Genomic DNA, 57,671 nt, shown 5'->3' on the forward strand with positions numbered 1-57,671 from the left:
AATCATCTTTACCCCGTAACGCTCTAACGGAATAATTTTTTTCTTATCAGTAGTTTGTGGATTTTGCTTAAGATTTAGTAAAGTCGGCTGACTTGGGCCATAAATATCTGCATCTAAAATCCCAACTTTTGCCCCCATTTTTGCAAAGCAAACTGCTAAATTTGCTGTGACAGTAGACTTACCTACTCCCCCTTTTCCGGAGGCTACTAAGATAATATTTTTGATATTAGGTAAAAGTTTTTGTCCTTGTTGAACTTTCCTTTTGATCACATTTTCAATTCTTATCATATTAAAACTATTAGCTTTTTATAATTTATTCGCTATTATAACGACAATTTGATTGTAATTATATACTTAATTAAAGATGCTTAAAAAGATGATTTTAAAATGATTTTACTCACAAATATTGGTGGAATGTTAGAGTTTTATGATTTTGTAATATTTGGCATGTTTGTATCGTGTGCTAGGCAAAACATTTTTTCCTCGCGAAGGCTCACTAGCATTACAAGCATACTTTCTTGCCTTTACAGTTTTTGCTGTTGGATATTTTGCTAGACCATTTGGTGGAATTTTTGGACATATTAGTGATAAATATGGACACAAAAAATCTTTCCTACTAACAATAACACTAGTCGATGAGCCTAGCTGCTTTTATGATAGCTTCCTATTGCCTTCATATCAAAGCGCTGGTATAAGCGCTTGCAGCCCTGTTTTTTATTGTGTTAAGAATTATTCAAGGTGGCTACAATTGGTGGTGAAATTCCAATTGTTGTAGTATTTGTCAAAGAGTCACTATTAAAGCATGATGGCTTAGCTTGTGGAATTATATTTTGTTTTATCAATTTTGGTATATTTTTTGTACAGATCACTGAAATAGTAACTACATATTTTCTAAGTGATGATTATGTTTGGTGGTATTGTCTCATTAGTTATTTTTTAGAAAAGAAATTTATGAAACTGAGAATATTTTTAAACGAAAAAACTCATTATAAAGTTCCTATTATTGATTTATTTAAACCAGAGAAATTAGCAACAGTTATGGCTGTGTTGCTGCTATTTCAATTTTTGCAGTGGTAGTTGGATTTTTCTCACTTTACTTACCAACAATATTTTCAATTAAATCACACCGCAAATAGCTCAAGTTTGATACTTATCAACCTATTTGTTTTTTCTGTAGTTTCTATCCCAGTAGGTTTTCTTGCCGATAAAATTTACACCACTACGTATACTCTTTATCGACGTGATAGGTTTAGTAATTTTTGGAAGTATTTTTTACTATAGTGCCGTTTTACTAACTCTAAATATTTAATTTTCATAATGCTTATTAATAATATTTTATGGGACTAGTTGCAGGAGTTGCTTCTAACTATGCAATTACCTTTTTTAGCCCTGGGGTGAGAGCTAGTGGCTTAAGTTTTAGTTATAATATTAGTTTTGCTATTTTAAATGGCACTTTTTTGGCTTTGGCAAGTTTAGGTATTGCTAAAGGTTTTATATTTACTTCATTATATCTGATTTTAGCAGTGATTATTATCTCTACTATTATCCTAATATTTATACGTAATACTTTACAAAACATTTCTATCTAACATACTATCAAGTGTGATAAAATTTTTTTAAAAGATCTTCTATTTTACTAGTAATGGAAAAATTTTTATTAAGTTTAATATATATATTAGAAGCTAATACGATTTTATTTGTTTGTCAGATTTTTACTATTTTTATCGTATTAAAACTAATTGTTGATAAAAGATCTGCATCAAATATTCTTGCATGGATTTTAGCAATATTATTTATCCCATACATTGCCATTCCATTTTTCTTTGTCTTTCAGCGTAAAGATAAGCGTAGCTTTTGGCAAAAAGAAGCTATGAATATTAGTCAACCACCACTAGAGTCATTCTGCTTAGAGAAAAGTGAAATTTGTAAAAATCTACCTAATGAAATTATCAATGTTTTTACTAATATGGAGTTAAATACTCTTACAAGTAAAAACTACTTTGAAATGTATTGTGATGGTGTTAAATCATTTCAAGCTTTTATACAAGCTATTGAGTCTGCAAAACAAAATATTTATATCCAAACATATGTATTTAAAAATGATACTACCTCTAAGCTAGTAATAAATGCTTTAGAAAAAAAAGCTGCTGAAGGTGTTGAAATTAAGATGATGATTGACTCTCTAGGTTCCTTTTATGTATATCGTCATAATAGAAAAATATTCAAAAAATTACGTGATTTAGGTGTTGAAGTAGTATTTTTTATGCCAGTGATATCTAATCCTTTGCGTAATTATATTAATTATAGGAACCATAGGAAAATATATATTTTTGATAATCATACGGTATTTAGCGGCGGTATGAATATTGGTGATGAATATATGTCACCTATCGAACATGAAGGAATGTGGGATGACTTATTATTTAAAATTCAAGGGGAATCGTTAATATATTTTTTAAAGATTTTTTGTTCTGATTGGCACTTTGCGACAAATCAAGAAATTGAATTTAATATGGAGAATACCATAACACAAGAAGGTTTTGTGCAAGTAATTCCTTCTGGACCAGATCTAAAAGAAGATCAACTGTATTCTGGGTTAATCACTGCAATTAATTCAGCTAAACAAAAATTATGGATTATAACTCCATATCTAATACCTTCAACAGAATTATATCATTCAATAGTTCTCGCTAAGAAAAAAGGTATTGAGGTAAAAATTATCACACCCAAAAACTCCAATCATAAGTTAGTTGATAGAGCTAGAGCGAGTTATATAAGAGATTTTTTAGAAGCTAATATTGATATTCATTTCACTAAAAACATGATACATGCAAAAGCAGTATTAATCGACAATAATATAGCAATGATAGGCTCAGTAAATTTAGATATTCGTAGCTTATTTTTAAATTATGAAATTGCTACATTTTTGTATAGCAAAAATGATGTTGCAAAAATGTATCAATGGACAGATAAAATCCTAGAGGACTCAACTCAAAGTACCCAACATATGAGCACAAGTCATGGTAGTCTGATTGCAGAAAGTATACTTAAAATACTTACTCCTTTAATGTAGAGCAAAATCACTAAATAGTAAAGGTTTATGTACTAAGATAATTACTGATATTCTGACAAAAACAATCAAAGTGGTGTTAATCCTTTAGAGCTTTATAATAAAAGTTACACAGCTTGAAGCTACTTTTGATGAACAATATGGTGATAACATTCAAATTACCCGAAAATTTAAAGAAATGTGCTTGCAAACATTTCAAAAAATTCTGATGTTTTTAAATCTGCTGCTATAATGCTTGATATCGATAAACTAACACATCTTTTAATCATGATTATAATAACAGAGGTACCAAACCAACTCCTTATATGACTTATATGACTTATTTTGTTAAAACCCAATGTTTCAAAGATGGAGTTGACTGCTATTTTATAACTGCTAGATATGTAATGCTGCAGCACTACTCTACAGCGAAATGGTTAAAAGATAATCTAAACCTTACAGATGAACAGATCAATAAATACGTATTTTTATCTGGATTAATTAACAACAGTCTTTGTGCTATACAGCCAAACTAAAAAATTGCTTACAAAAATTCATTTAGACAAGCATTATCTGAACAAAGAAATGTTTACTGGTTAATATCTATCGGTGTGATCAAATGGCAGATTGGTATGGTTTTCACAGTGGTCTCAAAGTCAAATTTCCGAATCAATTATTTCAAAGTAATATAACCAAATAACTACGATGATCCAAGTAACTTGTAGTTTGCTAACCGTAACAGCTGCTCCTACTCAAAGTTGCTACAATGGAATCAAATCAGGAATATTAGAGCATGGAACAATCAATTACTGTAAGAATTTAAAAAATAATCAATATTATAATGGTTAATTAAGTCCAAATAGCCACTACTACCATTGCCATTATAGCAAAACCTTATATACTTACAAACTTATATTGTTTGGTATTACAATAGTCTTTGATAAGTACAGACCTATCTAACCCATGTAATGAACCATATAGATAAATGTTCCAGCAGCTATAGCTGTAAATGTTGGCTCAACAAAAGGATTGGAGACATAATTTTGTGTTGCTTGTCCAAATATTATTCCTAGTGGAGTCATTATTACAAATATTGTAAAAAGCATTATTCTACTAGATATAAAATTCAGATTTGCTTTACTAATATTTATTGCTAGAGCAAAACTTGCTGTCTACTTATGTGCTATTTTTGCTAAAATATCATAAATGCTTACACTTACCTGCTCTGATATACCCAGCTATCTCAAAGAAACTATGTATTTGATAACATTATAGTCGCCATTATAGCTATAAATGATAAATTTGTCTTTGTTAGTTTTAGATAAAGCTCCTCCAACATGTTTTAACAGCAAGAAAAGTAATAATAGTTACACTAGCCTATCAAAAATGCAAAAGGATAATTTACTTTTAGATCAGTAAAGTCACTAGCAGAATCACCAAGCATATGTATTAACTAACCCAGTACCTAAGAATATTCCATTGGCTCAGGCATCATCTATAAGTGGGAAGTTAAAACCAAATGGATTTGCTGCTTTTTTACAAATGGATATACACTAGATATAGGGTGACAAATAAAATTGCTAATAAAACAATTATGTCAAAACTACTCATTTTTAACTGTTTTTTAAACCAATTAGGGAATGGATCTGGCAAGTTACTATATGAAAACCAACTCCTATCACCACTAGTTTGATGCCACCTATCTTTAACCATCTGTTCAAAATTAAGAGTGTTTGGCCATTGCTCTCCTGATGTCTTATCAAAGCACCTGTTTGCGACATTTCACCAATATAGTCAGGCCTTATTGCAATCCAAAAAAACCTTTTGTTCTAACAACTCCTGGCCAAGTCAACATTATCAAAAAAATTTATTAGTTTCTCGGGATGAAATGTCTTTATAGAAAGATATACAAATGACCTAATGTCATATTCCTCTGTTTCTGGTACATGCTCTTTAAAGCTATATAATTCTTTACTCCATAAAGGATGATTTTGGCTGTTTCTAGATTGAATTTTTTAGTATTTACAACTTTATTTAGATAGACTTATGAGAAATTAGTTTCTATAATTTCAGCATCAACATTTAAGCCTTTGATTATAGCATTAATAGTTTTTCTATCATTCTCAGGGCATTCATTAACTTTATTTAGAATAATTACTTTTAGCAAACTCGATTTGCTCTACCATAAGATCAACTATTACCTTATCATCCTCTTCTCCAAGACTTTCGCTTGTATCTTTTAAGTATTCAGATGAGCTATAATGTTTCATAAAATTAACACTATCAACTACACAGTAACCATTGTATCAATATATGCAATATCCGCTAGGATTTTGCCATTCTCGTCTCTAAACTCAAAAGTTGTAGCTATAGGTAATGATTCAGATATACCAGTACTTTCAATAATTTAAATAGTCATATTTTTGTGTTTTTACTAACTGCTCAACCTCAGTTAGTAAATACTCCCACAAAGTAAAGCAAATACAAACATTACTAAGTTTAACCATTTTTACTTCGGTTCTATAAATATGTGAGTCATGATTTTTTATTAATTGTGCATCAATATTGATTTAGCTCACATAGCATTAACAATCATTACGATCTTTAAACCGTTGCTATTATTGAGAATGTTACTTAACAAAGTAGTCTTATCAGAACCTAAAAATCCCGATAAAACATTAACAGGTAATTTTTCATAATTTATGAACTACATATCATCAAATTATTTATTATGAGAGCACATAATATACAAAAACAAAAAGTGTTACAATATAACAGTTTATTAAAAGATAAAGAATAGGTTATAATCTGTGCTAAGCAAATTAAAATTAAAGTTTGACTTCTGTTAATTAATAAAATATATACAAAAATATACAAACTGCCAAAGAATTTTGTGAAAAAAATAAATACAGATTTATTAAACCTTGAGAAAGTACTTGAAGCTATTTTTAATCAAGATAATCCCCTAAGTGCCTATGATATTTTAGAAATTATTTCAGTAAAGAAACAAATAAATCCCTCAACTGTATATAAAGCTATAGATTTTTGGCTAAAACATGGTTTTATACATAAGATAGAAAATCAAGAGTGCTATGGTTAAATGTAAGGAAAACCATAAAAATGTAAAGGTTTTGAAGTATTTATTTGCCAGAACTGTGGTTTTGTTGATGAGTCACATTTTTGTAATCTAGATATCTTTAAATAATTTCAAAGACTTACACCTATCAGATTAATAGTTGGAACCTTGAATTAAAAGGTTTATGTAATAAATGTCTAGAAAACTAAATAAATATTAGTTAATTTAACCAAATTTATCTCAAAAAAGTTTTTTTGATTATATTTAAGCTCTTTGCTTAATATTAAATTTAGATTTCAGTGCTTCTAGGACTTTATCTGTACTTTCAACAATAACCTTATCATCTAAAGTTTGTAAGTTATCTTGGAAAAGCATGCTTAATGCTATATTCTTTCTTTGATCATGCTGGTTTTCATAAACATCGAAGATACTGACATCTTTTAAGATATTTATATCTAAATCTTTTATAGCTTTGATAATATCTCCAGCAAAGACAAACTTATCAATCAAAAATGAGATGTCTCTTGTTACTGATGGATATTTAGATATTTTCTCAAAACTTGGTATTTGTTTTTTTGTTAAAATAACTAAATCCAATTCAAAAACTATTGGTGCTTTAGCCTTAATTTGGAAAGTTTTTAGTACACGTGGATGAATCACTCCAATCACCCCAATCCTATTACCATTAGTTAAGATATAAGCAGATTGACCTGGATGAAGCCAATTGATATCATCACAAATTTCAAAGCTTAGGTTTGTAACATCATCACATAATGCTTCAACATCTGCTTTAACATCAAAAAAGTCTACTTTTTTAGAATTAGACCAGTTAATATTTAAAAGCTCGCCATAAACTAAACCTGCAATTCTATCAAATTGAATCCTTTGGTTATCTTGTAGTTTTAAACAAGCCCCCTTCTCAAATATTCTAATTCGATTTTGCTGGTGCGATACATTTGCTTTAAAAGTACTAATCAAACCAGGTATCAAAGATTGTCTCATTATAGATAAATCTTGTGAAATAGGATTTTGAATTGCAATACCTCTATCAGCAAAAAAAAACTCGTCGTATTTTGGATCTATGAAACTATAGTTAATAGTCTCATGATAGCCTCTATCTATTAAACGCACATTTATTGTAGCTAAAGACTGGAATGTTTCAGAGATATCAGTTTTAGCCGCGAGATATTTAGGCATAGTTTCTGGAAGCTTTGAATAACCATAAATACGTGCTACCTCTTCGATTAAATCTTCTGGTATCTCAATATCAAAGCGATATGATGGTGGTGATACTTCTATATAATTACTATCAAAAGTCACTGCAACATCCATATGTAATGCTTGTAGTATTTCAGTAACATACTTCAAACTAAAATCTGTGCCTAATACATGATTTAGTTTCTTAATAGAAAGGTTTATTTTGATTTGTTTGTTTAAGCTCTCTAAATCCTCAGCTCCATGAATTGGTGCAACATCACCAGCTGCTATTTGTGTTATTAGTTGAATAGCTATTTTTATAGCCTTTTTAGCTAACTGTGGATTAACTCCTCGCTCAAAACGATGAGAAGAATCAGTGTGAAGATTATATTTACGTGCTTTACCAGCAATCTTTTCAGGAACAAAAAACGCACTTTCTAAGAAAATATTATTAGTATCAGCAGTTATTGATGACTCTAAACCACCCATAACACCAGCTATTGTTAGAGCTTTTTTATCATCTGCTATTACTAAAGTATCAGAGCCTAATTTAACCTGTGTTTGATTTAGTAGTGTTAGCTCTTCATTATCTTTTGCATAACGGATATTAATACTACCCTCTAGTTTATCAAGGTCAAAAGCATGCATTGGTTGACCAGTAAGTAGCATTACATAATTTGTTACATCAACAAAAAAACATATGCTACCGATACCACTTCTTCTTAGTTTTTCAACCATCCATAAAGGTGTTTGGACTTTATTATTAACATTTTTGATGATACAGCCATAGTATGACTTACATCCATCTGTAGCAATTATATTGACTTGTTTAGTATCATCTATCACTACTTTAGGTTCTATTATTTCTAAATCTCTAAGCTCAGTTTTTGTTAGCGCTGATACTTCACGAGCGATGCCATATACACTGAGACAATCTGCTCTATTTGGTGTTAGATCAACTTCTATAATATTATCATCTAAGTTTAAATATTTATTAATATCTATACCTACTGGAGCATCTGCTGGTAAATCCATCAAACTATCAGCTTTGTTAGCTACTCCAAGCTCGTCTTCCGAACATAGCATTCCAAGAGATTCTTGACCACGCAGTTTAGATTTTTTAATTTTAAAATTACCTGGTAATATTGCTCCGATTTTTGCAACAGGAGCTTTCATACCTTCATAAATATTGCTAGCACCACAAACTATTGTTAGCAACTCATCTTCACCAGCATCAACACTACAAACATTTAATTTATCTGCATCAGGATGCTTTGAGATAGTTTTAATTTGTCCAACCACTACACCACGAACTTTTTCTGCAACAACCGGTTCAATTGTATTAACTTCTAGGCCTGCCAAAGTTAAGGTATATGCTAAATCTTGGCTAGTTTGAGTATCACTTAGATATTCATTTAACCAGTTATGTGAAAATTTCATTTATAAACCTCAAATAATATTAAAACTGTTTTAAAAATCTCAAATCATTTTCAAAGAACATTCTTAGATCACCAATACCATATCTAAGCATAGATAATCTTTCTACTCCCATACCAAATGCAAAACCTTGATATTGTTGTGGATCAATATTACCTGCTTTTAAGACTTTTGGATGTACCATACCACAACCTAAAACTTCTAGCCAACCAGTATGTTTACATACTCTACAACCCCTACTATCACATATTACACATTCGATGTCAGCCTCTGCTGATGGCTCAGTAAATGGGAAATATGATGGTCTAAAGCGTACTTTTAGATCCTTTTCAAAGAATGAATTTAGAAACACATGTAGCAGACCTTTCAAATCAGCAAAAGAAACATTTTTATCTACAAGCAAACCTTCTACTTGATGAAACATTGGCGTGTGGGTAATATCTGAATCACAACGATAAACTCTACCTGGCGCAATTATTCTAATTGGTAGCTGCTGTTTTTCCATTGTTCTAATTTGTACTCCAGATGTGTGCGTTCTCAAAACATGAGTCTCATCAATATAAAAAGTATCATGCATAGCGCGAGCTGGATGATGAAAGGGAATATTTAAAGTTTCAAAATTATAATAGTCACTTTCAATCTCAGGACCAAATTCAATTGCAAAGCCATTTTGTTTAAAAAATGCTTCTATTCTATTTAAAGCTTTTGTCACAGGATGAAGTGAGCCTTGATTTTGCCCTACACCACTTAATGTCACATCAATCTTTTCTTGAGCTAGTTTTTCGTTTAACTCTTGTTCTTCAAAATTAGCTAGTTTTAGATTGATTACTTCTTGTAAAGCTTGTTTTGCAATATTTACCGCTTGTCCTAGTTTTGGTTTCTCATCATTAGGTAATATCGCTATTAGCTTCATCATCCCAGTTAATTCCCCCTTTTTGCCAAGATATTTAACTCGAATATCATCTAAAGATTTTTTATCTTTGACAAGATTTAGCTCCTTAAGAGCTTTATCTCTCATTTGCTCGACTATTTGCATATTTATCCTTTATTTCAAAACTTGAGAGATATTATAGACAAAAAAGATTTTTATTAAAATATTGCGAGTAACAAACTTTGAAGGTTTTAGTTAGTTTTTTTGTTTAAGCCATATTTACTAATTACAAAGATACCAATTACACTTATTATTCCATCAATTAGCGCAGAATATTCTTCAGTTTATACTTAAAATAAAAGCCAACCAAGTAACAAAGACATAATAGGCATAAAATATAAAGAACTAATCGCAATAGTTGTCGGTAAATGCCTAAAAAGCATACTCCCCAACATAAAATAAATTAATGCATCAGGAAATACACCTATATATACCACGACTAGTATGCTTGATAGATCTGCTTTTACTAATTCTACGGGAGCTTAGTTAGAATAAATCATCAGCATAGCTGTACCAAACCAGATATAATAAGCTATTGACTCAATTGGATGAAACTTGACAAATAAACTTTTTTGAAAAACGAATATATAGCACCAGAAAAACAAGCCCCATAAACCAAACAAATTCCAATAAATTCAAATGCAGTATTACCTTTAGAAAATAAAATTATCAGAGTGCATAGTATAACTATACCAAAACCTAAAATTGCAAATCTCAGTAAATCATTTGGTCTAGGTATAGTTTTGGGCTTTTGTTTAATAAATATTATTAGCATTACTATACTAGCAACACTATACCTAGACCTAGGTCCTCCAGCACTAAATCCATTTAGCATTAGATAACGAATTCCGATAAACGCTGTTGACCACATTTTAATAGTCACCAATAATAAAAAAATGGCAAGACTTTTATACTAAAAAAGAAACTCTAGCTAATCTTTATCATCATATTAAAGATTGGTTATTATTTTGCCCTTATTAAAAAAGCCTTTTAAAAAGCTGATTTATATTCAAAACTACCTGAGAGCTACCTCCTAAAGAAATTTTAGAAGCAAAATACAAAGCTTAAAAATTTTTAATCTAAACTTAGAAATAATAATACTATTTCTAAAAAAATATAATAACTTATTTTAACTATGAGCATTAAAAACTAGATATTTTTAACTATGCATTTATAGCTTTTTCAGTAGCATTTACAAGTATCCTGATATATATTTTTCTTCCTGAAGATTACCATACCAATTATGATATAAATTTAGCTATTTTGAGCGTAGTCTTATTTATACTTAGAGCTCTAGATGCTATTTTTGATCCTCTAATTGGTTAGTATTGTGATAAATTTCATTATCTAAGTAAAATAAGTTTAATCACTATTATAAACTATATTTATTATAGGAGTTTATATTATATGTGTGCCTACTTTTTGGGCCTTAGCTCAAAAAACTATATACCATCTATTACAGATACTGCTCAGTACTATATTGATCAAATTTCTCACCCACTTTCTCTAGATACTAGAATTATAGGATTTTTAGTGAGTTTAATACCTATCTCAATCATACTATATATAGTATTATTACTAATTAAACTTTTTGCTTGTTACGAGAGACTGAAGGTATTTTCTTTTAGAGTTGTTCTACATATATAGAAGATTAGGTTGGGGATTAATATATTATTTTATTGCTCAAATTATTTTTGAACCTTTAATATTAGTAACGTTGAGTTATCACAATCCTGTTGGTGAGCGCTTCATAAATATCTCTATTGATACTAATTAAATAGTGCTCTACTATGTGGAGGAATTATTATAACTATTACAATAGTAAGAAAAAGCTAAAGAAATTGCTGAAGAAAATGATTTAACGATTTAGGAGAATTTAATGCTATAAGAATTGATTTAGCTAAAATCATGGTTGATAAACAAGTGAAATCTAAAGATTTAGGTAAGGCTATTGGACTGAACAAAACTTGTCTATATTGAAAAATGAAAAATTATGAAAGCTAAATGGTTATAATAAATAAAAATTAATTAAACAATATTAAACTTAGGAGTAATAAAAAATGAAAAAATTACAAAGAATGACTAAATATATATAAATGGCTTTTATGTCTTATGAGGTTATCATCTACATCTAACTCTATTTATGTGGAGAATTTACAATTACTAATGGGTAATACAATTATTTATCTTATAACCGAAAATTTTCAGAAAAAGTAGTACTCTAGTTACAAAATTAGTATTATACTACTCACAAATATGATACCTATTGCTTTTTTTCTATATATTGTAGCTTTGTTAATTAAAAATTTCGATTTATATACGAAACTGGAAATATTATCATAAAAAGTTATTTCATTATATAAAAGACTAAGTTGGACTATAGTTGGATTAATTATTTCTTCATTACAATCAGTTATAAGTAGCTATAATATCTCAAATGGTCGGTACATATCCTTTCATATAAATACCAATAATCTATGTGAATTTATGTTTGGTGGCGGGGTTATTATAGCTGTATACATAATGCAGAAGCTAAAGATAATATTAAATAAAATAATTTAAGACTAGATGGTACTCTCATATAAATATAAAATCTTTCCTTCTATGTATACTTGCCTTCAGTAATACTCTTAAAGCTTTTGTAAATATTTTGATTGTCAATCAAGAGAGATATCATAGTTTATGAAAAAATAATATTATATTAGGTTTATTCTTTGCAAATATATGCTTTGCGACTTCAAATAAATATCATCTAGAAGCCACACCTATAATCATAACAGATAATACCAGCCCTGATTTTAAAAATATAAAAAATGTTAATGAAAAAAAGAAAATCTTTATAGACTTTATGCCAAAAGAGATAGATGAAGCTAATAAGGAAATATGTGAAGAAAGAGAAATGATTTTAAACATTCAAAAACTGCTTAATAATAAACAGGACCTAGATAACTAACAACAAGCTAAAATAAAAAAATATACTAATTTTTATAAAGTTTGGGGGAGATAAAACTATACAACAACAAATAGATGAGCTAGTACTTAAAGTTAATATAGCCCCTAAGAGTCTTGTAATTGCACAGGCCATCCTCGAAACAGGATAGGGAATTTTAAGATTTGCTGTTGACTATAATAATTATTTCGGCTTACACAGTTTTGAAGAAAACTGTGGTGTAAAACCAAAGATTCTGATATTCAAAATTGAAACTTTTAAAGATGTTGGGCAATAGTGTTTTAGGATATTATTTTAAATTAAATACTATAGGTAAGTTTACTAAATTTAGGAGTGTGCGAAAATTAAATGGTACTGATTAGAATGACACAGATCAACTAATAGATACTCTAGGAGAGTACTTCTTCATTAGATAGTCAAGAATATCAAAATAGAATAAAAGGTGTGATTAAATATAATAATCTTGATAAGTTCTCTAGTTCTTGCTAATCCTAAGCTGTTTAAATCTTGTTTGTTATAATCTACAAAAATATTTATATTGATAAAGTTTGTTGCTGATCTGCACTTAAATTATCAGGAATTTTTAGTTTAAAATGATTATATGCTAATAAAGTAGCTATGCGCCCTCTAGCTGTACGCATAATATATCCTTGCTGTATTAAATAAGGTTCAATAACATCTTCAATAGTACCCTTTTCCTCACTTAGAGCTGCTGCCATTGTATCTAAACCTACAGGTCCTCCTGCAAATTTTTCCATTAAAGTAAGTAAATATCTATGATCCATATGATCAAAGCCAACTGGATCGACTTTAAGCATAGTCAAAGCTTTATCAGCAATTTCAAAGCATATTACTCCAGAACCTTTAACTTGAGCATAATCTCTTACTCTGCGTAAAATCCTATTAGCAATTCGCGGTGTTCCTCTTGAGCGTTTTGCAATCTCCATCGCACCATCAGCAGTGATATCTAAATCTAACAACTTTGCTGAACGATAAACAATTTTCGACAGATCTTCTATCGAATAAAACTCTAGGCGCTGAATAATTCCAAATCTATCGCGTAATGGTGAAGTTAAAAGCCCTGCTCTTGTAGTTGCTCCAACGAGTGTAAATGGCGGTAAATCAATTTTTATAGATCTCGCAGCTGGGCCTTCACCTATCATTATATCAAGCTGATAATCCTCCATAGCAGGATATAGAATCTCTTCTACAACTGGACTTAAACGATGAATTTCATCAATAAATAAGATATCATTCTCTTCAAGATTAGTCAAAAGTGCTGCTAAATCACCTGCTTTTTCTAGAACAGGGCCACTTGTTTGTTTGAGTTCAACACCCATTTCATTAGCAATGATATTTGATAAAGTTGTTTTACCTAAACCAGGAGGTCCAAATATAAGTGTGTGATCAAGAGCATCATTACGTGCTTTTGCTGCTTGAATAAAAATTTCCATTTGTTCACGTACAGCTGGTTGTCCCTCATATTCTGCCAAAGTCTTTGGTCTGATAGCTCTATCTATAATATTTTCATCATTAGTTTGAGCTGTATTAGCTGAGATTATTCTATCTGTTTCGATCATACTTTAGTTTTAAAACAAAATTTAGTAGGAATTATAACATTTTTATCTTCTATATTGACAATACTATTGTGCTGTATAACCACCATCTATAGGAATTAAACCACCAGTCATAAACTTACTTTTATCACTAAGTAAAAAAATTACTAATTCAGCAATTTCTTGAGGCTGCGCAATTCTATTTAAAGGAAATTCTTTTTCTTCCTGCTTTTGCGCTTCATCAAAGGATATTCCAACATTATTTGCATATTTTTGTATCAAATTTCGATACAAATCTGTATCAACAGTACCAGGACAAACTGTATTAACTCTAATCTGATATTTGGCTAAATCTAAAGCCAATGATTTAGTCATTTGTGCAATAGCCCCCTTACTTAAGGTATATGCAAAACTATTTGGTTTGGCAATAAAGCATTGATCAGAGCCGTTAAATACTATTGAGGCACCTGTTTTGAGATTATTTTCTAAACCTTTGATAAGATAAATACTTGACCAGACATTCAAATCTAATACCTTTTTGATACTTTTAATATCTATATCAAAGATAGAACCTTTTATCAAAATCGCCGCATTTAAGAAAATCCCGTCAAAGCTAACATCTTTAATAAGATCTAAAGCTTTAGAAATATCTTGTTGTTTAGTCAAATCAACTCTGATAAATCTTAGGTTTTTAGTAATAAAACTTTCTTGTATATCTATATTAATAACACTATTAATTTCATCTTGTAAAAGTAGTTCGATAACTGCCTTACCTATACCATTTGAACCGCCTGTAACTAAATAATTTGCCATAGTTTATAAACTAAATCTCATCATCTAACAAATAATATATGATAAGCTTTGAAAAAGATAAATATTTTGTCTAAAATCTAATTATCAACTCGATATTACGTGGAGATAATTACTGTGGATTTAAAAGACTTTAAAAAGATAGAACTTTCTCACTTTACAGATGCTAAATCGGTCAGTTACCTAAGAGATGACATTAATCATCTTTTATATTTAGATAGTCCAGCTTTAGAGGTGTTTCGTGACTTTAAAGAACATGATGCTCTAGTCGTTAAAGCAGATGTAAATTTAAAAGACATAAAAACCAAATTGATAGATAATCATAAAGATTTTATTCTTGTAACTGATGGAGAAGATAAAGTCATTGGAAGCATAGCTTTACATTATATAGAAAGTCAAAGATTACAGGAAAGAGCTAGAAGTTCTGGCGTCAAACCTACAGATCTGACAGCAAATGATATTATGTTACCAATAGCTATGGCTAATGTCGTTTCATACTCAATTATTGAAAATTCAAAAATAGGTCATATATTAAATACGCTAATTAATTCGGAATATAACCATATCATAGTTTATGATGAAGATAAAAATGATAAAAAATATATTCGTGGCTATTTTTCTTTACCTTATATTAGAAGAAAGCTTAGCCTAGATGTATATCATGTTTACCAAAAAGAAGGGATTTCAAACTTAAACAAAGATATATAATAGTACCTTTATTATTTTTGAGTTAGAGCATAATCATTTTTATAATACGGAATAAATACCCCAGCCATTGCTTGGAATATATGGTTATCTGTTTTAAATTATCAAAAGCTTTACCTGCAAGAATTTTCTTTTTAAGATCATTCCCACCAAGGGTAATAAGAACTATCTTAGTATTTTTAGTTACTTTATTAATTATTGTAACACTTGTCGAGTGGTTTCACCAGATGTACCCATATTTATAACTGGCTGATTGAGCATTTCAGCAAGCTATGATGGATAGTTGTCTTTTTTTCCACATCCCATATCCTGGTGCTGTAAAACTATAACCAAAAGCTACAATAGTTTCGCTTTGAGGTTTATTTAGCATTAACTATTAATATTATCAAAATTCTTAAAACATAATTATTGATATAATCTTAGTTTTGAATAGCTTAAGCAAATAATTAAGCTTTTATAAACTATTTTAATAGTTTATCTAACTCTTGAGATATCTTTTCAACACAAAGATTACTTTGAGCTAATAATAAATCTTTTGTGCCATGATTGAGAAATTTATCTTGAAGACCAAAATTTCTAACAGTTATTTTTTTGCTAAGATCTTTGGCTACAAAATATTCATTAACAGCAGAGCCTGCCCCACCAGCAATACAATTTTCTTCTAAAGTTAATATTATCTCGTGAGTTTGAGATACTTTATTAAGCATAGTTTCATCAAGTGGTTTGACAAAACGCATATCTATAACTGTAGCATGATATTTCTCAGCTAGTTGTTTGGCTATAGGTAATAATGTTCCAAAATTTAAAATTGCTATTTTTGAACCTTGTTTTATCATTTTCGCTTTACCTATTTGTAGGTCTAATTTATCAGTAATTTCAGCACCAATACCAGCACCACGCGGATAACGCACCACAGCTGGACCATTATATTCATAACCAAGCTCCAGCATATGATAAGCTTCGTTCTCATCACTTGGTGTCATAATTACATGATTAGGGATACAGCGCATAAATGATAAATCAAAGCTACCATCATGAGTCGCACCATCAGCACCAACTAGACCTGCTCTATCAATCGCATATAGTACATCTAAATTTTGTAGAGCTATATCATGTATTACCTGATCATAAGCTCGCTGTAGGAATGTTGAGTATATTGCTACGACTGGTTTTAGCCCTTGACAAGCCAAGCCACCAGCAAATGTAACAGCATGCTGCTCAGCGATTGCCACATCAAAATATCTATGCGGATATTGTTGTGAAAATTTAATTAAATCAGAGCCCTCTTTCATTGCTGGTGTTATTCCAACTAAACGCTTATCTTTGACAGCTTTCTGACAAATCCAATTACCAAAAATATTTGAATAAGTTGGTTTAGAAACTTTGGTAGTTATATTCTCACCGCTATGAAAACTTGGCGCAACATGATGAAATTTAATCGGGTCCGATTCAGCTTTTGTATAGCCTTTACCTTTTTTAGTAATCACATGTAAAAGTTTTGGACCCTTGTGATCTTTTAGTATTCTTAAAGTTTTGACCAATTCTGTAACATCATGACCATCGATAGGACCAACATAATAAAAACCTAAATCTTCAAAGAAATTTGCTGGTACAAACATACCTTTGGTTTGAGTTTCAATCTTTTTGACAAACTCAAATATTGGCGGAATATTTTTTAATACTTCCTTACCTTTTTCACGTATAGAATTATAAAAACCACCAGAAATAATTTTACTGAAATGTGCCGAAAGTCCACCAACATTATCAGAAATCGACATCTCATTATCATTAAGGATAACAAGAATATCTTCCTTGATACCGCCAGCATGGTTTAAAGCTTCAAAAGCCATACCACCAGTTATAGCACCATCACCGATTATTGCTACGGTATTAGAGAATTTACCTTGTAATCTGTCACCTATAGCCATACCTAAAGCGGCACTTATAGAGGTACTTGAATGCCCAACTCCAAATGTGTCATATTCACTCTCACTACGTTTAGGAAAGCCTGAAATTCCACCATCTTTTTTAATCGTGATAAGTTTATCTTTTCTACCAGTGAGAATTTTATGAATATATGTCTGATGCCCTACATCCCATACGATATTATCATATGGAGCATTATAAACATAATGTAAAGCAACAGTTAACTCTGTAGCACCAAGACTACTTGCAAAATGCCCGCCACTTACATCTAAAGTATCTACTAAGAAAGCTCTTAGCTCTGATGATAAAATTTTGAGCTGACTCTCAGGAATTAGCTTAAGATCAGATGGGGCATTTATTTTATCTAAAATAGTATATTTTGACATAGCTTAAAATCTTCATCTAACTCAAAGGTATATAAAATACTTTTATAATTAAACATTTATGTTATAGCATAGAAATGCGTTATTCCCATTCAATTGTTCCAGGTGGCTTTCCTGTCACATCATATACAACTCTTGATACTTGTTTTACTTCATTTACAATTCTATTTGAAACTAGTGATAGAAAATCATAAGGCAGGTTAGCCCATGTTGCCGTCATAAAATCAATACTTACTACAGCTCTTAGAGCTACTACATACTCATATCTACGCTGATCGCCAACTACACCTACCGATTTAACAGGAAAAAATACTCCAAAAGCTTGTGAAATATAGTGGTATAAATTATGTTTATAAAGCTCTTCTGTAAATATAGCATCAGCCTTTTGTAACGTTTTTACATACTCTTTCTTGATTTCACCCAATATACGCACACCTAAACCAGGACCAGGAAATGGGTGTCTATAAAGCATATTATAAGGTAATCCTAAACCTAAACCTAATTTACGAACTTCATCTTTAAAAAGTTCTCTTAATGGCTCTAAAAGTTTAAGTTTCATCTCTTTTGGTAAGCCACCAACATTATGATGAGATTTAATCACATGTGCTTTAGATTGGTTATTACCAGCTGATTCAATTACATCACTGTAGATAGTACCTTGGGCAAGCCATTTAGCATTCTCTATCTTAGCTGCCTCTTCATCAAAAATATCAACAAACAGCTTACCTATAATTTTACGCTTTTGTTCTGGATCACAGATACCTCTTAGAGCATCTAAGAATCTATTTTTTGCATTTATACGAATAACATTAATATCCATACGCTTTGCAAATACTTGCATAACCTGATCACCTTCATTAAGGCGTAGTAAACCAGTATCTACAAATATACAAGTTAACTGATCTCCGATAGCTTCATGTAATATTGCTGCCACTACAGAAGAGTCAACACCACCAGATAGGCCTAAAATTACTTTATCACTACCAACTTTTTGCTTAATTTCTTTTATATCATTTTCGATAATGTTTTCGATATTCCACAGAATATCACAACCACAGATATTAACGATAAAGTTCTCAATAATTTGCTTACCATTCTCTGTATGAGTTGTCTCTGGGTGAAACTGTACACCGAAAAAAGACTTAGTCTTATGTGCAACTGCTGCTACTGGAGCATTTGTCGAAGATGCAATTATCTCAAAGTGCTCACCAGTTTGAGTGACTTTATCACTATGACTCATCCAAACTAGCTGTTCATGCTTCATATTTGAAAATATGTTATTTGTTGAATTTAGGATATTTATAATTGCCCTACCAAACTCACTTTGATCAGCTCTTTTTACTGCACCACCATGCTGCATTACCATTGTTTGCATTCCGTAGCAAATACCTAAAACAGGAACTCCAAGCGCAAAAACTATCTCAGGAGCTTTGACATCAGAATCATAAACTGACTCAGGACCACCTGATAGAATTATGCCTTTTGCTTGATAATCTTTAATAAAATCAGCTGTTACATTATAAGGAAAAATTTCACAAAAAACACCTACTTCTCTTACTCTACGAGCAATAAGCTGGGTATACTGTGAACCAAAATCTAAAATCAAAATCTTATGATTATGTATATCTGTCATTTTTATAAAAATAAAGATTTTCTTAAAGGGGTATTTTAACCTAAATGAAGTTGATTGTAATTAGCTTTTAATGATAAAAATAATATTAAGTATTTTTAAGATTTTCTACTTCTAAGAGAACATCTTTAATATTTTCTTTAATATCTTTAGTAGAAGCTTGGGTAATAATAAATATTTTGAGAAAAATAACACACTTCCCAATTGTAATTAATAAATTATCATAAGGAAAAGTTACTAAGTTTAATTCATGGATATATGAAATAGCCCACAAACATATAATATAAGCACAAACAAACCATGTTTGTTTAAGCACTTGAATAAAATGTTTGCGCATAAAAACAAACCAATATAGTAAACATGCAAGGGCTACTAGGATTACTAAACATAATAAATTAAAAGTTCCTGACCAATACATAAAATATGAACAAGATATAAAACCTAAATAACCAAATAGCTGGTAATAAGGAAGCTTAAACTTTCTCTAAATATGTGAAAACTTATCTCTCAATATAATCAGCACTACAGGACCTGATAAACAGCTAAATAAAACTAAAGATGATAAGAAATTTACCAAAGATGTCCAAGTTGGAAATTGAAACAAAAAAACTAAACCAACAAAAAAGTTAATCCAAATACAATAGATTGGCACACGATTTTTTATTTAATCTTGTTAGAACTGATTTTTTGAAAAACTCTAAGCCAAATGCCTGCAAAACCCTACCAGTAACAGCTGTATAAACGTTACCTGTACCAAGAGGTGCTACGATTGCATCGATAAAGAGTATAGTATAGATAATATGCAAGCTAAATAAACTTAGTAAACCTAAAAGTGGAGCTACTCCAGCATTGAAACCATTGACTGATTCAGGAACACAAAACATAAACAACAACGATAAAGATATATACATTGTTAAGTCGACAACAACTGGAGCTATCAAAGATAGTGGGATTGCTAGTTTAGGATTCTTAGCAGAGTTTGCAACTATTAGACCATTTTGGAATCCTGAAAATGCAAAAGCTAAGCCCGAACCTGTCACAGCTAATAAAATATGCTCGAAATTTACACTTATATGAGCGGTATTAGCATGATAATTCTTAAAAGATCCATAGAATGCTAACATCCCTACGGTAATAGCTATAGGCAAAAATATCTTCCAAATACTCACAATTGAATTTATCTTTGCAATATTTTTTAGCTGATAAGTATTTAGGTATGTCAAACTTAGCATGATTAAAAATGCGACAAAAACTCCATAATACGATAAAAAACTCCTGTTGAATCTGAAACAACTAAATTTGGGAACCAAAAGCCTAAATACTGCACTACAGATTGCGCCTCTAATGGTAAATAAACAAGATAACTATCCATCCTAAGGCAACAAATAAAAAGCCTAATGTACGCGAATGAGTAATACTTAAAAATCTCATTGCTCCAGAAATTATAGGTAGCATTGAGGCTACTTCAGCAAAACATAATGCTATAAGCAATGTCAGCAAAGCTGTAATAAACCAAGAAATTATTACTCCTTGACCTGCTGTTTGGAAACCATAATATGGCGAAAATAGCCAACCACTACCAATCATTCCCCCAGTGGAAATAAACACTACAGCCATTGTAGATAGTTTTTCATCACTATCCTTTTATTTATAATAATTTATATCTATTTAGTAATTATTATCAGATTAAATCTAACAAAACAAATTAATTATTTGGTGTTTGAAACTAAACTCTGGATATTGAACACCGACAAAATACAAACCATGTGCTTTAACTGTCTCTGCTGCTTGTATTCTATCTCTGGCTTCTAATACAGATTTAATCCAATCAGGAGATTTAAAACCCAAACCTACTTTTAATAATGAGCCTATAAAGTTTCTAATCATGTGATGTAAAAAAGCATTACCAATAACTTCAAAAACAATAAAACTACCCTGCTTGATAAACTCGGCTTTTTGGATATTTCTAAATGGTGTATTTGACTGACATTGTGATGACCTAAAAGAACTAAAATCTTGCTCACCTAATAAGTACTTACAAGCTTGATTCATTTTGTCTATATCAAGCTCTCTATTCTCCCATAAACAATGCTCAGCAAAAATTGGTGAGCTAATTGGTGAATTATAGATAAGATAATTATATGTTCTATTTAAAGCAGTAAATCTTGAGTTAAAATCATTATTAACCTCTTTGACTGCTAATATTTTAATATCTTGAGGTAGCAAAGCATTTGCGCCACGCTGCCACGCACTTAATGGTCTATCTGCATCTGAATGAAAATTAACTATCTGTGAAGTAGCATGCACACCTGTATCTGTACGCCCTGCACAATTGACTTCTATGATTTGATTGGCTATTTTTGACAGTGCTTTTTCAAGTTCTGATTGAATACTTGGTGAATGAGACTGCCTTTGCCAACCATAGTAGTTTTTACCAAAATATTCAATTTGTATTAGGTAGTTTTTCATAGAATTTTATTTAAAAAATAATATGGATAATATTGTACCAAAATTTAGATTCAAGTAGTTTACTTTACTAATAAATAATTCAATACTTACTAACCATTCTGTGTTTAAATCCCAACTAACACTTTTTCTGAATAAATATAGCGAGTGATTTCAAGTTGAAAGATTAGCATCTGCCTTTAGATTAAATCAACAGTCTTTAGTATCTTAGATATTCTGTAACTATTGAAATATCAGTAGTTTCTTCTGTTACTCTACTGCGAGGTAGTTCAGAAATATCCTCTTGGGTACTGTAATGGTGACAGATATAGCTTTCATGGTTGGAGTTTTGGGAATATTAGGTTCAAGAATTAATAACAACTTACATATTTTTCTTATTTCTTTAGCAATTATCGATGATGTATGTTCAGTACTTGTAGCAACTCTTTTTTATAGTCATCATTTATATTGGTTGGTATTATACTAGCGATAGAAGTATTAATAATAATTCATTTGATGACTTGAGCTGTATTCATAATCTAAATCATCGGATGTATAATATGGGTTTGTTTGATACTTCTGGAGTTCATGCTACGATTGTAGAAGTGATTTTAGGTTTCATGACTCCTTCTAGAAGATGAGTTGATGATACAAGGTTATAAATATTCTTAATAATTATACAACCAAATCAATAATTACCTTTGGATTCCCACTTATTAAAAAATCCAAAAATAAAAAAAATTAATAAGAATAAGATTTTCTTAATGTTTTTTTAGCTCTGCTGATAGCAGCCCTTTTAGCAATTTTTCTTTTCTCTGTTGGCTTTATAAAAGTTTTTCTTTCCCTAAGTTCTTGTTTAATACCAGCTTTTTCGCAAGCTCTTTTAAAGTTTCTTAGACTAATATCAAAAGGCTTTTTGGGGTCAACTATTATTCTTGGCATATTATCCTCTCTTAATTTTAGAATATTAAGAACAATTAAGTCCTTTTTAGGTTAAAATAATTATTAGTAAAATAAAGAATGAAGTATCTAAAGAAGATTTAGAGGCTTTATTTTATTTACACCTAAGTAATAGTAATACAAAGTAGCTATTAAAGATATTATATTTATCAAATATCTGGTATGTAACTAAGAATATTGACCTATTTAAGAGTATAATGACCTTTTATTAGTTAATAATGGTATTTTAATGATTAATCCAAAGAGTAAATTATTGATTTTAAAAACAATAAAATGTTAGAAATTATTTTTGATGATATAGCTAGATTAGTTAAGAAAATAAAAAAATCAAAAAAATAAGTATTTACCCAAGCAGCAGAGATGAGCATATTAAATACGGAAATCATGGAGCAGTTCATTAATCTAATTAATCATATGACAGACAACGATTATAATGATGATAAAGAATCATCAATGATAGAAAGTTGTTTAGATTTTCAAGATTTATGATTATATATAAAAAATATAGATAAATATGAAAATGATTTTGATTTAACTAAAATACCTAATTTTCACTAAAAAGCTTTCAAATAATGCTTTCTTACTATATCATTAGTAATAATTATTTATATTGTAACTTTTATTTGACTACTACAAGACTAAATATATCAGAAATTTATTTCCAATATTCTATTCCTTTATAATTAAATCATTAAATTTTAAAACTAAGACCAATGTAATTTAACTTATATAAAACAACAAACAAAAGAAAATAAAATAATGAAACAAGGTATTTGTTAAATTTTTTAATACAACTAAAGGATTCCGATTTATACAACCTCAAGATGGTGGTAAAGATGTATTTGTTCATATTAATGAGGTAGAAAGTGCTGGTTTAAGCTCTTTACGCGAAGGTGAAAAAGTAGGCATCGAAACTGAAGAAAATAAAGGCAAAATAGCCGCTATATTAATATTAAATCTAATTTATTCTTATAAATATTTATAATTATAAGAATACTCTTTTTCTCTGTTTTGGAATAAAATTATCTTTTTATTCTTAATCAAACACTTGTTTATATCTGTGGCATAGCCTTAATTTTATTCTCTTTAGTTAAAGTAATATTAGGTATAATCATTTATTACCTTAGATATAGACCAAGTAGCGCTGTCCAAAGGTAGTTTGAAGCGTGATTAACTCCATAATAATCTATGGTACCTAATTTAAACATAGGATTATCAAATGTAGTTGGTCTAGCAAAAAAGAATCCTATTACTTCATTACAGCTAATATTTATAATTAAACATTTAGGGTTTAATTTTGAAAGATCTTTTTATTAAGTAATTCAATAAATCTCTTACTATAAGATATATTTTTTGGCGCTATAATATACTTACAGACTTTGATTGCATTTGATAATATCCCAAATACTACGACGTGTGCATATAGTTATATCTTTATATCCCATAACCTGTAAAACATATATAGCTCAATGATTTACCCATCCAAAACCTATGATTAATATTTTCTTTTGATCACCATATCTCTTATCAATATCTTTTAATTAAAAGAGCGTGTAAAACAGCACAATAACCTGCTAACTTATTAGTTTGACAAAAAATCTGTTAATTTATGTTTTTATTTTTATTAAAAGAAATCGTTGCTTCAAAAAAATAAGCGTTAATTTTTTATCAATAGCTAGCTGTGTTATTTCTTTGTTTTTGACACAATCTGTCCAACTTCAAATTGTACTACCTTATTTAATTTCAGCTAAATCTTTGGTTGTTGGAGCTATTAATATTACATTTCCGGTATTCTCTAATATTTCTTGGAGTGAAAATACTTCTGCTGTTAAACTAGCAATTCTCATCAGAAACCTCAAAAAGATTCTCCATAACTAGTCTCAAATATAAGCTTATTTCTAATATCTCTAGGTATTTTTAATAAAAGCTCTAGATTAATAGGCAATCTTTTTTCATTTCTTGAAATTGCTATAACTCCATATAATTGCTTATTCATAATTAATTCCTTATATATTTACCAACACTATAAGACCTAAAGAAATACTTTGAGCCATATATTACTTATATCAGCGTTAAAAAATTTAACAGATCAAAAAAAGCTGACAATTTAAAGTCTAGCTAAGAATGAATTTATAGCGAACTTGATACTTAAAAGATTAGGATCTTTTCAACTATTGACTGATTAATTGTATAACCTTGTGCTATGTGCTGTTTTAAAGTTTGTGTTGCCCACTTTTCTAAAGTAAATAGCTTTAGATGACTTTGTCATCTAGCCAACTGCTAAACTATACCAAGGTTATATATTTCGATATTTGTTTTGCCGTTCTAGAACCTTCTTTCTGGACTTGTGCAATTTTTGCACATTTTGAGTTTTTATCCGTCTCATTATCTAAATATATATTTCTATATACTTATAACCACACTTCTTTCAACTTCAAAAATACTAGCTATATCTTTTTGACTAGCCTAAATAATTTCACTCTCGAAATCAACTTTTAATTTTAAAGCACCATTTTAAAGCTGATATATTATTAAATCTTTTCTTCATTCATTTGTTAATCTCTTATTTTAGAGTCTCAAGATTGAAGCTTATATTTTCAATACTATAATCAAACACCTATATAAATATAAACTCAAACCACTGTCAAACTATTATCTATTACTAATATACTACTGATGTGATTATGGATATAATAAATTCTAATGAGCTAATTTTGTGTTTTGTTAGGATATATAACTATAATATATATGACAGTTGTTGGGTTAGATAAACTAATAAGTAAATATGAATTGATTTTTTATTTTAGAATATATGTAATTTTAAGAATCTAAACTATTATATTTACACTTTTACTTCCATATTTAAATGCTAATATTAATACTTAAGAACAAATTATAAGCGCGAGTAAATAACCAATTACTAAAATAAAATCATTTTTTATTATCCCATATAATTATAATATACTTAATGTTTGAATAAATATAAAAATGGAAAAAGTTATTATTGATATAGACTTAGATGATTTAGTTTTATATATTGATCGATTGAGGATCAAATACTATTGTATTTAGTACTAAAACAAAACTAATTAAGAAAACAATTAAATCATTAATACCACATATATTACCATCTTATTGATATCTATATATAAATTAATTTCTAAAACTTTAATAGAGTAAAATATAAATTCATTTTGTCTCAACTCTATATTTTTTTGTTTTTTCTAATTCAATATCTTTTTTTCTAGTTCAGATTGCAGTTTTTTCTGCTTAGTAATATCAACTGATATCCCCACTAGCCCAATTACATTACCTTTTTTATCTCTTAAACAAGTTTTTTTAGATAAATAAGTTCCAATATCATTATTCTTTGTTGGGTAATTTTCTTCATACTCAATAGTAGTTGCATTTTGAATAACTTACAAATCATTAAACCATATATTTTTCCCAATAAATCTTTATTATTAAAAAGCTCAAGTTCAGTTTTATAAAAGACATCTTTAATATTACTAATCTTTAATAATTCTGTATTAGATCGATTCATACCTATATATTCACCTTTGGTATTTTTCCAACATATGCTTGCATCTATAGCATTGATTATTTGTTGAAATGTAATGTCTAAATTCTCAACCATAAGATAGTTATACATATTAGTATCTTTAAATTGATTAGCATCAATTGATATTACGATGATTCTTTCAATATCATTGTTGTCGTTTTTAATTATTTTCCTTTGAGTGAAAAAATTTCCATTTTTGGTGCTTTCATTTATATATTTCTCCCGCAAAAAAATATCAGCATTAGTATGAAATGATATTGCTAAAGGCTATACACGTTTATATAAAACTGGTGATATCTGTAAATGGTTAGCTAACGGAGAGATTGAATATATTGGTAGAAATGATTTTCAAGTTAAATTAAGAGGCTTTAGGATTGAACTTGGAGAGATTGAAAATGTCATCTCGGCAATTAATAATATTAAACAAAGCTGCGTTTTAGTTAAAAATGAAACACTAGTAGCCTACTATGTAGCTAATACAGAAATAGATGAATCTGTAATTAAAAATCATTTTGCTCAAAAACTACCTGAATATATGATCCCTAGTTTTTATATGAGATTAGAATCATTCCATCTAACTATTAATGGTAAATTAGATAGAATAGCTTTACCTAATTTCAATATTTCTAATATTAAGCAACAATATCTAGCTCCTACTACTGAATTACAACAAAAAATGTGTCAAATATGGCAAGAGGTTCTAAAGATAGATAAAGTAGATGTCACTGATAATTTCTTTAATATCGGTGGCAATTCTACTTTATCTATTCAAGCAGCATATAAATGACGCAGATATTTGATACTGAAATATCTATAGTTGATATATTTAGATATAAAACAATACAATCATTATTGAATAATGTATCTAATAATGAATTCCAATTAATTAAATATTATTCTAATAATATTTCTATAAGCCTAAAATGATATTTATTCACCCTGCTTTTAGTGGTTGTGAAATATATCAAGATTTTATTGATAGGCTTTCTAATGATTATAACTGTATTGGTATAGATAACTATAATATTTATAATGAAGACAAAATTGATAATCTATCAAAACTATCTAGTTTTTATATAAATCAGTTAAATCTATCTAAAAATGAAACCGTATATATGTTTGGCTGGTCTTTAGGTGGCGTAATAGCTATAGAAATGTCTTATCAATTAGAAAGACAAGAATTTAGAAATATTAAGGCTATTATTTTAAATTCTCATTTTTCTACAGGCCGGGTATTTGAACATCATCCTCAGTTTGATCCTAATAAAGGTGGTAAAATTATAGATGAAGTCATAAAAAAAATAGTAGCTAATTTCGATCAAAAACATATTAATAGAGTCTTATCAGCTAAAGATACTGAATTTAAACTAGGGCAAAGTACTCCTACTGGAAGGTTAAAACATACTGAAATATGTTTTTTCAGGGCTATGGATAATCCAGGATATAAAATAAAAGATAATAACCTGAGTAAATACAGTAAAAACTTTAGTTTTATACCTATTACAGGTGATCATATGCAATTAATGCCCCAGATTATTAAAAATTGGCACAATTATCAAAAGTCATTTGCTAATTTTGATTTTGGTTGACATTATCAACCAATACAAATGAGAAAAAATGCTATCTTAAGATTAATTAACACATATAAGAAAGTCACCTTATCTATTTGTACAACTATTATTATTAGTAGTGCTTATATATTAGAAGTATTTGATTTTGTCATTGAACCATTAGCATAATTAAGATTTTTTATTTAAAAGGCTGTTGAATAAATATCAAGTTTTAATTAAAGACTGTAAACCATATCTATATTTACTGAATGAAGAATATTTTTTACTTAAATACTTTTCGTCTCACCTGTTAATTATGCTATATATGCATCTTTTTCTATTATTGGAAAAATTTCAAAAAAACATAATTGGAAATAGGTTGGAGAATAATTAAAAATTAATTAAGGACAACTTCCTAATATATTGATTATAAAAATAATATTGTTATGGCTATTTTTCTGGATTTGGAAATGTCATTCCAAAAAATCTACTATCAAGGGAAAAAAATTTTGATTTAAAAAAATATATCTAACTCATCTCTTAATTATATTGTTAAATCACAATCTTGTGAATTGACTAATTGAATAGTTAAATAGCTGTTCTAGTTTAACTGTAACCAATAGCTTAAAAATCATGATACTATTATAACTTGACCTGCCTTGATTTGAGCTATCTTGAAGATATACCTTTAAGAGTTTTTCTAAATTTATCAAAGTTTGTAAGCTTATTTAGCTTCACAAATTTATTATTAGTGCCTATTGACTTTTCTATTTCCAAGAAGAAATCCTATTATAAAAAATAAAGCATTTAATTGTTCCTAATATAGCTCTTTGATAAAGAACCTATGGATTAGTAGTTTTATAGACTTAATTTTCTGTGAAAAATGTTTATGTAAGTTTATGTTAATCCTAAATTGTAATCTAGAATCAGCTAAGTTCTGACGAAATCTATCGGTTAGAGTGTTGGAACATAGTCATAGTCATAGCCATAGCTAATATCTACCGTCTTTTGAGTTACTGAACCATCAGCTAACTCGATTGCTAAAGAGAATTTGTCGCTTTTATTTAACTTTCTAAAGATATTAATAAGTTGCTCTATAGATATATAATCACATATAATCAGAATGTAACCAAAAACTAAAAATATGATCTTGTAAACTAAAATATTCTGATTTAGCTGCAAAAGTTAGTTGTACTCCTTGAACTTGTGTTTCAACATTAACTACTTCAAATGGTAATATCCGTGTCGAAATTGATAAATATAAAATTTGCTTTTGTTTTAGTATATCAACCCTAACTTGCTGTTCTAGATCAATGTAATTACTATCATCTTCTAAATAGCAATCTGATATCTTGATATAACACCCCCTGAAATGTACGAGTTAACATATGAGGAAAATGACTCTTTACTTTAGATGAATACAGACATCTTGTATAATTTCTAAAATTTTTTTCTAGTTGTGTCTGTAACTGATTAAGGGCACTCATGATCTCTTTTACAGTAATATTATTATTCTGAGAGAATCCATTCATAAAATACCTTACTAAATACTATTTGTTAAGCCAATTGGATAATCAATATCAAAAGAAACCTTTGTATTGTCATTATTAAAAACTCCAAGTAAAAGTATTACCATTATGAGCTGCTGATTTTAATAACTTCCAAAAAGACCAACTACCTTCTTTTGCTTGTTCTGCTACGAGATTTTTATTGTTACTAACTAGAGCAGTTGATGAAACTTTATCTAGCCACCACTGGACTTCAAAAGTTTGCTTAACACCACTAACACCAATATCAAAGATACTATTTTTATCCTTAAAGGATTACCAAGATGTTTCAAAATGATCATAACTTGGTAAAAGCTGAGGTAGTTAAAGTAAACTTTATTGGTTTTGATTTACCGTTAGTATACCAAAGAAGTTGTACTAACTCTTGTATCTTTTAGTATTCCTTGAACTGCTTATCAGTAAGCCATTTATCACTATTATAGTTCTTTAATTAGTATGGCAATCTTTACATAAGACTCCCAAAATGAACTTTACTTACCAATCATATTTGTTAAGGCATCAACACTTATCTCATCGTTAGAGTTTTCTTTAAATGAGAAAGAGTCAAATATTTTATTATATGTTGGTTCTAAGTTTTTATCCCAATAGTTTTGAACATATTGCTCAAGTAATTTTGTTGTTACTTGCTCACAAGCTAGGACAGCTGATCAAATTCTGGAGTTGATTTAACAGCTTTTAAAAACTCATTCATATCTGCTTGAAAAGAATAATTACTATTATGGTAAAGTTCTATAAGCATTTGTGGATCGGACTTTGCTTTATTTAACAGATCAATATATTTATCGAGAAATTTATTATAATCGTTAATATTATTTATAAAAGTTACTAACCCACTTAAATCTATTTTCAGACAAAAATAAATCTTTTACTTCTAGAACATTTTTCTGAATAGTTGACATTGTGGATTTTAAATCTGTTGATGAGTTAATTTCTTTTAATCTTAGTACAAACTATCAACATCATTAAATTTAACTTCTAGCATTTGAGTTATCTGCTGATAAAATTGTTATAAGCTACTATTTTAATTCTTATTTGGTAAAAGCTCTATTGCTTGAGCATAACTAGTATCAAAAACCCAGCTGTATCAATAACAATATTACAGACTCTTTCAATATTATACTTATTTGTTTGGGTAAAAACCCAATTATAGTGATTTTTTATAAATATTGAGATCATTTCAATATAATCTTTTAATAAATTTTTAATAAATAGGTTCTAATATGCTCAATTATACCATTTCTATTTATAACACTATAACCATTAGACTGTATACTAAGTTGTATCAGCTTAAAACCGAGATTTGTCGCTAATGAACCAATAAATGCTGGTGGTAAAGCCGCTTTTAAATAGCTAAGAGGAGCCTGAACTTACTTCACTCAAAAGTTGATGAATATGTTCTCTGCTATTACGTCTGTATATTTATTAGACTGATCAATAAGAGTACTCATCTTAGTAGTATCTTTAGAAGTTTTAAAAGCACTTTCTATTTTATCTTTAGTATCTGTACCTATATTATTACTGTTGTTACATGTTTTTTTCTTTATCTGCTTGTGCTTTTAAAGCCTAACCTAATTACTATACTTGCCAAATATTTCGTTATCTAAAAAACTCTTAACTTGACTTTTAATTGTTAATTGATCTCTACATAAGAATGCCCATAATTTTTCTATATTTGAAACATGTTCATTTAAATTATGAATACCGTGAGTATCTGCTAGCAGTGATGTATTAAGGTTAGATAATGCAGTTCCAACCTTCTCTTTTCATATCAAAGTAATCATTATAAATACTTTGAGTATTTTGAGCGTTTTGGACATTATCTATTACTGAAGCATAATGAAAAACAACTAAGGTTATAAATAAGTAATGACTAGTAATAAAACATTTTTTAGAATTTTCTTTCGCTAGCTGTATTAAATTTTTAAATTAGTAAAAAAAGTATTAAGTTTATCATCTCTATTTAAAATTGTCTTAATACGATTAGCTTGTTCGACTTCAGAACTTGCTATATAATTTGTATGAACCCCTTGATTTTTTAACATTCATTGCTAAATTCCCTAGAGTTTTACTTACAAAGTTTTTATTTGATTGTAAGTTATAAAGTTCAATAAAATTATCAATTCCTTTTAAGAAAGCTAACTTCAAAACTTCTTCAGAAATAAGTTTAAATTCCATGGCTAAGTCTCCTTTAAATATTAGTTGTATGTTTTTGGAATAGTTATATTTATTAATTAATTTTTACTTCCATTATAAATCGCTTAAACTCCCTTATACTTTATTTTCGATATAAAAATATTAATAACTGAAATTGCCTGAAATATTTCTGATATGTAACAGTTTGTATCTTTTTAGATCTAAATATAAAGAAATCATCAATTTAATTGAGACTACTTATATGTTTTCCCTATTTTTATTTCTGTTATTTAATTGTGATTGTTTATTCTTGAATAAAATGTGAAAACTTCTAATAATCATCAAGAATTTTTATCATTATTTGACTAAACTTCTCTGCAGTATCACTTTCCTCAGCGCGAGCATAGTGCAAATCAAAAAGTGATAATTTACTTCTAAATACAAAATCAATAAAGTTAGTTGGATCTGAAGCAACATCCTTCATTGTTTTTTGAGAATTATTTTGAATATAATTTACTATATTGTCAGACCTTAACTCTCCATTAGTCGCACGTCTATCTGAAAGATAAAATTCTTTATCTTTATACTTTATCAAATTATAATCTTTTTGAAGTGTGCGATTTCTTTGTATAAGTTTCCAATACTTAAATTCTGTGTCCATAAATACATGATCTTGTAACTGTTGTAAACAAAAGTGTATAATAATTGTAGGTAAATTAAGCCTTAGTTCGAGGGTGTAGTAGTTTGTAACTATTTTTAAATAAAATTTTATGGAGAACTTTTAATGAAACTTTTTCTTAAAAAGATTTGGAATATTTTAATGTGGGCAAGGATAACAGCATTTCAACTTTACTCTTTTGCAGTAATTGGTGGCTGTAGTATCCTCATAAATATTTTTGCATTTTTTAAACTACCTTTAGCATGGAGAATGGCTGTTTGCTATGTATGGACTTATCTTTATTGGATAGGTATGTTAGTCTTTTTACAAGTCTTCATTCGTATAACAGGTCGTGTAAATATAGATAAAGATTACCCGTGTATCTATGTTTCTAAACACCAATCTATGCTTGAAACTTTTATGTTTTATGGATTGCTTGGCAAATGTCATTTTATCATGAAGCAAGAGCTTTTTGAAACTCCGATTTTTGGTTCTGCTATGAAAAACTTAGGTAGTATTGCCATAGATAGAGATAAACCAAGAGAATCATTAAAAAAAGTTGTCACAGATGGAAAACAGAGTTTGGCTGATGGTATAAATGTGGTTATTTTCCCTGAAGGAACACGAGTTAATGTTGGTGAATACCCAGAATTTAAGCGTTCAGCAATGAAATTAGCAGCAGATGCTAATGTATATATTATTCCTGTTGCGCATAATTTTGGTAGATTCTTTCCAAAAAAATGGGGACAAGTTATAAAACCTGGTATAGCTAGGATGGATTTCGGTAAGAGAATAGATCCTAGAGATTTTGACTCAAAAACTCTAACAAGCTATTGTCATAAAGTCATAACTGAGAAAACTAAAGAGTTTAACGGTTAAAAGAGGTAAACAGATGAAAAAGATAGTTCATCTACTACTAGTAGCAAGAATGCAAGTTTTTAAAATATATGCATATATTGTGCTACTGCTATGCTGTATTTTAATGAATATAGTGGGAGTTTTAGGTGCTTCTTTAAAGGTTAGACTATTTGTCTGCTGGATATGGTCTTGCTTATACCGTTTAGGCGTACTTATCCTGTTGCAAATATATGTAAAAATAGATGGTAAAGAAAATATTCCTAACTATCCGTGTATCTATGTTTCTAAACACCAATCTATGCTTGAGACTTTTATTTTTTATGGTGTAGTGCGCAATTGTTGTTTTGTCATGAAACAAGAACTTCTTGAGAAACCAATCTTTGGGAAGGCTAATATTTTTGCTAAAGCAATAGGAATAGATAGATCTAAAGGGATTTCAGCAATTAAAAAAGTACTCGAAGATGGTAAAGATAGAGTGTTAAATAAAAATCTTAGTATCGTAATATTTCCTGAGGGAACTAGAGTCTCTGTAGGTGAATATCCAAAATTTCATCGTTCTGCAATGAAATTAGCAACGGTTACAAGTATACCAATTATACCTGTGGCACATAATTTTGGCTTTTATTTTGGGCGTAAAAAAGGTGATTTTATTAAACCTGGTATTGCTAGAATGTCTTTTGAAAAGCCTATAGATCCTAAAAACTATTCTGTCGCTGAATTAACAGATTTGTGCTATGACATCATTAATGATAAAACAAAATCTTTTGGTGGCTAAAATTCTTATTTGATACAAAATTCAGCAATAATTGGATTATGGTCAGATATTTTTTTACAATCTAGCACCGCAGCTTTTTCAAGATTTAACCCTCGATACAAAACAAAGTCTAAGTGGTTATTTTGGAAAGATTTAACCAACTGAGGTTCATCTATAAATGTCACTTTAAAACAGAATTCTCGACAAAAATCTTTTATTAGCTTAACTCGTTTTCTATTCCAAGTATTAAAATCTCCGGCAATTATAATTGGATATTTGTATTTATCTGGAGCGATAAATTCTTTTATTTTCTCAAACTCATACTCATAAACTTTATTACTTTTAAAGTTTATCGCATGGATATTTACAACGATTAATTTAGTATTGTTGATACCTAGATGTGTTATCAAAGAAGCTTTGTGTGTATTTATAACTGACTCACGATGAGTTGTAAGTATTTTGATATTCTTTAACACTGGATAATGACTAGCAGTTGCCACACCATAGTTATGTGAACGTAATATAATATTTGAAGCAAAATTTACATAAAATTTATCTATAGGAAACTTACTATCATGGTGATGAACGGCTTCTTGCAAGCAAAAAATATCAACATTATAGTTAAAATATACATGTCTGATATATGCACTAAAAGCCTCAGAATCTTTATAATCTATCTTATAGGAATTCCAACTCATCAAGCAGAATTTTCTAGATTTATTATCTTTTGAGTTTACTGCAAACATCTAAACACTTAGCGCTGGCTTAGCATAGTTTTATTATATATTAAAATTATTAGATAAAATCATATTAGTTAGGATCTGTTTCAATAAATCTCAAAATTATATAACCCAAAAACCCTTAAAGAACTGAACCTACAATTACACCTATTTTTATAGCATTTAGTAAATAATTATCATTAAAGGCAAAAACTCCTATAAACAACTCATGGTAAAGCCTATACCACACAACAAGCTTATACCATATAGCTGTAAATTTGATAAAGATTCGCCAAGTTTAAACAATTTTAATTTCTTAAAAATTGCTAATATTGAAAAAATACTAAGCTGTTTACCGACAAATAAGCCCAAAATAATACCTAGCGTAATAGGTTTAAACAGTATAGAAAAATTTATCCCAACAAAAGTTATACCAGCATTAGCAAAGGCAAAAACTGGCAGTATAAAATGATAATCCAAGGATGAAGTTAAACCTCCTAAAATCAGCTGGAAAATCTTTATCACCCTCTCTAAAAGGTGTACACAGTATGGTAGTAAAACCAGCTAAAGTCGCATGCACCCCAGATTTAATCGTACAAAAACAAGAAAAAAAGCCAAGCACAACATATACTGAACTTCTATTTACCTTAAAAATTCAATTGCAAATAATCATCTCAATGATAAAAAGTGTTCCTAAAGATAACGGAAAGTAAAGATAAAGATTTGGTATAAAATATTGCTATGATTGCTATTGAAGCTATATCATCAAAAATAGCTATAGTAATAACCAACAATTTTAATTTAGCTGGAACTCTCACACCTAGTAATGCTAATATTTCCAAAGTAAATGCTATATCTGCAGCTGATGGTATTGCCCAACCATTAATAAGTTTAATATCATGATTTATTGATAAATATATCAAGCTTGGCATCCCAAATCTGCAAATGCTTCTATGGCTGGTGTTATTACATTTGATAGCTTTGAAAGGATCCCCAACGATAATTTCTCTTTTTATTTCTAAACCAATATACAAAAAATATAGTGCCATTAAACCATCATTAATCCAATGCATTAGATTTTTATCAATTACTAGGTTTTCTATCCCAAGTTTTACATTGATAGTTTCAAGCATTGCATAGTAGCTTGCTAGTGGCGAGTTATTGACAACAATAGCTAATAACACCGTAGAAAAAAGAATTAAACCACCAATGAGCTCTTGATTTTTTTGACTTGCACTCATATTTATTGGTTACTTAGATATTTGTTTATTATTTATTATCCAATAGCTTAAGATATAATTCTACTTATACAAAAATTATTCACAACCAATGAAAACCCTCCCAAAAGCTTGGTATGCTATAGTTCATATTAACGAAATTAAATCTAAACCTCTCAAACTAAAAGATTTGGTAAAAACCTAGTAATTTGGCGGGACTCAGGAAAAATAGTTGCAATGTAAAACCGTTGTCCTCACTGTGGAGCTGAATTAAGCTTAGGTAGGATTTGTGATAATGCTATAGCATGTCCATTTTATGGTTTTAGGTTTGACCAGCATGGCAACTGTATATTTAACCCAGAGACACAAGTAGCTATTCCTAAATTAAAAATAAAATATTTCCAATCAAAGTTGTTGTAGATATGATTTGGATAAATATTTTTGATGAAGAGCTTGATAATAGCTATGCCTTTGAATTTGCTCAACACTTATGATGATGATTTTGCTGGTAAATATTCACTACTTACAGATATTTAGCATAACAATATCCGTCACTGTATCGAAAACCAACTCGACTATATGTACTTTTAGCTACGGTGCATAAAAAATCTATTGGTAGAGGATATAAAATTCCTCAAGATATAACCCTAAATATCACATCTGAATATATAGAAGCTTTAAAGCAGCAATGTATAATTTTGAAATATATATACCCTAACTTTTGGCTTCTAAATAACGATGATAAACTAAAAATTTGTGTTTACTTTGCACCAATTAATGAACATCCGACAAAATTATATTTAGTAAACTACCGTAAAGTTTATGACTAGTAAAATAATCAAACCTTTAGCTAATTTAATCTTTAGTATAACCAATAAAATAATACTTAAAGAAGATAAAAGAATTATTAAAACTCAAAAATATGATGATAACTACAATACTCAAGATTTCTTACTACGCCACGATCAAATTATCAAAGAATTTAGAAAGATTTGGAATGACTAAAAAATCAAAAAACATTCTCAAAATATCACAAATACTATACAATCAAAATATATTCTAAAATTTTATAAGGCTTATGAAATACAGTCTATTAGTTAGAGTTTTACATGCTTTACTTGCTTTTTTGATAATAACACAACTTATTTTAGGCTTTGGCTATACTAGCAATTTTTTGACTCTGGCTGGATTATAAATCTACATAAATCTTTTGGAGTTGTAACCTTTTTTGTGATTCCTTTACTAGTTATAGCTAGAATTATAAGCGTTAGGCCTGCGTATAAGCCTCCATTACCACTATTTCAATTACTAATAGCTAAAGTTGTACATTTAGGGATATACATCTCAGTATTTAGCATAGCATTTTCTGGAGTTGTAGGTTCAATGCTCACGGCCTTTTCATGGAAGGTATTTTTTATTATCCCATTTCCAGCTATTAACAACAAATGTCCCTTTAGGAGCAGAGGTTTTTAGTTATCATTATGTTTTTGCTTCAATACTATTTATATTAGTTATTATTCATATAGCGGAGTCTTTATTTCATCAACTAATAGTGAAAGATAATATCTTGAATACAATGAAATAATTTAATAAGTATATAAAAGGAAAACAAAAAATAAATGTGCTACAAAAAAACAAGGTAAAGCACTACTATTATAAAGTTTAGGCGGTATGCTTGAATTTTATAATTTTATTATATACGCTCTTCTTGCTAGTTATATTTCTAAGCTTTTCTTTCCAGTTCAATCGGCGATTACATCCTTATTAGTTCCTTTTAGTACTTATGTCTTGTAGACTATTTAGTGATATTATTTTCGGTCATTTTGGTGATAAATATTGAAGAAAAAAACTTTCACAATCTCTATTTAATTATGGCTTTATTAACTTTTTTGATTGGTATATTACCTACTTATAATAGTGTTGGTATATGGTAAATATTTTGCTTGTACTATGTAGGATAGCTCAAGGGATTTCTGTAGGGGAGTGAAATACCTGGTGCTATTACTTATGTTGGTCAAGCTGTTCCTGATAAAGGTGGTTTTATGCCTACGGTAATTTTTGGGTTCTTGATACTTGGAGTTGCTATAGGTTTTATTCTCTAAAGCTTACTATTAAAGTTCTTCACACGCTAGACAATGCTCTTTTATGGCTGGTGTATACCTTTTATTTTAGGTGGTCTATTTGGGCTAATTGCATAATATCTTAGACGTTACTTATTGATGTCAAAGATTTCGGTCCATTTATAAAAGTGGAGTTTTCTCTACCTATTACAAAGATGTTTCTAACTCATAGCTAGAACTTAATCTATTCATCGATAATAGTCTCTTTCGGTGCTCTTTGTTGGGGTAATATTCCTGCGATGCTAATTGATTTATTTAAGCAAGATGTTCAGCTATACAGGTATAAGGTTTTGCTTATAATTTAGGTTTTGCAGTTTTTAGTGGTCTAACTCCAATGATTGTAATCAGCCCCATAAAATTCTCAAACAATAACCTAGCTCCTGCATACATACTAACTATCGGTGCGATAATCACACTTATAGCAATGATTATAAACTTTTTGATCCAAAGAAAAACAGTTTTAAAATAGTTATTTTAAACTCAATACTATACTAAAAAAGTATCTAAAGCAGTTCTCAAAATCGGTAACTTGTCTAGCGTAGATATTGAGTCTTTTGAGTTTTGGTTTCCTATTGCTGCAAAAGAAAGTATTTTAGAACAAGCAAAGCTAGAAATTATACATGAGCAATCCATAGCAAAGTGCAGGACTTGTAAGCGTGAATTTGAATTAACTAAACTATACGAGCAGTGCCCAAACTGTCGCAGTTTAAAGAAAGATATTCTTAAAGGTAAAGATGTGTTCGTAGAGTCGATAGTTTTTAATTAAGGAGTTAAATGTATACAACTTGTGGCTGTGACGATAGCTAAAATCATCACCACCATCACCATACAGATGATGCTATTAAGTTAGAAAAAGCAATATTAGAGCAAATGATCAATATGCTCAGCAAAATAGAGATGTATTAGCTAAAGATAATAAATATTGCGCTTAACTTTGTATCAAGTCCTCGCTCTGGTAAGACATCTCTACTTAAGAGAACTAATTAAAGAGCTTGATAGTGAGTATCCTATCGCAGTTGTTGAGGGCGGTCAACATACTGATCTTGATGCAGAAAGAATCCGTAAGACGGGAATAGAAGCTTATCAAATCAATACTGGTAAAGCTTGTCACTTAGATGCCCATTGGTCATGCTTTTGAACATCTGGGTGATATTAAAAATGGTTTTGTAATGATTGAAAATGTTGGTAATTTAATCTGTCCAGCAATGTTTGACCTTGGCGAAAAGCATCGTGTCGTGGTTATCTCAACTACAGAAAGTGCAGATAAGCCGCTTAAATACCCTGATATGTTTCATTATGCAAATATAGTTGTTATCAATAAAACAAATCTTATTGAAGATGTTGATTTTGATATCCAAGAATGTATCGCAAATATTAAAAAGATTCGTTCATGTCAAAATATTTGAGTTATCTGTAAAAACTGGTGCTGGTTTTAATAGTTGGTTGGACTGATTAAGGTCTTTGAAATAAAGTTAATTAATAAAATTATTTTAAAAACTAATGTATCAATAACTAACAAATAGGTAAATTATGAAAACATTAGAACAAGGGCAATTAGTTCCAAACTTTAAACTAGAGAATCAAAATCAAGAGTAAGTATAATTAAGTGACTTCACGGGCAAAAGAAATGTACTAATTTACTTTTACCCCAAAGCGATGACTCCTGGGTGTACAGTCCAAGCTATAGACAAAACGCCTAAAAAAGTTTGAAGAGAAAGATAACTTATCAGTACAACTTCTAAGTGATGAAGATCATCATGTTGCCGAGCTATATGGTGTATGGAGCGAAAACAAATTTATGGAAAAAGTATATGATGGAATCCATAGAATAAGCTTTTTCATTGATACAGAAAACAAAGTACAACATGTATTCGAAGGATTTAAAACCAAAGAGCAGCATGATCTAGTATTAGACTATACCGAGAGCCATAAAACTCATAACCTGTAAAAATCTTCGTAACAAGAAAGCGGTATAAGTTGTCATAGACAACAAAACCACTTTACTAAAAGTGGAAAAAATGCAATAAGTCATAACAAAAATTCTCGCCAATGGTATAGGCTTTTACCCTTTTATCTATTACCTTGCAAAAGAATTAGGCTTAAATGGCTCGGTACAAAACACCCAAAATGATGTTGAAATAATTCTACAATGTGATGAGTCTGTTGCAGATAGCTTCATAGATAATATGAAATCTAAGCTACCTCCACTAGCCTAGTATAGAAACTATTGAGAAGACAGTTTGTCAGACTGAAAATAACTTTACAGATTTTAATATTTTAGAAACTCAGCAAGGCAATTCTATTACTAAAATTCCTGCTGATACAGCTAGTTGTGATTTGTGTTTAGATGATATTTTTAACCCTCAAAGTCGTTACTATCTATATCCATATATAAGCTGCTATATTCACTATGGACCAAGATTTAGCACAATACAAAGTCTACCTTATGACAGAGATAAACCACCTATGTTGATTTTCATTATGTAATGACTGTTAAATCAGTTATATAAATCCTTTAGATAGACATTACCATGCTCAAGCCGTTGCATGCTATAAATGCAGTCCAAAATTGTAAAAGAAAAAAATATCCAAAATATCTCTGTAGAAAGTGCTGATAGACCCGGTTTAAATTTACTGACTTATCTAGATGATAGCTACGATAAAGTCATTCTTATAGATGCTGTATATGCCAAAGTAACACCTGATAGAGAATTCTATTTCAAAGCTAAAGATATCCTTGTTTTTTTATCATCTCATAGTGTTGGTGTAGCCCCATCTTTAGCATTAGCTGATCCTATTAGGGTAGATATTGATAATGTCGAGTTTTATGGAGTAGAAGCACAAAGAGTTTTTGAAAAAGACGAGGTGCTTTCTGATGTGGTTAAGAAAACTATAGACATAATACTTGATAAAATTTTATACAAAGTTGGAATTACTTTTTGATCCCTCCATTAAAGAAGCATTATTTAATGTTATATTTGCAATCCCCTCTAAAGCTTCTTTAGTTAAAAAAGCTTGATGAGCAGTTACTAAAACATTTGGAAATGTGAGAAGTCTTTCAAAAATATCATCAGTCAAGATTTCTCCGGACATGTCTTTAAAGAAAATATCTTTTTCATACTCATATACATCTATAGCTAACCCAGCTATAGATTTAGATTTAAGAGCTTCTATAATAGCTTTGGTATCAATTAATGCTCCACGACTTGTATTAATTATGAAAGCAGAAGGTTTTATTAAACCAAGAGATTTTTGGTCAATTATATATTTAGTATCATCATTTAAAGGGCAATGTAAGCTTATAACATCAGCTTTCTTAAATATAATATTTAAATCTACTAACTTAGCATATACAGGTATATCACTTTTGTTTATAAAAGAATCATACACTAAAATTTTTCCACCAAATCCAGACATAATTTGACCAAAAGCTTTACCAATACTACCAAAACCTATTATTCCTATAGTTTTTTGATAAATATCAAAACCTTCTAACCCTTCTATATTAAAATTACTTTCTTTGACTCTATTATAAGCCTTATGTATCTTACGATTTAAACACAAGAAAAGTGCTAGGGTATGCTCAGCAACGGAAAATGGTGAGTATGCTGGTACTCTGGCAACTTTTATACCTAGACTTTTAGCATGGACAACATCAACATTATTAAAACCAGCACACCTTAGAAGAACATTTTTGACTCCAATGTTGTCAAGTTTATCTAATACATTTGCATCACAAACATCGTTTACAAAGATACACACAGCATCATAGCCTTTAGCGAAGATAACTGTTTCTTGATTTAAAGGATAATCACTAAAAGTTAGTCGATGATTAGAGTTCAGTTTACAAAAGTACTCTTTGTCATACTTTTTTGTGGAGTAGAAAAATATTTTCATAAAAATATCCTTAGTGGTTTTATTTCTAATTTTATCAACTATATATCAAAGCTGGGTATTTTTAAATAGTGAAGCAAATTTAAAAAGATGAAATAATTTCTGATGTAATTAAAAAATAGGTATTATGATTGATAAAACTATAACTAATCTATTGCTTTTGCAGTAAAACACAACCAAACTGTAGAATTTAGTAATATAGGTTTTAAAAATATTTAATCCTAAAAATTAAGCTTTTATTCAAATATTCTTGGTTTTGAGAAAATATATATAGACCAAACTTCAAATCCAAATATGGTATAAAGTTGGAGATTTTTGCCTTCACTTAATACTTTCAGAAACAATGACTAGATCCTATATAGATCCAATAAATCAAACAGCTCAAACACACTTCGCAATAGATCTAAATTATAAAGATTATTCTGAATATTTAACAAATTTAAAGTCTTTAGATACTGGAATAACAAGTGAAGAATTTAGTAAAGAAATAAATACAAAACAAACTTTTTTCTATGATACTAGTTTTAGTATTATTGAAATAAATAATGAAATAAAGTAGAAACTAATCTATAGATATTCTCTTATACTTAATCTTAGTAATAGCATCATACTTATCACCAAGACGGCGTTTTTTGTCTTCTATATAAGTATCGTAGTTACCCTCAAACCAAACTACTTCACTATTACCCTCAAAAGCAAGTATGTGAGTTGCAACATGGTTTAGAAACCACCTATCATGTGAGATAACCATAATACAACCAGGGAAGGCTAATATAGCTTCTTCTAGAGCTCTTAAAGTATCTATATCAAGATCGTTTGTTGGCTCATCTAGTAAGATAACATTACCACCACTTCTAAGTAACTTAGCAAGATGCACACGGTTTCTCTCACCACCTGATAGTTGAGAAACATATTTCTGCTGGTCAGCACCTTTAAAGTTAAATCTACCGACATATTGGCGTGATGGGATAGTGTATTTACCAACTGTGATCACATCTAAACCATCAGCAATTTCTTCCCACACGGTTTTGTTATCATCTAGAGCATCGCGTGATTGATCTACATAAGCTAGATGCACTGTTTCACCAAGCTCGATCTCGCCACTATCAGGAGTCTCTTGTTCTGTAATCATTTTGAAAAATGTTGACTTACCAACTCCATTAGCACCAATGATACCAACGATAGATCCAGCTGGAACATCCATATTTAGATGATCGATAAGTAGCTTATTATCAAATGATTTAACGATATTTTTAACCTTAATTATATTCCTACCCAGTCTTTCTCCTGGTGGAATATATAATTCTTGTGTTTCATTACGCTTTTGGAACTCTTGTGAACTTAACTCATCAAACTTAGCAAGTCTTGCTTTTGATTTAGATTGACGACCCTTAGCATTTTGACGCACCCATTCTAACTCTTCTTTTAGAGCTTTTTGGTGAGCAGTTTCACGCTTTTCTTCCATCTCTAAACGTTTCTCTTTTTGCTCTAACCATTGTGTATAATTACCTTTAAATAGTATACCTTCGCCTCTATCAAGCTCAAGAATCCATTCAGCAACATTATCTAAGAAATATCTATCATGCGTAACAGCTACAACAGTACCTTTGTATTCTGCTAAGAATTTCTCTAACCACGCTACAGATTCTGCATCTAAATGGTTAGTAGGCTCATCTAGTAATAAAATATCTGGAGCAGATAATAACAATTTACATAATGCAACACGACGAGCTTCACCACCTGATAATTTAGTAACATCAGCATCCCAAGGTGGTAAGCGTAAAGCTTCTGCAGCAACCTCTAGTTTACGCTCTATTTCCCAAGCTCCAGCAGCAGCTATCGCATTTTGTAGCTCACCTTGCTCTTCAAGAAGTTTAGCCATTTCATCATCAGACATAGGCTCACAGAATTTGATACTGATTTCATCAAATCTAGTAAGCATATCTTGTAAGTGCGCAAGGGCTTCTTCAACATTACCACACACATCTTTAGTTGGATCAAGTTTTGGTTCTTGTGGTAAATAGCCTATCTTTACCCCTTTGCGTGGCGTTGCCTCACCGACAATCTCTGTATCAAGACCGGCTATAATTTTAAGAAATGTTGATTTACCAGAGCCATTAAGACCTAGTATACCAATTTTTGCACCATCGAAAAAAGATAATGAAATATCCTTAAGGATATATTTATTAGGCGGCACAACTTTGTCAACCCTATGTATTGAATATATATATTTTTCAGCCATGAAAATATTTTCTAAAATTTAAGATAGGGAAATTATAACAGATATATAAAATGACTCTATAACTTACAGCTTAAGAAAATAAAAATACACCGAAAAGAATAAGTAAAAAAAGTACAATCAAAAATGTCCTACAAAAGCTTTTAAATGTTATTAATCGCTTTGGATTAAGATTTAATTCTCGCAATCTTTTTTGATATTTTTCTTTTGATTCATCAACTTTTCATTTTATTAGGGTTTAGATCATAATTTTCATCTGTAGAATAGGTTTTAGATATAGGTCCTCCTAGTGGGATACATATTTTATAATAGGCAAAAATATAAGAAATAAAATTCCTAAAATAATAAATAAAACAGTCATGTTGTATTACTTTTAACTATTTTTCATAGTCAATATATTCAATAGAATCACTAGCTAATTCAAACTTAAATATCACCAATCTAAACCTAAAAAGAAACATAACACCTGAAATATTATCTTCTTTAACTCTTCTAAAGATTCATCTGAATATATGTATAAGTCAAACATGCTTTTAAAATCAGTATATAACTTTTCAAAATTTATAGTTTTCATAAAGGTTCATGTTGTAAAATTACTGTATATCTAGATATACATTATGGGAAAGATTATCTCTATTTGTAACTATCATAAAAATAAGTTTTCTAATCATCAAGGTAGCCCTTCACGAATCGAAGCTAAGAAATATTTTTTTAAATTTGTTTTATTAAATATTCAAAAAAGAAAAATAATTTGCAACAAATTACTCTAGCTGATACTAGTATTACTTGCTTACCTTGTGTGCATTTCTCAGGTTGTGGTTTATTTGATAGAAATAAAACTCTGTGGACTAGCTTTGCAATCAAGGATGAAAATAAAAAATATGATTCTCAGGCGATACTGCTTATGGTGAAATATTCAAATAAATTGGTAAAAAACAACATACTTTTGACATAGTCTTAATAGGAATAGCTCCCTATGAACCTCGTGATTTTATGAGTTCTGTCCATGCTACACCAGAGGAAGCTATAAAAATAGCCATAGATATTAAAGCTAATAAAACTATAGGATGTGCATTGAGGATCTATTAGACTTACGCCAGAGCCTTTTTTTGAGCTACCAAAGAGATTTAAACAGGCCACTATAGATCAGCAATATGGTCAAGAAAATACTTTAATTTTAAAGATTGGTGAAACTATAAATATATAAAATTATTTTTAAATATTTCTTGCAAAAACAATCAAAGTTAAACCTAAAATATAAGTTATAAAAATTAATAATATAAGCTTATTTGTGCCTTTTGGAGCTTTAGTAAATTCTTTCGAAATAAACACTTCCAAAAATCTGCTATTATTGTTGCTCCTTGTCCTCAACCATAATAAATACAAAGTCCAGCAATACTGGATGCTATAAAGTTCAAACAAAAGCCAATTCCCCAGATAACACCACCTAAGATACCTATAGTGTGTAACCATGGAGTTCCTTTTGAAAAATAGCCTTTAAATTTAAGTTTTTTGACTGAAATAGTAAATTTAATCATCCAGCCATTGATTATAAAGTTTGATATAAAAATCCCTAACGCAAATATAAAACTAGCTGTATATGGTGTCATCAAATCAGCTTGACGAGCCATAAAATCACTTGATATAGACTTAGTAATTAAAGGATCGAAAAAGCCCATTAAAATACCTGAAATAATTTAAACTATAAAGCTTTTGTTATCAGAAATACGCTTATATATAACCACATCGATAATAATTGCTGCAAGTACACTTAAAACTCTTAAAAATAACACTAGAGGCTGACCTAGAGGTGTTGCTATATAATTTTTACACTTATATAACTAAGGCTAAACCAATAGCTAAAGAAAATGCTACAGCATGCCAGTAATATCGATAGCTGCCACAAGTAATATATTAGCTAAATTAAACTACACCACCCATAAAAGCATAAATAAAACTCTGTAGAGATGCTTGAGATATATCACTAAAGAAAGATCTTTCTTCGGTACCAAAACTTCCCATAGTTATAGCTAAAACAAAAGATACTATCAGAATTCCTAAAGCATAACCCCAATAATATTACTGAAAAGACCACTCTTTTATCGAGAGTTTTTGTGTGTTTGCCTATGATCCCCAACATAGCATAGTAACATGCAAAAAATACTGCAACATCATACGATGTGTAACACCACCATTTTAAATCTCCTATTATCATGTTCTAGCTACATAAATAAACTTCTAAAGTTATCCTGAACTTCTTTCAGGATCTCAATAAAATCAATCTTCAAAGTAAGATGCTGAAATAAACGTACGCTGAACTACTTTCAGTATTCAGCATGGTATTTTTTGTCCTGGCTTGTCTTATAGATTATAAATAAAAAGAAATTATGATTCTAGACTTTTAAACAATTTCAAAAACATTTTTACTAAGGTTTGATACTCTGATTTTTTCAAGAGCCTCTTTCATTATAGTTTGACTAGTAGCATCATAACGCTTCCCACCCATTAAATTACGAGCTAGCCTAGAGCTGCAACTTGATGATTAGTTTTATCAAGCTCTAACACTATATTAGCCATAAAAGCATAACCTAAACCATTTTTATGATGATATTGAGAAAAGTTAGCACTAAATCCACCAATTAATGAATAAACTTTATTAGGATTTTTAAGATTATATGTAGCATGATTCACTAAACTTTTAACAGTTTCTAATGTATTACTATGAGCCATCTGAGCTTGATATAGTAACCATTTATTTATAACCAAATATTCATTCTTCCAGCATTGATAAAACTTACTAATAGCATTATCACGAACCTGTTTATCATTAAACTGTAATAGCAATAGCACTGAAAATGCAGCTTGTTGATCTGTTATATTATCAGCATCATTAAATAATTGTTGTGCTAACTCCGTCCCTATTTTTTGCTCAGTAGCATTAATCAAATAATACAAACACCTTTTAACTTTTGTTTAGCGATTTGTTGTGATGAATCCCAACGATTAAAAGGATTATTATCATATTTGACAATATGTAGTAAATCTTTTTCAGAACGATTGTGCTCTACTTTTACTGGTGCAAAAAAAATCCCTAAATAAAGAAGCCACTGATTTTGCTGAGATATTATTAAAAATATAAGTTTGTTTTTGCTCTTTAAGCTCAATAACTTGCTCTGCGATATTTTCACCAGCTGGAGTAATAAGACCTATTTTAATTGATATATGTAATAATTATTTGACTTGTTGATCAGCAATTGGCAGTATGTTTTGCTACAAAGTTAAGCTGTAAATTTGACCATCTGCATTGTATTTCTGCGTAACTTTAATATTTGGTGTACCTGATTGGCTATACCATCTTTTAAATAAGCTAAAATCACAATTATTTGCTCTGCCATAGAATTGACAAAATCATCGTAAGTAACTACCTAATCATACCTTTTTGGAAACCATCTTCGCCTAGTAGGGTATGAATCATTCTAATTACTTCTGCAGCCTTATTGTAAACAGTAACAGTATAGAAATTATTCATTTCAATATATGAACCAGGGTGGATAGGATGAAACATTTGACTAGCATCTTTGGCAAATTGCGTACTTCTGATTATGCAAACATCATCAATACGCTTTACATCTCTTGAATTCAGATAAGAGTATTGAGTACTCCAACAAGCTCATTAACCATTTTTCGAAATGCAACTCTGAGATACTAGGCAAAAACAAGGCTTCGACTCTACTTAGCCGACTTAATATTTTTATAATACTGTTAATTAATAAAGTCTAATGTATTTAGATATATAATGTGTTAGCTATAGTTAAAAGTTTATAACTAGACTTGTATAAAATAATTTTAAAAACATATTTCTTGAAATTTTAAAATCTGATCATATATTCAAAGTTGAAAGGTATGAGAACATAATTCAGAAGGAGAACAAATATGAGTAAAGAAATTAGATATAATCCATTTGAACTAAAACATTCTATTAATGATCTTTTTGATAATTTTTTTAGTTTCCCTAAAAATTATCAAAATGAGAAATATTTAGAAAATATACATCTAGATATCACTGAAGATGAAGCTGCTTATAATATCACTGCAGATTTAGCAGGAGTAGAAGATAAAAATATAGATATAGAACTAGATAAAAATAAACTATCTATAAAAGCAAAGCGTGAACACTTACACAAAGATAAAAAGCACCATGTCCAAGAGCGTTATTATGGCGAGTTTCAGCGTAGTATAAATCTACCTGATAATATAGATAGTGATAAGATAGAAGCTAAGTATAATAATGGTATATTAAGCTTAAATATTCCTAAAAAAGAAAAAGATAATACTACTAAAAAAATATCAATAAAATCTTAATAATTTCTAATTACATCAAAAACTTCATTTAACTTATTTTGATCTTTTTGACCTGGCTCAGATTCTATACTGTAATTAATATCATAAGCTGAACATTTTAAACCTATTGCTTGAGCTATATTTTTAGCATTAAGACCTCCAGCAAGAATTATATTTTTTCTATCTTTGATAAGACTCCAATCAAATGCTTTACAAGTACCACCAGCCTTGCCATCTACTTGAGCATCTAACAGATGATAATCCACATTATCAAAAAAGTTTGGAAGAGTTTTATCTACTCCATAAGCTTTCCATATTTGACAGTTTCTATGTAGTTTTGATTTTAGAGTATCTATATACTCTTGGTCTTCATTTCCATGTAATTGCACGGCACTTAATTTTAGTGCATAACAAGTATCTACTACATCTTCTATCTTAGCATCTGCAAATACACCTACATAATTTAATCTAACTTTTTTTGCTATCTGTTTTGCCATGGCAAAATCTACATAACGAGGTGATTTCTTAACAAAAATAAATCCCCCATATACAGCTCCAGCGTCATAAGCTTTTTGTGCATTTTCTACAGAAGTTAAACCACAAACTTTGTTAAATCCATAAACTATCTTCCTAACCGCAAATTCTAGATTACGCTCAGCCATAATAGAACTACCAATAAGAAAGCCATTTACATAGTTTCTAAGCTCACGTACTTCTTGATTTTTGTAAATGCCTGATTCTGAAATTATAGTTATACTCTTAGGTATTTTTGGAGCTAAAAGACGCGTAGTATTTAGATCTATGGATAGGTCTCTAAGGTTGCGATTATTAATATTAATTACTTTTGCTTTTAGTTTTACAGCTCTTTCAAGTTCCTCTTCATTACTAATCTCTATAAGTATTCCCATACCAAGACGATTAGCAACTTTTGCTAATTTTTTATACTCACTATCATCAAGTACTGAAAGCATCAGTAACACTGCATCAGCTTGATAATGTCTTGCTAAATATATTTGATACTCATCTATTATAAAATCTTTACAAAGTATAGGTTGTGTAACTTGCTTTCTAACAATCTCTATATTTGCAAAACTACCCATAAAAAACTCTTCATCTGTGATTACAGATATTACATTTGCATAGTTTTTGTACACAGCTGCAATTTCATTTAGATCAAACTTTTTACGGATAACTCCTTTAGAAGGTGAACCCTTTTTACATTCTAAAATAAATACTGCTCTATCAGCTTCCAAAGCTTGATAGAAATTTCTATCTGCTTTGATAACTTCTTTCTGAAATACATCTAGTGGGAATAGTCTTTTTTTTGCAAAAAGCCACTTTCTTTTTGCTTCAACAATTTTTGCTAATATAGTTTCCATCTTTTTACAGATTTTTTGATTTTATCTAGTATTTTAAACGAAAAAATAATAAAAGTTGATTTTTTCTGTGTTTTGATAATTTATAGATTATTTATCTTAGATATTCGACATTAACTTCAGCATAATTTTCTATGGGATTATATCTATCAAAATCTACTTTATAAGCTCTCTTTTTAGAGTCATCTGCGCAAATTTCTTGCCATTTATCTTTTATAACATCAGGAAGCGCACCTTCTACTCTAGAGATTTTATGATTAAGTTCAATTACAATAGAATTTAAGCCTGTTGGTACTTTTACAGCTACTAGAGAGTGATATATTGCTACACTTAAAGATGGTTCTAGATTTTTTTAAAATACTATGTTTTACAAACTTTACTTTAGCTGTTTTACCATGAACTATTTACATTAGCATGAGAAACTATACCACCATAAGCCTCTAATATAGCTTGATGACCCAAACAAATACCTATTATAGGAACCTTACCCTTAAGTATTGAGACTAGATCAACTATACATCCGGCATTTACTGGATTACCGGGACCTGGTGATATTAAAACTATAGGATTTTCTAGTGAGTTTATTTTATCTAATAAAACTTCTGGATATAAATTATTTCTAAATACTTCAACGTGATTTCCTATAACTCTAAACTCATTGACTAAATTATAAGAAAATTAATCAAAATTATCTATAAATATGATATTAGCCATTAATTATATTTGATAGCTGATATTACAGCTTGTGCTTTTGTCCTAGTTTCATCAGCTTCTGCTATTGGTATAGAATCCAAAACTAAACCTGCACCAGCTTGAGTTTCGGCAACTTCATCTTCTACATAAACAGAATGTATAACTATACAACTATCTAAATCACCACAACTATTGAAGTAACCTATAGCACCACCATATCAACCTCTTATTTGTTTTTTAACTTCTAATATTAACTGCATTTATCTTTGGAGCTCCTGTAAATGTAACCCATATTCATGAAAGATTGATAAGCATGTAAGGCATTTAAATTATCAGCAAGTTGACCTACCACTCTAGATACTAAATGCATCACATAACTATATCTATCAACTTTCAAAATGATACACAGCGTGTATCTGTTTTTTCATATTCTTCCGACATCATTGCCAGCTAAATCTACCAACATCATATGTTCGACATTTTCTTTTGCATCTAATCTAAGCTCTAGTTCAATTCTACTATCTAAATCATGATTTATACTCCCATCAAGATTTTTAGCTCTTCTGCGTGTACCTACTATAGTATAGATTTCTACTTGATTAGTAGCTTTTTGATATTTTAAGGCATTCTCTTAGTGATGCTCCAAAAATAATAAATCCTCATCATGCATATAAAAAATAAATAGGCTAGGATTAATTCTTTAAGTTCTTTATAAACTTCTAGAGAATTTTGACATGGCAAAAAGAAACTTCTTGATGACACTACTTGGAATATATCACCACTTATAATATGCGCTTTTAGCTTATCTACAATACTACAAAAATTTCTATCAATTTATAGATTCTTTAGGTTGTAAATTTTTAAATCTCAATTTTTACTTTAACATCATTATTTATGTTTTGTTTAATAACCTCAACACTACTCTCTAACTCATTTATTGTTTTATGCGCAAAACTATTTATCTGTATAAAAGTTTTTTGCTCCTGATGATCACTAACAAGTATTGTATCAGCAAGATAAAAGACGTAATCTGGACATTTATTTTTACGTTTTACTTTACCTATTTCTTCAAAACTAGCAACAACATCATACGCAAATAACCCAGCTAAGAAAAATACTAAACTCATTAAATATCTCAAAGCTATCTTTTATAATTCTCAAAGCATCAAATAAAGATGTTTTTTTAGTTTTTGGTGTTCGCTAAGTAGATATCTTTGATAAATTCAAGTGTTAAAACTAACTGGTTTATTATCATACTTGTAATAAACATCTTCTTTTATATTTTCCTGTATAGCTTTTAGAGTATATTCACCATTTTTAGATAAAGCTCTGATAAACACTTTATTTTCAAAACAAGCTATATGTGAAGCTCTATTAAGTACTAAGATACTTTTGAGCTTATCTTTTGTGTCTATTTCTGCTGATTCTAATAAGATAGTATTTTTGTACATAAATTAGCAAAACATTTACTTAAATATTCTTTATACTCTATATTATAAACAATATGTGAGGCCCAAAATTTTTCTGGCTCTTTTACTGATATTTATTTACCTATTTTTTGATATTTTCACTAAATATTTCTTTCACTCTTGCAGAGTAATCTTTTAAAGCATTAGAACATCTAGTTACCGTACAAATAATAGTACCTATTTTTTAGATATTTCCGTTTGAGATTTAGATTTCTTTATAAGTTCTTTTGCTAAAAACACTCTTTTACTTAGCTATTATTTATCTTCTTTAGTTAATAAAAAATCACAAATAATATTAATATATATTGTGGATCTGAATTTCCAAATAAAATATTAATTAATTGCTGCCAACCATTATTAATTATATTCATACTTTTTAAAATATTATATATTTTTTGTAAAATTGCACCAATACAAAAGAAATAACAATAATTAATTTACAAACACTCTTATGTTAATTTAACAATATCTAGTTAATTCACTATTAAAATAATACTATTGATTTAATCAATAAAAGATATAGAACAGGTTACTGAGCTTGTCGAAATGGTCAATGCTCTTACACCATTAAATCAACAGTTTTATAATACTAAAACTGGTAATGAGCAAAACCATATTATAGCATCTTACTATAAAGAGCAATTTTGTTGAGATAGTGAAACAAGTTTAGGATGAGTTAGAAATAATCTTTTGTGCTATTTTTATCATTGATTAGTTCGTATGTTTTGATTTACTAATAAAGCTTTAAAACTATTATGGTTAAATAAATTAAGGTCTAGATCAAGATATCAGAAGTAAAAAAGGGAAAACTGAGTTTTAAGAACTAGACCTTAATAATGAATATGGCGGAATGGACGGGGCTCGAACCCGCGACCCCCTGCGTGACAGGCAGGTATTCTAACCAACTGAACTACCACTCCGTTATGGTGCCGACTGCCGGAATCGAACTGGCTACCTTCTGATTACAAGTCAGTTGCTCTACCTATTGAGCTAAGTCGGCTGCTATGAGTACGTATTATAGCTCTTTTTCTAAAGCTGTCAACAATGTTTTAGAAATTTTTTTATTTAATGGAATTATATCGTATTGGTTACATATATAGCTATTTTCTACCTTTAAGTGAATGTTTTTTTGCATTTCTAATTCTAATTCTGCTAGCCAAATAGATTCTTCTTTTTCAATATAATCAATTATTTTTTCAGAAGAAATTAGTAAGAAATCATTATAGCTTGGATAATTTTTTGATTCTGACTTTATTTCTCTAAAAATATCATAGCAAATTGTCTGTAATGTTTTGATATTTCCTTTACCATTACAATGTTCACATGGCTGACATAAAGTTCTAAGCAAACTCTCATGAACCCTTTTACGTGTCATTTCAACCAACCCTAGCTCTGAAATACCACTTACATTAGTCTTAGCCTTATCAAGCTCTAATTCTTTCTTTAAGGCTTCTAAAACTTGTGTTTTATGTGTTTGATCCATCATGTCGATAAAATCTATAATTATTATGCCACCTAAATTTCTAAGTCTTAGCTGCCTTGCTATCTCTTTTGTAGCTTCTAGATTTGTCTTAAAGATAGTCTCCTCAAGATTTTTTGTACCAATATAACTGCCTGTATTGATATCAATAGTTATCATTGCTTCAGTTTGTTCGATAACTAAATAACCACCTGATTTTAGATATACAGTTTTATCTAGAGCTTTATTTATCTCATTTTTAATATCATACTCTTCAAAGATATTATGCTTTTGATAAAGTTCTATTTTATCTCTTAAACCAGGAATATATTTATCTGCAAAATGACATATTTCTTTATATGAATCTATATCATCTACAAGAATTTTATCTAGATTATTATTAGCAAATATATTGATAGTTTTGATTATTAAACTAAAATCTTCATAAACAACACCAGGTTTAATGATTGTACTAGAAATATCTAAAATATCTTCCCATAAGTTATTCAAAAATTTTATATCATTTTCTAATTCTTCATAACTCGCACTTTCAGCAGCTGTCCTTAGAATATATCCACGTGGATTTTCGCTTTGGATAATTTTTTTAATTGATTCTAATAATCGTTGCTTTTCTTGTTCATTAGTTATTTTAAGCGAGATGCCTATATGATCTAAATCAGGTAAGAAAACCACAAAACGTGAAGATACTGATAAATGTGATGTTAATTTTACACCTTTATTACCTATACTTTCTTTGACTACTTGTACTAGAACCTCTTGACCTTCTCTTAACCATTCACTTATATTTTCAGTGTTTAATTTTTTGAGTTTGAAATTCTCATCAGAGTCATCATCCTCTTTCTCTAAAGGTATAACTTCTGATAAATGTAAAAATCCAGCTTTTTCTAAACCAATATCTACAAAAGCTGCTTGCATCCCAGGAAGAATCCTAATTATTTTCCCTTTATAAATATTTCCAACAATTCTTTTTTGATTATCGCGCTCTATCAAAATTTCTTTGAGAATATTATTTTCTTTTATTGCTATTCGTTGCTCATATTTGTTTATATTCAAAAAGATTTCTGTATTAAAAGACATTAGAAAATTATTTTAAATTTTATTAACATTTATTATAAAGAAAGAATTTTTTATTGTTATATCCTTTCTGTTATTTTTATTATATATAAACTTTTTTAATTATTATATTATTATTTATTATATGAGTATTTCATTGTGCATAACTTTGTAAAATATAGGTATATAAATATTTAGACATGGATGAAAATAAATGTATAAGCGTGTAAAAAATTAGTGAAAAAATCTGAATAAAAAGTGGATAAAAAATTATCAAATTTATTAACAGAAATATTAACATATTTGTGAATAACTTATTCAACAACTATTGAAACAAAGAATAAACAAATTAATTTACATAATTATCCACAGGTATGCTTAATTAATTATTGCTTATTTTTTTTTATTACAATAAAATCTTAGTCATTCAATTAATACTTTTGCCTACATTTGGCTATCCTTTGTATTTAAAGGGTTATTAAGGATATTTTTTTATTATGACTACATGGGATAAATGTTTAAAAAAGATAAAAAAAAATCTTTCTACGTTTGAATATAAAACGTGGATAAAGCCTATTCATGTAAAGCAAAATAGTAACTTATTCACAATTTACTGTAACAACGAATATTTCAAAAAACATATAAAATCTAAGTATGGAAATCTTATTTTAGCAACAATTCAAGAGTGTCATGGTAACGATTTAATTATTGAATATTCTAACAAAAAATTCTCTGGTGAAAAAATTACTGAAGTTATTACAGCAGGACCACAAGCTAATTTTTTTAGTACATCAAGTGTTGAGATAAAAGACGAATCAGAAGAAGGAAAAGTAGTACAGGAATCCAAAACATCAAAAAAATCTACTACTAAAAACTTTTCTTCATCACAAGAGTTATTCGGTTTTGATGAAGCTATGCTAATTACAGCAAAGGAAGATGAAGAGTACTCTTTTGGTTTACCATTAAAAGAAAAATATGTTTTTGATAGCTTTGTAGTTGGTGATGCTAACAAAATTGCTAGAGCAGCAGCTATGCAGGTATCAATAAACCCAGGCAAATTACATAACCCTTTATTTATTTATGGTGGCAGTGGTTTAGGAAAAACTCACTTAATGCAAGCAATAGGTAATCATGCTAAAGAAGTTAATCCTAATGCTAAAATTATCTATACAAATTCAGAACAATTTATTAAAGATTATGTAAATTCTATTCGTTTACAAGATCAAGATGAGTTTCAAAGAGTTTATAGATCTGCTGATATACTTTTGATTGATGATATTCAGTTTATAGCTGGTAAAGAAGGTACAGCTCAGGAGTTTTTTCATACTTTTAATGCTTTGTATGAAAATGGCAAGCAGATAATTCTAACCAGTGATAAATATCCAAATGAGATAGAAGGACTTGAAGAAAGACTAGTTTCACGTTTTGGTTATGGCTTGACTGTATCTGTTGATATGCCAGATTTAGAAACCAGAATTGCTATTTTGCTTAAAAAAGCACATGATTTAGGTCAAAAATTACCTAATGAAACAGCAGCTTTTATTGCTGAGAATGTACGTACTAATGTCAGAGAACTAGAAGGTGCTTTAAACAGAGTGCTTACTACCTCTAAATTTAATCACAAGGATCCTACTATTGAAGTAGCGCAATCTTGTTTAAGAGATGTTATAAAGATACAAGAAAAGAAAGTGAAAATAGATAATATTCAAAAGGTTGTCGCTGATTTTTATAGAATTAGGGTAAAAGATTTAACTTCTAACCAAAGGAGTAGAAATATAGCTAGACCAAGGCAAATAGCAATGAGTTTAGCTCGTGAACTAACATCGCATAGTTTGCCAGAGATAGGCAATGCTTTTGGTGGTAGAGACCATACGACAGTTATGCATGCTGTCAAAGCTATAACTAAATTAAGACAAAGCAATACTTCAATATCGGATGATTATGAGTTGCTTTTAGACAAAATTTCTCGTTAAATAAAATTAGTAACTTTATCAAAGGGGTTTAAAAAATGAATTTTGTACTAAATAGAGATGACTTACTAAAGCCTTTACAATCTATGCTGTCAGTGGCAAATAGTAAGAGTACAATGCCTTTATTATCGTGTATCTTATTTGACATTGATAATAATAATCTCAAAATTACGGCTTCGGACCTTGATACAGAAATATCATGTAATATAGCTGTTAGTTGTAATACAAGTATAAAGTTAGCATTAAATGCTGACAAAATTTACAACATTGTCAGAAGTTTGAATGAAAATTCGATGATTGATTTTAGAGTTGATGAAAATAAGGTAACTATTGTTTCTAATAATAGTACTTTTAACCTTATATCATTAAATGCTGATAATTATCCTCTTATTGATAGTAATATCAATGAGCAAGCAAGTTTTGACTTATCGCAGCAAGATTTTCATCATATTATCTCTAAAGTAGATTTTTCAATGGCTAATGACGATACAAGGTATTTCTTAAATGGGATGTTTTGGGAAATTAATTCAAATCTACTCAGAGCAGTATCTACAGATGGTCATAGAATGTCTATTACAGAGGCTATAATTGATAGTAGGGTGTTAGATAGTGCTTCACAGTCAATAATACCAAAAAAAGCAATCTTAGAGCTTAAAAAGATAGTAGGCAAAACAGAAGAAACTATCAAAATTTGTCTTGGCAAAAATTACTTAAAAGCGATATTTGGCAATTATGCTTTTATATCAAAGCTTATAGATGGTCGTTATCCTGATTACCAAAAAGTAATTCCTAAGAATAATACAAAATTGCTAGCTGTGGATAAACAGTTTTTCAAAAATTCATTATTAAGAACATCAATACTTGCTAATGATAAATACAAAGGTGTACGCCTGAACATATCACAAAGTCAATTACTTTTATCAGCTAATAACCCTGATAATGAAAAGGCTGAAGATAAAATC

At 29.3% G+C, this 57,671-nt stretch carries 44 protein-coding genes, 2 tRNA genes and 20 pseudogenes (2 of these 66 only partly in view); 29 read left to right on the plus strand and 37 right to left on the minus strand.

The features are described 5' to 3' along the window. Positions 1–288 carry the start of a P-loop NTPase gene (locus tag C9379_RS01660; protein ID WP_143385006.1) on the minus strand. Its footprint begins 606 nt before the window's first position, so only the first 288 of its 894 coding nucleotides appear in the window; the start codon lies at positions 286–288; the stop codon falls past the left edge of the window. Between the two features lie 99 nt (positions 289–387). Between C9379_RS01660 and C9379_RS01665 the strand changes: the two are divergent. The 3 genes and pseudogenes from C9379_RS01665 to C9379_RS01675 form a co-directional block, all read left to right on the plus strand. After that, positions 388–1,589 (plus strand): annotated as a pseudogene (locus tag C9379_RS01665) (MFS transporter). Positions 1,590–1,642: 53 nt separating this feature from the next. Next, positions 1,643–3,073: a cardiolipin synthase gene (gene cls / locus C9379_RS01670; RefSeq protein WP_143385005.1), complete on the plus strand. Its 1,431-nt coding sequence runs from the start codon at positions 1,643–1,645 to the stop codon at positions 3,071–3,073. Between the two features lie 51 nt (positions 3,074–3,124). After that, a pseudogene (locus C9379_RS01675) lies at positions 3,125–3,898 on the plus strand (HAD family hydrolase); the annotation flags it as partial. Between the two features lie 45 nt (positions 3,899–3,943). Here C9379_RS01675 and C9379_RS08670 read toward each other — a convergent pair. Then, positions 3,944–4,660 (minus strand): annotated as a pseudogene (locus C9379_RS08670) (ZIP family metal transporter). Between the two features lie 63 nt (positions 4,661–4,723). Next, positions 4,724–5,753 (minus strand): annotated as a pseudogene (locus C9379_RS01685) (GTP-binding protein); the annotation flags it as partial. A 155-nt stretch (positions 5,754–5,908) separates the two neighbouring features. On the opposite strand from C9379_RS01685, the pseudogene C9379_RS01690 reads away from it, so the two are divergent. Beyond that, positions 5,909–6,334, plus strand: a pseudogene (locus C9379_RS01690) (Fur family transcriptional regulator). Between the two features lie 55 nt (positions 6,335–6,389). Here C9379_RS01690 and pheT read toward each other — a convergent pair. From pheT to C9379_RS01705, 3 genes are all read right to left on the minus strand, one after another. Next, entirely contained in the window at positions 6,390–8,762 is a 2,373-nt protein-coding gene (pheT, locus tag C9379_RS01695) for a phenylalanine--tRNA ligase subunit beta (protein ID WP_143385004.1), read from the minus strand. A gap of 19 nt (positions 8,763–8,781) precedes the next feature. Continuing rightward, complete coding sequence (gene pheS / locus C9379_RS01700) at positions 8,782–9,795, minus strand: phenylalanine--tRNA ligase subunit alpha (RefSeq protein WP_143385003.1); 1,014 nt, start codon at positions 9,793–9,795, stop codon at positions 8,782–8,784. Positions 9,796–10,222: 427 nt separating this feature from the next. Beyond that, positions 10,223–10,561: a hypothetical protein gene (locus C9379_RS01705; protein WP_318263360.1), complete on the minus strand. Its 339-nt coding sequence runs from the start codon at positions 10,559–10,561 to the stop codon at positions 10,223–10,225. Between the two features lie 392 nt (positions 10,562–10,953). Here C9379_RS01705 and C9379_RS08675 point away from each other — a divergent pair. Both C9379_RS08675 and C9379_RS01715 read left to right on the plus strand, forming a co-directional pair. Continuing rightward, positions 10,954–11,194: pseudogene (locus C9379_RS08675) on the plus strand (MFS transporter); the annotation flags it as partial. Positions 11,195–11,598: 404 nt separating this feature from the next. After that, positions 11,599–11,681 (plus strand): annotated as a pseudogene (locus tag C9379_RS01715) (helix-turn-helix domain-containing protein); the annotation flags it as partial. Between the two features lie 1,492 nt (positions 11,682–13,173). Here C9379_RS01715 and ruvB read toward each other — a convergent pair. Further along, positions 13,174–14,220, minus strand: a complete 1,047-nt coding sequence (gene ruvB / locus C9379_RS01720; RefSeq protein ID WP_143385002.1) for a Holliday junction branch migration DNA helicase RuvB — start codon at positions 14,218–14,220, stop codon at positions 13,174–13,176. A 63-nt stretch (positions 14,221–14,283) separates the two neighbouring features. Continuing rightward, a complete protein-coding gene (locus C9379_RS01725) occupies positions 14,284–15,009 on the minus strand; it encodes an SDR family NAD(P)-dependent oxidoreductase (RefSeq protein ID WP_143385001.1) in 726 nt (241 codons plus the stop codon). Between the two features lie 114 nt (positions 15,010–15,123). Here C9379_RS01725 and C9379_RS01730 point away from each other — a divergent pair, with 114 nt between their 5' ends. Next, entirely contained in the window at positions 15,124–15,714 is a 591-nt protein-coding gene (locus C9379_RS01730) for a CBS domain-containing protein (protein WP_143385000.1), read from the plus strand. A gap of 26 nt (positions 15,715–15,740) precedes the next feature. Here C9379_RS01730 and C9379_RS01735 read toward each other — a convergent pair. From C9379_RS01735 to truA, 5 genes and pseudogenes are all read right to left on the minus strand, one after another. Then, a pseudogene (locus tag C9379_RS01735) lies at positions 15,741–16,072 on the minus strand (GDSL-type esterase/lipase family protein); the annotation flags it as partial. A gap of 100 nt (positions 16,073–16,172) precedes the next feature. After that, the gene (gene dxs / locus C9379_RS01740) at positions 16,173–18,023 is read right to left on the minus strand and encodes a 1-deoxy-D-xylulose-5-phosphate synthase (protein ID WP_143384999.1); all 1,851 of its coding nucleotides are present in this window, start codon (positions 18,021–18,023) and stop codon (positions 16,173–16,175) included. A 79-nt stretch (positions 18,024–18,102) separates the two neighbouring features. Next, positions 18,103–19,653 (minus strand): glutamine-hydrolyzing GMP synthase, encoded by a 1,551-nt coding sequence (gene guaA, locus C9379_RS01745; RefSeq protein WP_143384998.1) that lies wholly within the window; start codon positions 19,651–19,653, stop codon positions 18,103–18,105. Between the two features lie 85 nt (positions 19,654–19,738). Continuing rightward, positions 19,739–21,267, minus strand: a pseudogene (locus tag C9379_RS01750) (APC family permease). A gap of 75 nt (positions 21,268–21,342) precedes the next feature. After that, positions 21,343–22,119: a tRNA pseudouridine(38-40) synthase TruA gene (gene truA / locus C9379_RS01755; RefSeq protein WP_143384997.1), complete on the minus strand. Its 777-nt coding sequence runs from the start codon at positions 22,117–22,119 to the stop codon at positions 21,343–21,345. Between the two features lie 292 nt (positions 22,120–22,411). Between truA and C9379_RS01760 the strand changes: the two genes are divergently transcribed. Then, complete coding sequence (locus C9379_RS01760; RefSeq protein WP_143384996.1) at positions 22,412–22,582, plus strand: Na+/H+ antiporter NhaA; 171 nt, start codon at positions 22,412–22,414, stop codon at positions 22,580–22,582. A 254-nt stretch (positions 22,583–22,836) separates the two neighbouring features. Here the strand turns inward: C9379_RS01760 and rpsU are convergent, their stop codons facing one another. Further along, positions 22,837–23,037, minus strand: coding sequence for a 30S ribosomal protein S21 (gene rpsU, locus C9379_RS01765; RefSeq protein ID WP_143384995.1), 201 nt, complete (start codon positions 23,035–23,037; stop codon positions 22,837–22,839). A gap of 829 nt (positions 23,038–23,866) precedes the next feature. Between rpsU and C9379_RS01770 the strand changes: the two genes are divergently transcribed. Continuing rightward, positions 23,867–24,040 carry a cold-shock protein gene (locus C9379_RS01770; RefSeq protein WP_143385190.1) on the plus strand — a complete coding sequence of 58 codons (174 nt, stop codon included), beginning with the start codon at positions 23,867–23,869 and terminating at the stop codon, positions 24,038–24,040. A gap of 870 nt (positions 24,041–24,910) precedes the next feature. Here C9379_RS01770 and C9379_RS01775 read toward each other — a convergent pair. The 3 genes from C9379_RS01775 to C9379_RS01780 all read right to left on the minus strand — a co-directional run bounded on the left by C9379_RS01775 (position 24,911) and on the right by C9379_RS01780 (position 26,707). Continuing rightward, a complete protein-coding gene (locus tag C9379_RS01775) occupies positions 24,911–25,051 on the minus strand; it encodes a hypothetical protein (protein WP_318263358.1) in 141 nt (46 codons plus the stop codon). A 1,228-nt stretch (positions 25,052–26,279) separates the two neighbouring features. Beyond that, positions 26,280–26,471 carry a PAS domain-containing protein gene (locus tag C9379_RS08680; protein WP_143385189.1) on the minus strand — a complete coding sequence of 64 codons (192 nt, stop codon included), beginning with the start codon at positions 26,469–26,471 and terminating at the stop codon, positions 26,280–26,282. Beyond that, on the minus strand, positions 26,381–26,707 hold the full coding sequence (locus tag C9379_RS01780) for a hypothetical protein (RefSeq protein ID WP_343377498.1): 327 nt from the start codon (positions 26,705–26,707) through the stop codon (positions 26,381–26,383). Before C9379_RS01780 ends, C9379_RS08680 begins: the two co-directional genes overlap by 91 nt. A 298-nt stretch (positions 26,708–27,005) precedes the next feature. On the opposite strand from C9379_RS01780, the gene C9379_RS01785 reads away from it, so the two are divergent. Together C9379_RS01785 and C9379_RS01790 are read left to right on the plus strand one after the other, a co-directional pair. Further along, positions 27,006–27,404: an AMP-binding enzyme gene (locus C9379_RS01785; RefSeq protein ID WP_343377526.1), complete on the plus strand. Its 399-nt coding sequence runs from the start codon at positions 27,006–27,008 to the stop codon at positions 27,402–27,404. Between the two features lie 136 nt (positions 27,405–27,540). After that, positions 27,541–28,206 (plus strand): thioesterase domain-containing protein, encoded by a 666-nt coding sequence (locus C9379_RS01790; RefSeq protein WP_343377499.1) that lies wholly within the window; start codon positions 27,541–27,543, stop codon positions 28,204–28,206. A 915-nt stretch (positions 28,207–29,121) separates the two neighbouring features. On the opposite strand, the gene C9379_RS01795 is transcribed toward C9379_RS01790, so the two are convergent. The 4 genes from C9379_RS01795 to C9379_RS01805 form a co-directional block, all read right to left on the minus strand. Beyond that, complete coding sequence (locus C9379_RS01795; protein WP_143384728.1) at positions 29,122–29,349, minus strand: hypothetical protein; 228 nt, start codon at positions 29,347–29,349, stop codon at positions 29,122–29,124. Continuing rightward, entirely contained in the window at positions 29,276–29,524 is a 249-nt protein-coding gene (gene iglH / locus C9379_RS08685; protein ID WP_425536915.1) for a type VI secretion system baseplate subunit TssF/IglH, read from the minus strand. The genes C9379_RS01795 and iglH overlap by 74 nt, the downstream gene beginning before the upstream one ends. A gap of 2,206 nt (positions 29,525–31,730) precedes the next feature. Next, the gene (locus C9379_RS01800) at positions 31,731–31,910 is read right to left on the minus strand and encodes a hypothetical protein (protein WP_143384729.1); all 180 of its coding nucleotides are present in this window, start codon (positions 31,908–31,910) and stop codon (positions 31,731–31,733) included. A 289-nt stretch (positions 31,911–32,199) separates the two neighbouring features. Further along, entirely contained in the window at positions 32,200–32,529 is a 330-nt protein-coding gene (locus C9379_RS01805; protein ID WP_143384730.1) for a hypothetical protein, read from the minus strand. 123 nt (positions 32,530–32,652) lie between these two features. Here C9379_RS01805 and C9379_RS01810 point away from each other — a divergent pair, with 123 nt between their 5' ends. Together C9379_RS01810 and C9379_RS01815 are read left to right on the plus strand one after the other, a co-directional pair. Further along, positions 32,653–33,405 (plus strand): lysophospholipid acyltransferase family protein, encoded by a 753-nt coding sequence (locus tag C9379_RS01810; RefSeq protein ID WP_143384731.1) that lies wholly within the window; start codon positions 32,653–32,655, stop codon positions 33,403–33,405. Positions 33,406–33,418: 13 nt separating this feature from the next. Continuing rightward, complete coding sequence (locus tag C9379_RS01815; RefSeq protein ID WP_143384732.1) at positions 33,419–34,159, plus strand: lysophospholipid acyltransferase family protein; 741 nt, start codon at positions 33,419–33,421, stop codon at positions 34,157–34,159. Between the two features lie 5 nt (positions 34,160–34,164). Here C9379_RS01815 and C9379_RS01820 read toward each other — a convergent pair whose 3' ends face one another. The 4 genes from C9379_RS01820 to C9379_RS01835 form a co-directional block, all read right to left on the minus strand. Beyond that, positions 34,165–34,884 (minus strand): endonuclease/exonuclease/phosphatase family protein, encoded by a 720-nt coding sequence (locus tag C9379_RS01820; RefSeq protein WP_143384733.1) that lies wholly within the window; start codon positions 34,882–34,884, stop codon positions 34,165–34,167. Positions 34,885–35,073: 189 nt separating this feature from the next. After that, complete coding sequence (locus C9379_RS01825) at positions 35,074–35,382, minus strand: Na+/H+ antiporter NhaA (RefSeq protein ID WP_318263288.1); 309 nt, start codon at positions 35,380–35,382, stop codon at positions 35,074–35,076. Then, entirely contained in the window at positions 35,297–35,479 is a 183-nt protein-coding gene (locus C9379_RS01830; protein ID WP_318263289.1) for a hypothetical protein, read from the minus strand. Before C9379_RS01830 ends, C9379_RS01825 begins: the two co-directional genes overlap by 86 nt. Before the next feature lie 52 nt (positions 35,480–35,531). Then, positions 35,532–36,098: a Na+/H+ antiporter NhaA gene (locus tag C9379_RS01835; RefSeq protein WP_318263290.1), complete on the minus strand. Its 567-nt coding sequence runs from the start codon at positions 36,096–36,098 to the stop codon at positions 35,532–35,534. Positions 36,099–36,186: 88 nt separating this feature from the next. Between C9379_RS01835 and C9379_RS01840 the strand changes: the two are divergent. The 11 genes and pseudogenes from C9379_RS01840 (at position 36,187) to C9379_RS01890 (ending at position 41,137) form a co-directional block, all read left to right on the plus strand. After that, a pseudogene (locus C9379_RS01840) lies at positions 36,187–37,079 on the plus strand (Rieske 2Fe-2S domain-containing protein). A 73-nt stretch (positions 37,080–37,152) separates the two neighbouring features. Further along, positions 37,153–37,659, plus strand: a pseudogene (locus C9379_RS01845) (cytochrome b). Positions 37,660–37,745: 86 nt separating this feature from the next. Beyond that, a pseudogene (locus tag C9379_RS01850) lies at positions 37,746–38,663 on the plus strand (MFS transporter). Positions 38,664–38,696: 33 nt separating this feature from the next. Beyond that, positions 38,697–38,960, plus strand: a pseudogene (locus C9379_RS01855) (hydrogenase maturation nickel metallochaperone HypA/HybF); the annotation flags it as partial. A gap of 168 nt (positions 38,961–39,128) precedes the next feature. Beyond that, the gene (locus C9379_RS01860) at positions 39,129–39,332 is read left to right on the plus strand and encodes a GTP-binding protein (RefSeq protein WP_318263291.1); all 204 of its coding nucleotides are present in this window, start codon (positions 39,129–39,131) and stop codon (positions 39,330–39,332) included. Next, entirely contained in the window at positions 39,310–39,600 is a 291-nt protein-coding gene (locus tag C9379_RS01865) for a GTP-binding protein (protein ID WP_318263292.1), read from the plus strand. Before C9379_RS01860 ends, C9379_RS01865 begins: the two co-directional genes overlap by 23 nt. A gap of 347 nt (positions 39,601–39,947) precedes the next feature. Continuing rightward, a pseudogene (locus C9379_RS01870) lies at positions 39,948–40,142 on the plus strand (thioredoxin domain-containing protein); the annotation flags it as partial. A gap of 124 nt (positions 40,143–40,266) precedes the next feature. After that, positions 40,267–40,410 (plus strand): acylphosphatase, encoded by a 144-nt coding sequence (locus tag C9379_RS01875; RefSeq protein ID WP_318263347.1) that lies wholly within the window; start codon positions 40,267–40,269, stop codon positions 40,408–40,410. Positions 40,411–40,531: 121 nt separating this feature from the next. Further along, positions 40,532–40,681 (plus strand): hypothetical protein, encoded by a 150-nt coding sequence (locus C9379_RS01880; RefSeq protein ID WP_318263293.1) that lies wholly within the window; start codon positions 40,532–40,534, stop codon positions 40,679–40,681. A gap of 19 nt (positions 40,682–40,700) precedes the next feature. After that, positions 40,701–40,769: a hypothetical protein gene (locus C9379_RS01885; protein ID WP_318263348.1), complete on the plus strand. Its 69-nt coding sequence runs from the start codon at positions 40,701–40,703 to the stop codon at positions 40,767–40,769. Beyond that, entirely contained in the window at positions 40,751–41,137 is a 387-nt protein-coding gene (locus tag C9379_RS01890) for a hypothetical protein (RefSeq protein ID WP_143384735.1), read from the plus strand. Before C9379_RS01885 ends, C9379_RS01890 begins: the two co-directional genes overlap by 19 nt. Here C9379_RS01890 and C9379_RS01895 read toward each other — a convergent pair. After that, entirely contained in the window at positions 41,111–42,091 is a 981-nt protein-coding gene (locus C9379_RS01895) for a 2-hydroxyacid dehydrogenase (RefSeq protein ID WP_143384736.1), read from the minus strand. The genes C9379_RS01890 and C9379_RS01895 overlap by 27 nt on opposite strands. Before the next feature lie 340 nt (positions 42,092–42,431). Here C9379_RS01895 and C9379_RS01900 point away from each other — a divergent pair, with 340 nt between their 5' ends. Continuing rightward, positions 42,432–42,647, plus strand: a complete 216-nt coding sequence (locus C9379_RS01900) for a hypothetical protein (RefSeq protein WP_143384737.1) — start codon at positions 42,432–42,434, stop codon at positions 42,645–42,647. 3 nt (positions 42,648–42,650) lie between these two features. Here the strand turns inward: C9379_RS01900 and ettA are convergent, their stop codons facing one another. Together ettA and C9379_RS01910 are read right to left on the minus strand one after the other, a co-directional pair. Then, positions 42,651–44,330 carry an energy-dependent translational throttle protein EttA gene (ettA, locus tag C9379_RS01905; RefSeq protein ID WP_143384738.1) on the minus strand — a complete coding sequence of 560 codons (1,680 nt, stop codon included), beginning with the start codon at positions 44,328–44,330 and terminating at the stop codon, positions 42,651–42,653. Between the two features lie 374 nt (positions 44,331–44,704). Then, positions 44,705–44,901: pseudogene (locus C9379_RS01910) on the minus strand (hypothetical protein). Positions 44,902–45,081: 180 nt separating this feature from the next. On the opposite strand from C9379_RS01910, the pseudogene C9379_RS01915 reads away from it, so the two are divergent. Continuing rightward, positions 45,082–45,534: pseudogene (locus C9379_RS01915) on the plus strand (MBL fold metallo-hydrolase); the annotation flags it as partial. 160 nt (positions 45,535–45,694) lie between these two features. Here C9379_RS01915 and C9379_RS01920 read toward each other — a convergent pair. Then, entirely contained in the window at positions 45,695–46,006 is a 312-nt protein-coding gene (locus C9379_RS01920) for a hypothetical protein (protein WP_343377500.1), read from the minus strand. A gap of 722 nt (positions 46,007–46,728) precedes the next feature. Next, positions 46,729–47,976 (minus strand): annotated as a pseudogene (locus tag C9379_RS01925) (DUF3458 domain-containing protein); the annotation flags it as partial. Between the two features lie 284 nt (positions 47,977–48,260). Here C9379_RS01925 and C9379_RS01930 point away from each other — a divergent pair. Further along, positions 48,261–48,689 (plus strand): Hsp20/alpha crystallin family protein, encoded by a 429-nt coding sequence (locus tag C9379_RS01930; RefSeq protein ID WP_143384739.1) that lies wholly within the window; start codon positions 48,261–48,263, stop codon positions 48,687–48,689. On the opposite strand, the gene trpCF is transcribed toward C9379_RS01930, so the two are convergent. The 7 genes and pseudogenes from trpCF to C9379_RS01965 form a co-directional block, all read right to left on the minus strand. Next, a complete protein-coding gene (gene trpCF, locus C9379_RS01935) occupies positions 48,686–50,047 on the minus strand; it encodes a bifunctional indole-3-glycerol-phosphate synthase TrpC/phosphoribosylanthranilate isomerase TrpF (RefSeq protein WP_143384740.1) in 1,362 nt (453 codons plus the stop codon). The two genes, C9379_RS01930 and trpCF, sit on opposite strands and share 4 nt — an antisense overlap. 235 nt (positions 50,048–50,282) lie before the next feature. Next, a pseudogene (locus tag C9379_RS01940) lies at positions 50,283–50,758 on the minus strand (anthranilate synthase component II); the annotation flags it as partial. Next, a pseudogene (locus C9379_RS01945) lies at positions 50,758–52,280 on the minus strand (anthranilate synthase component 1). The pseudogenes C9379_RS01945 and C9379_RS01940, both read right to left, overlap by 1 nt. 8 nt (positions 52,281–52,288) lie before the next feature. Beyond that, a pseudogene (locus C9379_RS01950) lies at positions 52,289–52,577 on the minus strand (Trp family transcriptional regulator). 472 nt (positions 52,578–53,049) lie between these two features. Further along, a tRNA-Asp gene (locus tag C9379_RS01955) sits at positions 53,050–53,126 on the minus strand. A gap of 4 nt (positions 53,127–53,130) precedes the next feature. Beyond that, positions 53,131–53,206, minus strand: a tRNA-Thr gene (locus C9379_RS01960). Positions 53,207–53,221: 15 nt separating this feature from the next. Beyond that, complete coding sequence (locus tag C9379_RS01965) at positions 53,222–54,763, minus strand: Rne/Rng family ribonuclease (protein ID WP_143384741.1); 1,542 nt, start codon at positions 54,761–54,763, stop codon at positions 53,222–53,224. A gap of 473 nt (positions 54,764–55,236) precedes the next feature. Between C9379_RS01965 and dnaA the strand changes: the two genes are divergently transcribed. Together dnaA and dnaN are read left to right on the plus strand one after the other, a co-directional pair. After that, on the plus strand, positions 55,237–56,712 hold the full coding sequence (gene dnaA / locus C9379_RS01970; protein ID WP_143384742.1) for a chromosomal replication initiator protein DnaA: 1,476 nt from the start codon (positions 55,237–55,239) through the stop codon (positions 56,710–56,712). Between the two features lie 35 nt (positions 56,713–56,747). Further along, on the plus strand, positions 56,748–57,671 hold the 5' portion of the coding sequence (gene dnaN, locus C9379_RS01975; protein WP_143384743.1) for a DNA polymerase III subunit beta. Its footprint extends 180 nt past the window's final position; only the first 924 of its 1,104 coding nucleotides appear in the window; its start codon is at positions 56,748–56,750; its stop codon lies beyond the right edge, outside the window.

The organism is Francisella-like endosymbiont (assembly GCF_003069505.1).
Lineage (GTDB): Bacteria > Pseudomonadota > Gammaproteobacteria > Francisellales > Francisellaceae > Francisella.

What these genes read in the sequence shown, in the direction of transcription:
- trpCF (WP_143384740.1), bottom strand. Translation starts at nt 50,047, where the DNA reads ATGGAAACTATATTAGCAAAAATTGTTGAAGCAAAAAGAAAGTGGCTT.
- dnaA (WP_143384742.1), top strand. Translation starts at nt 55,237, where the DNA reads ATGACTACATGGGATAAATGTTTAAAAAAGATAAAAAAAAATCTTTCT.
- C9379_RS01705 (WP_318263360.1), bottom strand. Translation starts at nt 10,561, where the DNA reads ATGTGGTCAACAGCGTTTATCGGAATTCGTTATCTAATGCTAAATGGA.
- ruvB (WP_143385002.1), bottom strand. Translation starts at nt 14,220, where the DNA reads ATGATCGAAACAGATAGAATAATCTCAGCTAATACAGCTCAAACTAAT.
- C9379_RS01800 (WP_143384729.1), bottom strand. Translation starts at nt 31,910, where the DNA reads ATGGAATTTAAACTTATTTCTGAAGAAGTTTTGAAGTTAGCTTTCTTA.
- C9379_RS01835 (WP_318263290.1), bottom strand. Translation starts at nt 36,098, where the DNA reads ATGAGTGCAAGTCAAAAAAATCAAGAGCTCATTGGTGGTTTAATTCTT.
- C9379_RS01865 (WP_318263292.1), top strand. Translation starts at nt 39,310, where the DNA reads ATGCCCATTGGTCATGCTTTTGAACATCTGGGTGATATTAAAAATGGT.
- pheS (WP_143385003.1), bottom strand. Translation starts at nt 9,795, where the DNA reads ATGCAAATAGTCGAGCAAATGAGAGATAAAGCTCTTAAGGAGCTAAAT.
- C9379_RS01790 (WP_343377499.1), top strand. Translation starts at nt 27,541, where the DNA reads ATGATATTTATTCACCCTGCTTTTAGTGGTTGTGAAATATATCAAGAT.
- C9379_RS01820 (WP_143384733.1), bottom strand. Translation starts at nt 34,884, where the DNA reads ATGTTTGCAGTAAACTCAAAAGATAATAAATCTAGAAAATTCTGCTTG.
- cls (WP_143385005.1), top strand. Translation starts at nt 1,643, where the DNA reads ATGGAAAAATTTTTATTAAGTTTAATATATATATTAGAAGCTAATACG.
- C9379_RS01965 (WP_143384741.1), bottom strand. Translation starts at nt 54,763, where the DNA reads ATGTCTTTTAATACAGAAATCTTTTTGAATATAAACAAATATGAGCAA.
- C9379_RS01775 (WP_318263358.1), bottom strand. Translation starts at nt 25,051, where the DNA reads ATGAATAAGCAATTATATGGAGTTATAGCAATTTCAAGAAATGAAAAA.
- C9379_RS01780 (WP_343377498.1), bottom strand. Translation starts at nt 26,707, where the DNA reads ATGTATAACTATCTTATGGTTGAGAATTTAGACATTACATTTCAACAA.
- C9379_RS01930 (WP_143384739.1), top strand. Translation starts at nt 48,261, where the DNA reads ATGAGTAAAGAAATTAGATATAATCCATTTGAACTAAAACATTCTATT.
- C9379_RS01895 (WP_143384736.1), bottom strand. Translation starts at nt 42,091, where the DNA reads ATGAAAATATTTTTCTACTCCACAAAAAAGTATGACAAAGAGTACTTT.
- C9379_RS01920 (WP_343377500.1), bottom strand. Translation starts at nt 46,006, where the DNA reads ATGGGCTTTTTCGATCCTTTAATTACTAAGTCTATATCAAGTGATTTT.
- C9379_RS01760 (WP_143384996.1), top strand. Translation starts at nt 22,412, where the DNA reads ATGGTGACAGATATAGCTTTCATGGTTGGAGTTTTGGGAATATTAGGT.
- C9379_RS01810 (WP_143384731.1), top strand. Translation starts at nt 32,653, where the DNA reads ATGAAACTTTTTCTTAAAAAGATTTGGAATATTTTAATGTGGGCAAGG.
- C9379_RS01900 (WP_143384737.1), top strand. Translation starts at nt 42,432, where the DNA reads ATGACTAGATCCTATATAGATCCAATAAATCAAACAGCTCAAACACAC.
- truA (WP_143384997.1), bottom strand. Translation starts at nt 22,119, where the DNA reads ATGAAAAACTACCTAATACAAATTGAATATTTTGGTAAAAACTACTAT.
- dxs (WP_143384999.1), bottom strand. Translation starts at nt 18,023, where the DNA reads ATGTCAAAATATACTATTTTAGATAAAATAAATGCCCCATCTGATCTT.
- guaA (WP_143384998.1), bottom strand. Translation starts at nt 19,653, where the DNA reads ATGACAGATATACATAATCATAAGATTTTGATTTTAGATTTTGGTTCA.
- ettA (WP_143384738.1), bottom strand. Translation starts at nt 44,330, where the DNA reads ATGGCTGAAAAATATATATATTCAATACATAGGGTTGACAAAGTTGTG.
- C9379_RS01725 (WP_143385001.1), bottom strand. Translation starts at nt 15,009, where the DNA reads ATGGCAAATTATTTAGTTACAGGCGGTTCAAATGGTATAGGTAAGGCA.
- C9379_RS01805 (WP_143384730.1), bottom strand. Translation starts at nt 32,529, where the DNA reads ATGGACACAGAATTTAAGTATTGGAAACTTATACAAAGAAATCGCACA.
- pheT (WP_143385004.1), bottom strand. Translation starts at nt 8,762, where the DNA reads ATGAAATTTTCACATAACTGGTTAAATGAATATCTAAGTGATACTCAA.
- rpsU (WP_143384995.1), bottom strand. Translation starts at nt 23,037, where the DNA reads ATGCCAAGAATAATAGTTGACCCCAAAAAGCCTTTTGATATTAGTCTA.
- C9379_RS01890 (WP_143384735.1), top strand. Translation starts at nt 40,751, where the DNA reads ATGCAGTCCAAAATTGTAAAAGAAAAAAATATCCAAAATATCTCTGTA.
- C9379_RS01815 (WP_143384732.1), top strand. Translation starts at nt 33,419, where the DNA reads ATGAAAAAGATAGTTCATCTACTACTAGTAGCAAGAATGCAAGTTTTT.